This window comes from Aeromonas sp. TS_SC_11 (genome assembly GCF_057318915.1).
In genome coordinates, this window is the sequence record NZ_CM170470.1 from 4,260,665 (window position 1) to 4,318,335 (window position 57,671).

Consider the following 57,671-nt stretch of genomic DNA (forward strand, 5'->3'; position numbering starts at 1 on the left):
TGCCCGAAGTGGGCGATCCGGACAAACCCGTGCTGGTGTTCTTCTTCGACGAAGCCCATCTGCTGTTCAACGATGCCCCCAAGGCGCTGCTGGAAAAAATAGAACTGGTGGTGCGCCTTATCCGCTCGAAAGGAGTGGGCATCTATTTCGTGACCCAGAGCCCGGCCGATATTCCCGACAGCGTGCTGGGGCAATTGGGTAATCGGGTGCAGCATGCCCTGCGCGCCTTTACTCCGAGTGACCAGAAAGCGGTGCGGATCGCCGCCAACACCTTGCGCGCCAATCCGGCCTTCGACGCAGCTGGCGTCATCACAGAACTGGGGGTGGGCGAAGCCCTGGTCTCCCTGCTTGATGAGAAGGGTCGCCCGAGCGTGGTGGAACGCGCCTTTATCGCCCCGCCAGCCAGCCGCATCGGGCCACTGAGCGAGGCAGAGCGACTTGCCCTGATCCGGGGATCCCTGCTCTATGGCAGATACGAGACTCGTGAGGATCGCGAGTCAGCCTTCGAGCGGCTCAATGACGGCAAGAGGGAAAATGCAGGCTCGCTGACTGACCCCACAGAGACGCCGCCAGCGACGGGAGGTCTGCTCGATACCCTCAACGGCATTCTGTTTGGCCGCACAGGCCCGCGCGGAGGCCAGCATGACGGTGTGGTGCAGACCGCAGCCAGGAGCGTGGCCCGCACCATAGGCAACGAAGTGGGACGCCAGCTGGTACGCGGGGTGCTCGGCTCCCTGCTGGGGGGCAACAAGCGACGTCGCTGAGGTGCAAACCGCAGGAACGAAAAAGCCCGCCAGAGATCCTGGCGGGCTTTTTACTGAGCGAATGCATCACCGAACAATGAGGGCTCGCTTACAGCACCTTGGCGATGGCCTCGCACAGGGGATCTATGTTGGCACGGGTGATCCCGGCCACGCTGATCCGGCCTGAACCGACGATGTAGATGGCAAACTCGCTCTTGAGCTGTTCAACCTGAGCCTTGGAGAGACCGGAGAAGGAGAACATGCCGTTCTGCTCGCGGATAAAGCTGAAATCCTGGCTCACGCCGAGGGCCGCCAGCTTCTCTACCAGCAGCTCGCGCATCTCGCGAATGCGCACCCGCATGGCCGCCACCTCTTCTACCCACTCTGCGTAAAGGGCCGGATCGCTCACCACGGCAGTAACCACAGCGGCACCGTGTGACGGCGGGTTGGAGTAGTTGGCACGGATAACGGTCTTGACCTGGGTAAAGGCCACATCGGCAATCTCTTTGCTCGCGCTGACCAGAGTGAAGGCGCCGACCCGCTCGTTGTAGAGGCCGAAGTTTTTGGAGAAAGAGCTCGCCACCAGCAACTCGTCATGGCATTCGGCGAAGATGCGCAGACCTTCGGCATCTTCTTCAATACCACGGGCAAAGCCCTGATAGGCGAAGTCAAACAGCGGCAACCAGCCGGCAGCAGCACTCTGCTTGGCAAGGGCGCGCCACTGATCGCTCGTGGGGTCGATACCGGTCGGGTTGTGGCAGCAGCCGTGCAGCAGCACCAGTTCACCTGGCTGAACCTCGGCCAGCGAGGCCTGCATGGCGGCAAAGTCGAGCCCCTTGGTGGCGGCATCATAGTACTTGTACCACTTGACGGAGAGGCCGGCAGCCTGGAACACGCTCACATGGTTGGCCCAGGTAGGATCGGAGATCCAGATGGTCTTGGCCAGACCGTTGCGCACCACGAACTCGGCGGCGATGCGCAGGGCACCGGTACCGCCCGGCGCCTGGGCTGTCTTGGCGCGACCGCTGGCGACCAGCGCAGAATCCTGACCGAACAGCAGTTGCTGCACTATGCGGCCATATTCGATATTGCCTTCAATACCGAGGTAGTTCTTGGTCTTCTCGTCAGTCAGCAGCTTCTGTTCTGCTTTCTTGACACAGTGAAGGATTGGGGTAGCTCCGGTCTCATCCTTGTAGATCCCGACCCCCAGATTGATCTTGTGGCTGCGAGAGTCAGCGCGGAAGGCTTCGGTCAGGCCCAGGATCGGATCCGCTGGGGCGGCAACAACCTTTTCAAACATGGTATTCCCTGTATTCCGTTGAGTTCGTTGGTGGCAAAGCGTGTTGGCAAACCGTCTGTCGCACGCAAAAACGTGGCAGACAAAAGCGCCCGTTTGACGAGCGCTTCGTCAACTCTTTATATCACTGCGCTCAATGGGGGAAAACCGCTTTCTCAACGGCATCTGCGGCAATATCAACCGATGGCATGCCATGCTGGCGCCAGGGCGCACACCTCGGCAGACAAGCCACCATTGGACTCAACCAAACCGCTACAAACTGCTAACAAAGGTCTGGGGATACGGCTCGGTTCCCAGGGGCGGGAATCGGTCAGCGGCTGGGCATAGGCCGCTATGATGGGAAGCAAACCGGTTGGCAACCACCAGCTGGCAGGACGACCGAGCCGCTGGGCCAGTGCCAATACCCGATCCACTCCGGCAGGATCGAGGGAGGTGAGGTGGCTCCACTGTACCTTGGGCGGCAACGCCGCCACCATCTGCTGCAAGGCGAGCTGGGCAGTGGCGGGTGCCCATACCAGCAGGGTTCCTGCACAAAGGCTTAGCTCAGCAAAGGCACCGACACTGTCGGTGGTGATCACTCGCTCAATCTCCCCCTTCCCCCACAGTATCTTGCCAAGGCCAGCCAGTGTGCGCTCCGGCACAGCCACTTCCCCCAGCGCCTGCAACCAGGGCGCTGCATCGAGCAGGGTGCCGCCGCTGAAAAACAGGCTGAAAGGCACAGGCGCCCGCAGCCGCAGCAGCTGATCGGCACAGAGCCGAATTCCCTTGTCCTCGAAATCGATCTGCTCGACCGGACTGAAGGTAGCCTCAGGTTTACGATAGAGTGCTGCCAGTACCCGATCGTTGACCCGCTCCCCCAGTTGCCAGCCATGGGCCTGCAGCCACTCTTCAGGTTCAGGGGGTGCGGTGGCAATCTCGGCCAGCATCAGCTCGCGAGTCAGGTAACGCCGTCCGGCCGGGGTCAGCTCATAACTGTGATTGCCAAGGGCAAGCAGCAACTGGTTGTCCTTGAGCAAACCCACCAACGGCAGGTACTGACGAGCCCGGACCACCACAGGAGAGTGGTCCAGTAACTGGCGAGCCAGTTGCCGCCATTGCGGGTGACTGAAGTCAATCAAGCGTTGCCCTTCCCTGTTTGTCGAGCATCCTTCAACGAGTGGAATAATCTAGCGATTCACTGGCAGAGAGCCAAGGGCAAAAAAGAGACAACGTGAACTGGCGCAGGCGGAAATGGGGAAGCATGAACGAAGTAGGCAGAAAACAAGTCAGGATCGGATAAAGCAAAACGGCCAAGCAAGCTTGGCCGTTTATCAACTCAATCTACGCCGAGGCTAGATTAGAAGTTGTATTGCAGGGCGACAGTCCACTCGTCGTCCTTCTTGTCGATGTTCTGGATTTTATACTCGGTGTAGGCTTTCAGCTTGGAAGTAAAGTTGTACTGAACACCCAGCAGGGTTTCATCAACTTGATCTTGGTAGCTGGTGTTATTCTCTTTGGCTTCGGTGAAGTTGTAGCCAGCCAGGAAGGTCCAGGCATCAACGTTGTAGGTAGCGGCCAGCTCATAGCCACGACCTTTGCCCTTGTAGGCAGTGTTGTCGTTTTCAACTTCACCTTGGGTGTACATACCGGCGAAGTAGAAGCCGTTGATGGCGTAATGTGCGCCCAGAGCCCACTCGGACTTGTCACCAGTCTGAGTGTTGGTGGTGCTTTCCAGGTCGGAATAAGCATAACCAGCGTTCAGACCCAGACCGAAGTCGAAGTCATAGCCAGCGGCAGCGGCATAACCGTAGTTACGCTTGACGTCGGTAAATACGGTTTCTTTAACAGAACCGCCAACGTCAGCCACTTTGACAGCCTTGTCGTCGTTGGTTTGATAGGACAGCTTGCCCTTGAAACCACCGTAGGTGTTGGAGTAGATCACCTGGCCTTCTTGACGACCGTCATAGAAGTTACCTACGTCACCCCATTCGTTGAAGATATCAGTCGGTTCCAGCACGTCGTAGAAAGCGGTGTCGGTCTGACCGAAGATGATCTTGCCGTATTGGGAACCATCGAAACCAACGTAAACGTGACGAGCCTGGAATTTACCACCAGAATCTTCAACGGTACCGATCTTGTTGCCATTCGCATCGACTACGTCGCGAACTTGGTTGTCACTATTTTCAGCAGCTACTTGCCACTCGGTCTTGGCAATACCGGACCAGGTGTTGTTCAGCGCAACTTTGCCAGACCAACCCAGACGGGAAGCACCAACGATCTCGCCATCGGTGTCATCGTGCTCACCGTAGTAGTTAGCCTGAACGCGGCCGTATACGTCAAAGGTGGTACCGTCTTTGTCATAGATCACTGCGGCGTTAGCGGCGGATGCAAACAGAGCCGGGATAGCAATAGCCAGAATTGTCTTTTTCATAGTTTCCAATGCCTACTGTAATTAAACACTAAGTTGTTGTTATTCCCTGTGTTAGCGATGTTCTTTGCATCACTATGCAGCCGAGACTAGCACCGGATTTTTTGAACCGCAATGAAAAAACTTGGAACTTTTTACCAAACTCATAGTCTTAGCGAAAAAAGTGTGATCTGAATCTCATATTATTTGCATGCCAAGGGAAAACGTTTACAGCGATAATCGCTGGCTTTATCAGGCCACTTTGGTGATTTATCGCACAATAGCGACGGCGCGCCTTATAAATAGAAGAAGAGGTCAAATTTGTGCGCTGAGCCATGCCTCGACCCGGGTTGGCAGTTACAGGTATCCTGTCTCCCTTCACTCCCCGAAACGGTCTTTTCTTTCATGCTCTCTACCCGCCTCAAAGCCGCCATTCGCAATACCTATCGTCAAATTGCCGATGGTTTACCCGGTTTTGTACCGCGCAAGGAGCAGAATTTTCTGGTAGCGGAGATCGCCAAGACCCTGACCGGGGAATATGACAAGCAGCGCCGTATTCTGGTGGCCGAAGCGGGCACTGGTATCGGTAAATCCCTCTCCTATGCCCAGGGCGCCATTCCGGTGGCACGGCTGACCCAGAAGAAGCTGGTGATCTCCACAGCCACTGTCGCCCTGCAAGAGCAGTTGATCCACAAGGACCTGCCCTTTTATCACCGCCACAGCGAACTGCCATTTCGCTTTATGCTGGTCAAGGGCCGTCAGCGTTACTGCTGCGAGCATCTGCTGGAGCAAGCTGCCAGCGGCACCGAAATGGCCAACTTCGAATTCAACTTCGAAGCACTCAGCAAACACAAGCCATCCGACTCTGACAAGGAGCGCTATCAGGCGCTGTGGCAAGCCTATACAGACGGAAAATGGGACGGCGATCGGGACAACTGGCCAACGACCATTCCCGATCTCTGCTGGAATCGCATCGCTGCCGACCGCCATACCTGCAACAAGGCGCTGAGCCATCATCAGCACTGCCCCTTCCATCGCGCCCGCAACGACATGGATGCCGCCGATGTGCTGGTGGTGAACCATGCCCTGCTGCTCTCGGATCTCACCATGGGTGGCGGCATCATTTTGCCGCCACCCGATGAGTGCCTCTATGTACTGGATGAAGCCCACCACCTGCCCACCATAGCCCGGGATCACGGCGCCGCCTCGGCGAGCGTCAAGGGTTCCCGCCGCTGGCTGGAAAAGTTGACGCAAAGCGCAGGCAAACTGGCCAGAACGCTGAACAAGGACAGCCTGCTCGATCCCCAGTTGAAGCTGCAGGATGCACTGGCCTCGCTGCAACCGGATCTCAAGGCTCTGGATCAATGGCTGGGTGCCAACGACAAGCTGTTCAATGGCGAGGCGCATTATCGATTCGCCGAAGGCGTGTTGCCCGATCCCCTGCCCATGCTGGCGGAAAATCTGAAAGAGGCGAGCAAGAAGGCGCTGCGGGCAATGGACAGGATGCAGGGTGCCATTGGCGAAGCCTTGAAGGATGGCGAGATCCGGCGCAAGGAGGCCGAGCCCCTGCTGGCGGAGAGCGGCTTCTACCTGCAACGGCTGGAGAGTTTCTGCGCCCTGTGGGAGATGCTGGGGCGCCATGTGCCCGAGGGCAAGACCCCACTCGCCCGCTGGATGGCCAAAAGCGACGATGGCGACATCTGGTTGCACGCCTCCCCCATAGAGGTGGGTTATCTGCTGGAAGAGTGGCTTTGGTCCAAGTGCCTCGGCGCCGTGCTGGTGTCAGCCACCCTCACAGCCCTCTCCTCTTTCAGCTATTTTCGCCATCAGGTGGGGCTGAAAGAGCATGACGGCACCCGTTATCTGCGCCTGCGCTCCCCGTTTGACTACCAAAAAGCCGAGCTCTATCTGCCCAGGATGGAACATGAGCCCAGCTCCCCCGCCTTTACCGAGGAGCTCATCAGCGTGCTGCCCCGCATACTGGCAGGCAAGGAGGCAAGCCTGGTGCTCTTTTCCTCCTATCGGCAGATGAACGAAGTAGTAGCAGGGCTGAGGGCCAAGGGACTCTCCTTGCTGGTACAGGGTGAGGCATCCCGCAATGCCCTGCTCACCCTGCACAAACAAAAATGCGATGGCGGTCAGCCCAGCATTCTATTTGGCACCGGCAGCTTCTCGGAGGGGCTGGACTTGCCCGGTCACTACCTCACCAACCTGGTGATCACCAAGCTGCCGTTTGCGGTGCCCAACTCGCCAGTGGAAGAGGCCACCGCCGAGTGGGTAGAGAAACGGGGTGGCAACCCCTTCCTGCAACTGACGGTACCGGAAGCCTCTCGCAAGCTGATCCAGGCCTGCGGCCGCCTCATTCGCAAAGAGGCGGATCGGGGCCGGGTCACCATCCTCGACCGGCGTCTGCTGACCAAGCGCTATGGCAAGGGACTGCTCGATGCATTGCCCCCCTTCAGTCGCCGGATTGAATAGGGCCAGCTCTGAACTGGCCAGCATGGCCCACTGGCATGACCACTGTTTCATAGAAAAGTCAGCAGCCAGGTAAATATGAGGCACCATAAACGCCTATTGCCGCCCTTGGGCAAACCTGTAAAAATGAGCCCCTGTTTTTCAGTGGGCAATCGCCTGACTGTTCAAGGAGATGAAATGAAACTGACTGTTCTGGTGCCGGCTCTGGCTGGTCTTTTGTGGGCAGGTAGTGCCCTGGCCGATGCCCAATTGGAAGTCACCAATCCTTATGTTGCCCAGTTGATCGATGGCCAACCCATCAATCCCAAGCTGCTCGACAAGAGCAACACCTACCCCATCAAGGCGGGTGATCATCAACTGGTCGTCGCCTTCGAAGGCAACTACTCCAGCCGTAGCGACATCAAACTGGTGACCGCCGAGCCGCTGGTGATCAACTTCACCGCAGCCGACAACCAGAAACTGGTACTGGACTTCAAGAAGCCGCGCAACGAAAGCGAAGCCAAGCAGTTTGTGAAGGATCAAAAAGTCGTTCTGAAAGACAAGAACAGCGGCCAAATCGTTGCCAGCGAGCAGTTCGTGATGCCAAAGGTCGAAGGCTTCCAGCTGACCCGTGACTATCAGCAAGAGCTGCTGGGCATGGGCAAGGCCTTCAACCAGCCGACCACAGTCGCCGTTTCTACCGCCGCCGTCATGGCCGCCGCCAGCGCGCCGGTACAAGTTGCCCCGAGCAAGACTCAGAGCAATCCGGAAGCCCTGACCCAGCTGCAGAGCTGGTACAACAAGGCCGACGCAGAAACCCGCAAAGCCTTCCAGATCTGGGTTATCCAGCAGCAGTAATGCCGTATCGTGCAAAAAGGGGAGCCTGGCTCCCCTTTTTCATACCCTATCTGGTCTGACACCCATGTCACTGTGCATCTTCCATCACCCTTATTACTCCTCTCTGGCGCTGCCCGAACGCCATCGCTTTCCCCTGGCAAAATACCAGGCCCTGTTTCAGACGCTCAGCACCCGGGGCTATCCGCTTCAGGAGACACAAGCCGCAACCCGAGCGCAGATCGACCGGGTTCACGACAGTGACTATGTGAGTGCCGCACTTGCAGGCCAGCTTGACGATAACGCCATCCGCCAGCTCGGTTTTCCCTGGTCACCACGGCTCATCGAGCGCACCCTGCTCTCGGTCGGGGCTACCCTTGCCGCCAGCCGCCACGCCCTCGAACAGGGCTGCGGACTGCAGATATCCGGCGGCTATCACCACGCCCACCGGGCTCACGGCAGCGGTTTTTGTCTGTTCAACGATCTGGTGATTGCTGCGCAAACCTGCCTGGACGAGGGGCGCTGCGATAAGGTGCTGATCGTGGACCTCGATGTCCATCAGGGGGATGGCAGCGCCGCCCTTTGTGCCGGGCGGCGTGACATCATCACGCTGTCGCTGCACGGGGAGCACAACTTTCCCCGCCACAAGCCGGCCTCCCATCTGGACTTTGCCCTGCCAAGCGGCATGCAGGACGATGCCTATCTCGACACCCTGGCGCAGGCACTCACTCTGGCGCTGCGCCTGTACAATCCCGACCTCGTCCTCTATCAGGCCGGGGTCGATGTGCATCATGCCGACGAGCTCGGCTATCTGGCCTTGAGTGATGAAGGCATTCGCCAGCGGGATGCCATGGTATTTGACTGTGCAATCAAGCATGGGTTGCCTGTCGCCGCTGTGCCCGGTGGTGGTTACCGTCGGGAATGGCAACAGCTGATCCCGCTGCACATGACGCTGTTTGAGGAGGCGCACAAGCGCTTTGGCCAAACCAGCATGCCTGCCCTGTACCCGGATTCATAAAAAAGAAGAGGCGACCCCTTGGGTCGCCTCTTCTTTTTTATCTTGTCTCTTTACCTCGACCACACAGGCGTCAAACGGTCCGCTCACACTTCGCGAACCTGCCTTGGCGGGATAACGTTGAACCTACTTTTGACGCTTCCTGGCGTACTTGCGACGGGCGCGCGCCTGACGCTCATCTTCCCGCTCGGCCTTCTCTTTGGCTTTTTGCGCCGCGTCCTCTTCAGCCGCGACTATCTCGACACTCACCATCTCGGGAGTTTCCAGCGAGATGCGGCCCAGCAGGCCGGAGCGGAACTCGTTCACCAGGATTTCTGACGCCTTGTGCAGATCGGCCAGGCCGCCTTTGCGCATGAAGGCGCGCTGGCGGGCGATCATCTCCAGCAGCTCGATCTCGGTTTCCGGCAGTTCGCTAATCTGATAGCGCGCCTTGATGCGCTCCGGGTACGCCTTGATGAAGTAATCGGCGGCGAACATGGCGATGTCGGCATAGTCAAATACCGTGTCCTTGATGGCCGCGGTGACCGCCAGACGATAACCGCAGGAGGGCGGGTTGAGCTTGGGCCAGAGGAAACCGGGGGTATCTGTCAGGACGACGTTGTTGTCCAGCTTGATCCGCTGCTGGGACTTGGTCACCCCTGCCTCGTTGCCCGTCCGGGCTATGATGCGACCCGCCAGGGTATTGATCAGGGTGGATTTGCCCACGTTGGGGATCCCCATGATCATGGCCCGCACGCCGCGCAGCTCCAGGTTGCGCTCCGGCAGCATCTCGTGGCACAGGGTCAGCAGCTGCCTGATCTTCTCGGGCTCCTGCTGGGTCAGCGGCAGGGCCTTGATCCCTTTCTCCTTTTCCATGTGGGCCACCCACAGCGCCGTGATCTCGGGGTCGGCGAGATCCGCCTTGTTCAGCACCTTGATAACAGGGGTATCGCCACGCAACTCGGGCACCAGCGGGTTTTCGCTGGAGAAGGGGATGCGGGCATCGAGCATCTCTATGATGACATCGACCTGTGGCATGACCTCGGCAATCTCTTTGCGGGCCTTGTGCATGTGGCCGGGGAACCAGTTGATGGACATATCCGTTACTCTCTAAATAGGGGCTGCGGGCGCTGGCTTGCTATGGAACGAGCGGCGGGCGATGGCAGACGTCAGGCGTCGCAAGGGGGCGCATTTTACCTGCTGGCGCCCCGATTTGACAGGTCATTCTAGCCATCAGGCCATAAAACCACCAAACCGCCCTGAAGGGAGAAGGATGGCGGCCCGGCACCAATCCTCCTCAGCAATTGACACATAACACACTGATATAATGTAACATTTATTTCATCTTTTCATACAACCGTCACCGATAATCAGTAAAAGTGTCATCTCCTGCCTCTAGGCTGCGCTCAGGTTTTACAAGGAGCGAACCCCAATGAGAAAAATGGCAGGACTTGCATTGATGATCGGCGCCGCCCTGGCTGCCGGCTGCAACTCCAACAACGACAGCACCACACCCGACCCCAGCGCCAGGAACGTCATCTTCTTTCTCGGTGACGGCATGGGCCTCAATACCCTGACGGCGGCCCGCATCTACGGTGTCGGCGAAGAGGGCAGTCTCACCATCGATACCCTGCCAGAGACGGCCTTTATCAAGACCTTCTCCCACGATGCCCAGGTCACAGATTCCGCTCCTTCCATGGCGGCCTACATGACAGGGGTCAAGAGCAACAACGGCGTCATCAGCATGGACGGCGATGCCACCTATGAAAACGACTGCAGCAAGAGTGCAGGCAAGTCGGTCACCACACTGCTGGAGCTGGCCAAGGCCGACGGCCGGGGTACCGGTGTCGTCACCAGCACCCGTGTCACTCACGCCACACCGGCTGCCACCTATGCCCATATCTGCAACCGGGATCTGGAAAATGACATCGCCGTCCAGCTGGTGCCGGGCGGCGCCGGTTACAACGGCGCCCTGAAAGAGGGGTTGGATGTGGTGCTCGGCGGTGGCAGCGGCTTCTTCCTGCCAAAAGCCGACAAGGGCAAGCGGGAGGATGGCCGCAATCTCATCAGCGAGATGCAGGCCAAGGGCTACCAGTTTGTCAGCAACCTGAGCGAGTTGAACAAGGCCGAGGCGGGCAAGCCGCTGCTGGGACTGTTCGGTTCGAGCCACATGAAATATGAACTGGACCGCCCGGCCGATGAGCCTTCACTGGCCCAGATGACGCTGGCCGCCATCAAGCAGCTCAAGGACAAGGAGAAGGGTTACTTCCTGATGGTGGAAGGGGGCCGCATCGATCACGCCCTGCACGACACCAACGCCAAGCGTGCCTTGCAAGATACCCTCGCCTTCGACAACGCCATCAAGGCCGCCATCGATGAGGTGAAAAAAACCGACCCCGAGCTGAAGAACACCCTGATAGTGGTCACCGCCGACCATGACCATACGCTCGTGCTCAACGGCTATGCCAAGCGCACCGGCAAGACCACCACAGGCAACCCTGGTGTGCTCGGGCTGGTGAAGAACTACCAAACCGGTGAACCCAGCAAGGATGCCGATGGCATGCCTTACACCATCATCGGCTTTGGCAACGGCTACAACCGGGTGGATGGCCCGCGCAGCAGCGTGGCACCGCTGGACGATGCCACCGTCTCTGCCAACGACTATCACCAGGAGGTCGTGGTCAAGGTCGGCGACATTGGCAACGAAACCCACGGCGGTACCGACGTTTTCCTCGGCGCCATCGGCCAGGGAGCGGACAGCTTCCACGGCTCTCTCGACAACACAGCCGTCTTTGGCAAGGTCAAGGCTGCAGCCAAGCTGTAAGGAGCACTTTCATGAGCAAACAGATGAATACATCCATCAAGCACACGCTGGTCTACGCCGCCCTGTTCAGTGCGCTGGGCGCAACCACCCAGGCCCAGGCCGGTGACGCCAAAAACGTCATTCTCTTTATCGGTGATGGCATGGGCCCCACAGTGCTCACTGCCACCCGCCTGTTCAAGGTCGGGGAAGAGGGCAACCTGGAGATGATGAAACTGCCGCGCAGCGCCCGCATCAAGACCTTCTCCAACGATGCCCAAACCACGGATTCGGCCCCCTCTATGGCGGCCTACACCACGGGTGTCAAGATGAACAACGAGGTGATCGCCATGAGCAGCGACACCCAGGCCGTGGCGCCCGGCAAGGATGCCAACGGCAACAAGGGCATCAACAACTGCACCGCCGACAACGGCAAACCGGCGCCCACCATACTGGAGCTGGCCAAGGCGGCGGGCAAATCGGTTGGCGCCGTCACCACCACAGAGCTGACCCATGCCACCCCGGCGGCTACCTATTCCCACATCTGCCACAGGGATGCGGCCTATGCCATCGCCGAACAGGCGGTGCCGGGCGGCGCCGGTTTCAACACCGCCCTCGGGGATGGGGTCGATGTGCTGATGGGGGGCGGTGCCAATCACTGGACCCCTTACAGCGCCAGCAATAAAGGTGGCCGCGCCGATGGTCGGGATCTCACCGCCGAGCTGGCCGCTCAGGGATACAACTATGTCACCACCCGGAGCGATCTGGCCAAGGTCAGCAGCGGCAAGGTGCTGGGTCTGTTCAGCACCAAATCCCACCTCGACTACGAGCTGGACCGCGTCGCCAAGGGGGATGCCAATACCCAGCCGTCCCTGGCCGAAATGACCGCCAAGGCGATCGATCTCTTGAGCCAGAACAGTCAGGGTTACTTCCTGATGGTGGAAGGGGGCCGTATCGATCACGCCCTGCATGGCACCAACGCCAAGCGTGCCCTCACCGATGCGGTGGCACTGGATGAAGCGCTCAAGATGGCGCTGGGCAAGGTGGATCTGAAAGATACGCTGGTCGTAGTGACTGCCGACCATGATCACACCATGACCATCAACGGCTACTCCGCCAAGGGCAACCCTGTGCTGGATCTGGTCAAGAGCGGTGATGGCTCGACCCAGAACGACGTGGATGGCAAACCCTTCACGACCCTGGTGTTTGGCAACGGCCCCAACCGCCCCGATGTGCGCCCGACCCTCACCAGCGACGAGGTGATGGGTAACGACTACCTGCAGGAGACAGGCGTCAAGCTGGGCTCCGAGACCCACGGTGGCGGTGACGTCATGCTGTTCGCCGATGGTGCCGGCAGCAACCGCTTCAAGGGCACACTGGACAATACCAAGGTGTTCGGCAAACTGCGGGAGGCGCTCGGCCTGTAAGCTGCGGGGGCCCAGGTTCATCCTGAGCCCGGGCCCCGGCTCTTTCGAGCGACAGATGATGATGCGATGCTTGCTTCCTTTATTGCTGCTCGGCAGCACCTTCTCTTTTCATGTCCATGCCGATGACACGCCCCCGGATCTCGCCGCCCGGATCAGCTATCAGGACAGGGTCACCAGCAGCGATGGTATAGCCCGGGAGAACCATTGGCAGGAAAAATGGATACGGGTCGACAACCAGGTGTGGAGCCAGCGATTGATCCCCCTGCCCCTGGCCCGTGCCTATCACGCCACCCACGATGCTGCCCCTGGCCACAAACACTTCACCCACCAGATGGCGGCCCGCTGGGTAACCCGCGACACGCGCGGTGAGCTGCAACTGCGCTACGCCGACGCCTGGCACAACCAGTTGGTGGAGGTGCCGGTGGAAGAGTATGGTCAGGTGGCCTTCAAACCGGATTGGGAGCGGATCCGCTACCTCATCAACCCGGCCCTGTTGCAAGAGATGACCCCGCTCGATGAGGCGGCTCCCGAGCAGGCACGCTGGTATGAAAAACGCGAGGGTAAACAGCGCACCCGCATCCTCTGGTCGAGCCGATGGCAGATACCCCTGGTGGTGGAATCCGCCAGCCTGGACGGTTATCGCAGCTACCGGATGGAGGTCACCCTCAAATCCTTGCCAAAGCAGTTGCCCTGGCTGCAACTGGACGGTTATCAGACTCTGGATCTGCGGGACTTCTTCGACTGATCCTGTCCCCTGCATAGGGTGAGCTGACTTGCGGTAACGGGATGTTACACTCTGTGTACTCATCCCGGATCCGGCCTCTTATGCGCATTCCCGTTTTGCTTCTGCTGCTCTGCACCACCCTCTTCGCTGGCGCTCAGGCCCACGCCGTCGTGGTCCTTGCAGCCGAGATCCCCCCTTATGTCATTCGCTCCAACCAGGGAGCCCCGAGCGGCATGGCCATAGAGGTACTGGAAGAAGCAGCCCGTCGCCTCAAGGAGCCCTTGACCGTAGAGCTGATGCCGCTGGCCCGCGCCCTCAGCCAGACCCGCCATCGCCAGGATGTGTTGCTGCTGCCACCGGCCAGAACCCCCCAGCGTGAACCCCTGTTTCTCTGGGTTGCCCCCCTGCTGGACGAAGCCTTCGTGCTGGTGGGCCATCGTCAATTCCACCCGGCGCCACTCACTGTCAAAACATTGCCCGGCCTGACCATAGGGGTGATGCGTGGCTCCCACGGTCAGAACCTGCTCCAGCCGCTTGGTCGAGTGAAGCAGGACCCGGTCACCGACGAGGTCAGCAATGCCAACAAGCTGGCCCGAAACCGCATTCAGGGCTGGGCCGTTGCCTGGAATACGGCCCGTTACAACCAGCAGCAGGCGGGCTTGCCACTGACGGATCTGGTGCGTGGCGATACCCTGCAAGAGAGCACCCTCTATCTTGCAGCCAGCCCCCGCTTTCCCCCTGCCGACGCGCTGCGTTGGCGCACAACCATTCTGGCCATGCACGACGATGGCAGCCTGGCCCGCATCCTCAAGCAGTACGATTATCAGGCCCCCTGACAACCCTATCAGGATAATTGCCAAAGCAGTCCAGAATGGTTATGGTATCCCCATGAAAGCGTTAAAGATTTTTCCAAGCCAGCTCACACCCCGTTGAGCCCCCGCCCTCGCCCCTGACAGCGAGTCGTTCGGGGGCATCGCCTTCCCGATCTGTTTTTTCGTATCCAATACTCTTTTTGCGACCAGCTTGCCTGCCATCCTGGTCATATAACCCATTGATAAGGAATATCTTATGCAAAAACCTAATCTTGTGATTTCCAGCCTGGACCTGGATCGTATCGAACAATTGCTCGGCAACCACCCCCAACACCTGGCACTGCAAGAGGAGCTGGATCGCGCCGAGATGCGCGAACCGGCCGACATGCCACCGGACGTAGTGACCATGAACAGCACAGTGCGCTTCAAGATGCAGAGCAGCGGTAACGACTTCTGCCTGACCCTGGTCTATCCGAAGGATGTGCAGGGGGATGAGTCCAAAATCTCCGTGCTGGCACCGGTCGGCAGCGCCCTGCTCGGCCTGAAAGTGGGCGACAGCATCGCCTGGCCCGGCCCGGCTGGTCGCACCATCGAGGTCGAAATTCTGGAAGTGGTCTATCAGCCGGAACGGGCGGGCGAGCTGCACCGCTAGCCGCCACGGGCACGCGCCGACCCGAGCACCACGGGGGACGGCGCGTGTTCTCCCTGCCCCGCCCCAAGCCGCCCCTTCCTGATCCCGATCAAGCTTTGGGGCAGAAGCGCCCACCATACTGACCACAATGCGCCCTTCCTCTTGAGCCCGAGCGAGGTGGCAGGTATCTTGTTGGCCGCGCCAGCACCCTGGCCGCAGATTTCAGGCTGACATCATGATAAAGATTGCCCTCATCGACGATCACCAGATCGTCCGCTCCGGTTTTGCCCAGTTGCTCAATCTCGAGCCCGATCTCAAGGTCGTGGCCGAATTCGGCTCGGCCGCCGACGCCCTCGCCGGGTTGCCAGGCAGCGGCGTGCAGCTGTGCGTGTGCGACATCTCAATGCCGGATCAATCCGGGCTGGACCTGCTCAAACGCCTCCCCTCCGGCCTCGCCGTGGTGATGCTGTCGGTGCACGACAGTCCGGCGTTGATCGAACAGGCCTTGCAAGCCGGTGCCAAGGGCTTTCTCTCCAAACGTTGCAGCCCTGACGAGCTGATCGCCGCTGTGCGCACCGCCGCCCACGGTGGCTGCTACCTGACCCCGGACATAGCCCACAAGCTGGCCTGCAACAGTCAGGATCCCCTCACCAACCGGGAGCGGGAAGTGGCGCAGCTGCTGGCGCGGGGGCTGGAGGTCAAAGCCATCGCCGAACAGCTCGGCCTCTCCCCCAAGACGGTCCACGTGCACCGCGCCAACCTGATGGACAAACTGAAAGTCAGCAACAACGTGGAGCTGGCCCACCGCATGCTGGACAGCTGGTGATCTCCCGTCTCGCCAGCTATGTCGCCATCTCGCTGGCGGCCAGCTTCATCTTTGCCGCCGGCTGGTTTTGCCTGTGGAGCATCAGCCTGCATCTGGCGGGGTCCACCATACTGGCGGTGCTGCTGTTCCCGTTTGGTCTGCGCCTGGGCCTCTTGCTGCAAAGCCCGATCACCTACTGGCCGCCGCTGCTGCTCAGTGAATCTCTGCTGCTCTACTGGCTCGACAGCGAAGTCGGCCTGCCATCCTGGCCACTTGTTCAGGCGGGCAGCCTGCTCACCCTGCTGCCACTGCTCATCGCCCGCCGCCAGCAGGTGCGCAATGACTGGCAACAACTGTTGGTATTACTCGCCACCGTGACGGTGGCGGCGCTGCTGCAATCCCTGCTCTGGCATCTGGCCGGGGAAGATGGCCTCACCGCCCTGCTGCTCACCCTGACCGGCGGTCTGACCCTCACCTCCACCTGCATGCTGATCTGGCACTACCTCACCCGCGCTACCTGGGTGCCGCTGGGGCCCGCTCTGGTGGATCAACCGGTGGACTGGCGTTTTCGCCATCTGGTCTGGTATCTGCTGCTGTTTATATTGAGCCTCTGGTTGCAACTCGGCCTGCCGGACTCGCTGGTGCGCTTCACCCCCTTCTGCCTAGCCATTCCCATCATGGCCATGGCCTGGCGCTACGGCTGGCAGGGGGCCCTGCTCGCCACCCTGATGAACACGGTCGCCCTGATGGCAGGGCAGGCCTGGCACGAACACCCGCTGGATCTGCTGCTCTCCCTGCTGGCCCAGAGCCTGACCGGCCTGCTGCTGGGGGCAGGCATTCAGCGCCAGCGCGAGCTCAATCAGGCACTGACCCGCCAGCTCGCCCACAACCGTCAACTCACAGAGCGGTTGCTGGAAACCGAGGAGAGCATCCGCAAAGAAGTGGCCCGCGAGCTGCACGATGACATAGGCCAGACCATCACGGCCATTCGCACCCAGGCCGGCATAGTACGGCGTCTCGCACCGGACAATGCCGGGGTCGGCCAGATCAGCGCCCTCATCGAGACGCTCTCCCTGGGTATTTATGATGCGGTGCGCGGCCTGCTCGGCCGCCTGCGCCCCCGCCAGCTCGACGACATGAGTCTGGAGCAGGCGGTGCGCGGCCTGCTGAGAGAACTGGAGCTGGAACGCCACGGCATCGTCACCCGGCTCGAGTGGCAGCTGACGGACGAGGGGCTCTCCGACGCCCAGCGGGTCACCCTGTTCCGGGTCTGTCAGGAGGGGCTCAACAATGTGGTAAAGCATGCCAACGCCAGCTCGGTCACCATTCGCGCCCATCGCCAGGCCGAGCGTTTGCTGCTGTTGCTGGAAGACGACGGCTGCGGCTTGCCGGAGCACAGATCTCCCCAGGGTTATGGCCTGCTCGGTATTCGCGAGCGGGTACAGGCACTGGGTGGCAGCCTGCAGCTCTCCTGCATCCACGGCACCCAGCTGACCGTACACCTGCCCAATCGCAAACGGGAAGATCCCCGTGACTGACGCGCCATCCCGGGAGAAGACTGTCTTATGTTGAGCTTTATGAGGAGCGCACCGCCACAGCCGCTCATCCGTGATCAGGCCGAGATAGATGCCAGCTACCGTCACTGGCGACTGCATATTCTGCTGACCATGTACCTGGGCTACGCTGTCTTCTATTTCACCCGCAAGAGCTTCAACTTCGCCATGCCGGACATGCTGGCGGACGGCATGCTGGACAAGTCCGACATCGGCATCTTGTGGACCCTGTTCTACATCACCTACGGCTGCTCCAAGTTCTTCTCCGGCATCATCAGCGACCGGGCCAACCCCCGCTACTTCATGGGGCTGGGGCTGATGGCCACCGGTGTCATCAACATACTGTTCGGCCTGTCGTCATCCCTCTGGCTGTTTGCGGCACTCTGGGTCGCCAACGCCTTCTTTCAGGGCTGGGGCTGGCCCCCCTGCTCCAAGCTGCTCACCAGCTGGTATTCCCGCAGCGAGCGGGGCGTCTGGTGGTCGGCCTGGAACACGGCCCACAACGTGGGTGGGGCGCTCATTCCCCTTATCGTCAGCACCATAGCTCTGCAGCACGGCTGGCGCTACGGCATGATAGTGCCCGGCGTCATCGCCATTCTGGCCGGGCTGTTCTTGTGCTGGCGACTGCGAGATACCCCGAGCGCCATGGGGCTGCCCACGGTCGGGGAGTGGCGCCAGGATGCCATGGAGCTGGCCCAGCAGACTCAGGACGCCGGCCTCTCCCATCGCCAGATCTTGCGCAAATACGTGCTTGGCAATCCCTACATCTGGCTGCTTGCCTGCTGCTACGTGCTGGTCTATGTGGTGCGCACCGCCATCAACGACTGGGGCAACCTCTACATGACGGAGCAGCGCGGCTTCAATCTGATGAGCGCCAACTCGGCTATCTCGATGTTCGAGGTGGGGGGCTTTATCGGTGCCCTGGTGGCGGGCTGGGGATCGGACAAACTGTTCAACGGCAATCGCGGGCCGATGAACCTCATCTTCGCGGTGGGGATACTGCTGGCGGTGGGGTCGCTGTGGCTGATGCCCTTCTTCAGCTATGTGATGCAGGCAGCCTGTTTCTTCACCATAGGTTTCTTCGTGTTCGGCCCCCAGATGCTGATCGGCATGGCGGCAGCCGAGTGCTCCCATAAAAACTCGGCGGGGGCCGCCACCGGCTTCGTCGGCCTGTTTGCCTACATGGGGGCGGCGCTGTCGGGCTATCCGCTGGCCAAGGTGATGGAGATCTGGCACTGGAACGGCTTCTTCGTGGTGATCTCGGTTGCGGCAGTGGTCTCGGCCCTGTTGCTGCTCCCCTTCCTCAAGGCCCAGGCACCACGCCCTCTCGCCGCAGAAGCAGTATGAGCCAGTCCCTTCAGGCCAGTCGGCAGATGCGGTTCTTGCCCTCTCGCTTGGCCTGATAAAGGGCGCCATCGGCCTGGCTGAACAGGGTATCGAAATGCCAGTCGTGCTGGCAGCGCGCCAGCCCCATGCTGACCGTGATGCGGATCCCGTTCAGATCCAGCTCCGCCAGATCCTGCAATATCCGTTCGCAGCGTGCCTGCTGGGCTTGTTCATCCTCTCTGGGTAGCAACAAGACGAACTCTTCCCCACCAAAACGGCTGGCCACCAGCTCAGGCTGAGCGCCGAGATAGGCGCCGACCGCCTCCAGCACCCTGTCCCCTATCTCGTGGCCATGACGATCATTGACCTGCTTGAAGTCATCCAGATCCAGTACGGCCAGCGCGCCGAACTCGCCAATCCGCCGCGCGCCCATCTGCTCCATGAAACCGCGCCGGTTCAACAGACCTGTCAGGGAGTCATGGCTGGCCTGCTGACGCAGGGCCAGGGCACGATACTGGGTACAGAGCAGCAGCACCCCGAAGGTGGAGAGGTAACTGCCCATCAACATGGAGAGAAAGGGCAGCACGTTGACCCCGCTCTGATCCATCAGCACCCTGGCATCCCCTTCCAGCAGGAAGCCCATCCGCATCAGGTTGAAGCCATAGAGCAGGATATTGACCACGGTGAACACCAGCACAGCCGGCAGGTAGGCGGGATAGCCGTGTCGCCAGATGAGAAAGACGATCACAGCCCCCAAAACCATGTAGCTCAGACAGGCCAGCAATACCCGGGGCGCCATATGGTCATTGAACAAGATGCTCCAGCTCAGGATCAGCACATAGACCAGCATGAACAGCGCGCTTGCCCCCCAGCTGAGAGGCTTGCCGAAGAAGCGCTGCAGTGCCAGCGGCATCAGAGCGATACAGACGGTGATCAGCAGATTGGCCAGCCAGATCCCCGCCAGATTGGGCATGAAGGCCTGCAGGGAGAAGAGACTCTGGGCCGCCAGGGCGCACAGGCTCGACCACCACCAGAATCCGAGTCCGGGGATCTCCCTGTGGGTCAACCATATGATGGAGAGGGTGATAAAACCGAGGCTGTAGCCACCCAGGGCCATGACCATGAGGGTGAATACATCCAGCTTGAGCAGTATTGAGGCGTCCATACCCGTGCCACTAAACGAAGGTAACTGAGTATATTTGAAGCGCAAAACAAGACCCAGTGGTGTCTGACTAAATCCTCAACAAAAGTTCACGTATTGCATAAAAACCCGCTAAATATGCTCCATTGGAATCCCTATCGTGTCGCAGTTGAGAAAGTGAGTAACGTTTGGCACTGCCGATGACGAGGCCGGATGTAACAAAGTGTCCCGCTGGCATTTTGGACTTGAACCCGCTCCATTAGATAGATATGTTGTTTTCGTGTGATTTTATGAGTGCAGTTACGGGGGAAAAGCGTCACTAACCTGTTGAGTCATCTGGCACAATCGGAATTTGGTACATTTTTCACTCAGCACACAGAAAATGGAATCTCATATGGGGCTTTTGCCTCAACCAAGACAATAATCCTGTCTTGCCTGTTGCCGGATGCAGCAGTCTCTTGTGCCACGGAGTCGCACGGGATCAGGTTCAAGGCCGAACACACCACTGACAGAGACGTCACTTATGATCAAAAAACTCATTCTCTCTACCTTGCTGCTGTGCGGGCTCGCCAACGCCGCCGCCCCTGCCTCCACCCTGGATGCCGTGCTCGATCGCGGCGTGCTGAGAGTCGGTTTCGACGCCGGCTATCAACCCTTTGAAATGACCAACAAGCAGGGCCAGTACATCGGCTTTGACGTGGATCTCGCCAAGATGGTCGCCAAGGAGATGGGCGTCAAGGTGGAGTTCGTCAACACCGCCTGGGATGGCATCATACCTGCGCTGCTGACCGACAAGTTCGACGTCATCATGGGCGGCATGACAGTCACCCCCCAGCGCAACCTGAGGGTCAACTTTGCCGATCCCTACATAGTCGTGGGCCAGACCATAGTGCTGCGCAAGGACAAGGCCGGCGAGATCAAATCCTTCAGCGATTTGAACGATCCCAAGTACAAAATCGCGGTCAAGCTCGGCACCACAGGCGAGCAGGCGGTCAAACGTCTGATCCCCAAAGCGACCCTGCTGCAGTTTGAAACCCAGGATGACGCCAAGCTGGAAGTGATCAACGGCAAGGTTGACGCCTTCGTCTACGACCTGCCCTACAACGCCATCTTCGCTTCCCAGAATACCGGTGCCGTTGTGCACCTGGACAAGCCGTTCACCTTCGAACCCCTGGCCTGGGCCATCCGCAAGGGTGATCAGGACACCCTCAACTGGTTCAACAACTATCTGCGCCAGATCAAGGGCGATGGCAGCTACGACCGCCTCTACAAGAAGTGGTTCGAATCCAACGCCTGGCTGAATCAGCTCAAGTAACCTCGCAAGGGGCGGCCTGCCGCCCCTTCACGCAGATCCCCACACAATAACTACAAAGAGGTTGCGACAGTGCACAACCCAACAAGACAGATGGAAAAACAACCCAACCAGTTGCTCTGGCACGGCGTCTTCCTGCTGATGCTGCTGGCTGCCGTATTCGGCATCTATAAAGCGGTTCAGTCCGTGGATTACACCTGGCGCTGGGAGCGAATTCCCCAATACATCGCCTATCAGGCGGAGCAGAACAACCTGGCCGAATTTGACGGCACAGTGATCGCCGGCACCACCAGCGCCGAGCAGGGCAAACTGTTCCTGCAAAATGATCTCGACCCCAATCAGCGACAGGCCATCGCCAGCACAGGGGTGAAGGTCACCGAAGGGGACACCATTTTCCGGGGCGATACCCTGGATACCGAACTCACCTGGACCGCGGGTCCCATCGCCTGGGGTGTCTGGGTCACGGTCAAGCTCTCCCTGGTGGCAGGGGTGTTTGCCATCCTGCTCGGCACCCTGGCAGGGCTGGCCCGCCTCTCCCCCAATCCGGCCTTGCGCAATCTGGCTGTCACATATGTGGAGCTCATTCGCGGCACGCCGCTGCTGGTGCAGATCTTCATCGTCTATTTCTTTATCGGCACTGTGCTGAACCTGGACCGTTTCACCGCCGGGGTGGCGGCACTGGCCGTCTTTACCGGCGCCTATGTGGCCGAAATCGTGCGCGCCGGCATCAGCTCAATCCACAAGGGGCAGATGGAGGCCGGTCGCAGCCTAGGGCTCACCTCGGCCCAGACCATGCGCTACGTCATTCTGCCGCAAGCCTTCAAGCGGGTGCTGCCACCGCTGGCAGGTCAGTTCATCAACCTCATCAAGGACTCCTCCCTGGTGTCTGTCATCTCCATCACGGATCTCACCAAGGCGGGGCGTGAGGTGGTCAGCTCCACCTTCAGCCCGTTCGAGGTGTGGTTCACAGTGGCCCTGCTCTATCTGGTCTTGACCGGCACCCTCTCTTTTCTGGTGCGTCGTCTGGAGGTGAAATATGCACGCAGCAACTAAGCCTGATCCCATCATAAAAGCCAGCGGAGTGGAGAAGATCTACGCCGGTGGTGTGCACGCCCTGAAGAACGTCAGCACGGAAGTCGCCGAAGGGGAAGTGGTGGTGATCGTCGGGCCGAGCGGCTCGGGAAAATCCACGTTTCTGCGTACCCTCAACCAGCTGGAGACCATCAACGACGGCAACATAGTGGTCGATGGCATCTGCCTGACCGAGCCCGGTGACGTCAACAAGCTGCGGGAAGAGGTGGGCATGGTGTTCCAGTCCTTCAACCTCTTCCCCCACCTGAACGTATTGGACAACATCTGCCTGGCGCCGCAGAAGGTGCGCGGGCTGTCACGCAATGACGCACGGGACAGGGCCAAGGCCCTGCTGCTGAAAGTGGGATTGTCGAACAAGGCCGAAAGCTATCCGTCCCAGCTCTCCGGCGGCCAGCAACAGCGAGTGGCCATCGCCCGGGCGCTTGCCATGCAGCCGCGCATCATGCTGTTTGACGAACCCACCAGCGCCTTGGACCCCGAAATGGTGGGCGAGGTACTGGACGTCATGAAGGGGCTGGCTCGCGAGGGCATGACAATGGTGGTGGTGACCCACGAGATGGGCTTCGCCCGCGAGGTGGCGGACAGGGTACTGTTTATGGAAAACGGCGAGCTGCTGGTGGATGAAAAGCCCACCGACTTCTTTGACAATCCCCCCTCCCCGCGCCTGCGCCAGTTCCTGAGTCAGGTGCTTTAATACAGCCGGCTGTAATAAGTAGAAGAGGGAGCCCATGGCTCCCTCTGTTTTTCCAGCACGGACTTGGCCTGCCATCTTAATAGGCTGGATCCTGCAGCAACACAGGGCCAGGTACTTCGTCCCTGACAAAAACTCGCAGCCATCTTATTTGTCACATTAAAACAAATGCTTACCCTAATGCTTTCCATAAGTCAGTCACCAGATGGCAGTGCAATATGTTAATGAAATTTTAAATCCATTCGGTATGCTGGAACACAACTGGTCAAACCGGATGCCCGACATGGATGTGCAACTGCTGCTGCTTTATCTCTCCCCCGTCTTTTTGGCATTTGTCGGCTGGGAGATGCTTTACCTGCGCAAGCACGGGGCGGCCTTTCCCACCGCCACCTACCAATGGAAGGATCTCTTCGCCAACGCTACCCTGGCCCTGATGCATCAGGGGGGTGACGCACTGACGGCCATCGCCGTCGCTTACCTGTATGACGCCCTGTGGGGCTGGCGGCTGCTGGACATCGAGCTCAATGTCTGGAGCCTGCTGCTGCTCTTTCTATTGCAGGATTGCTGTTACTGGCTGTTCCACTTTGCCAGCCACCATGTGCGCTGGCTGTGGGCCTCCCACGTGGTGCATCACAGCTCGGAGCGACTCAACCTCTCCACCGCCTTTCGCCAGAGCCTGATGTACCCCGTCTCGGGCATGTGGCTGTTCTGGATCCCCATGATCCTCATCGGCTTCCCGCCCCAGGCCGTGGTGGCGACCGTGCTGCTCAGCCTGGGTTTTCAGTTCTTCGTCCACACTCAGGTGGTGGGCAAGCTCGGCTGGCTTGAGTGGGTCTTCAATACCCCCTCCCACCACAGGGTGCACCACGCCAGCAACGCCAAATACATAGACCGCAACTTCGCCGGCGTGCTCATCATCTGGGATCGGCTGTTTGGTACCTTTGTGGAAGAGGATCCCGCCGAACCATGCCGCTTTGGCATCACCAAACCGATTCGCAGCTTCAATCCGCTCACCCTCACCTTCCACGAGTGGCGCGACATGCTGCGCGAGGCCCGTGATCTCCCCTGGTCAGAGAAACTCAAGGTGCTGTTTGGCAAACCGGCCGGCCCCGGCAGCGCCTGAACCAGAACCCGGGAACAAAGCAAAAAAGAGAGCGCCACCAGGGCGCTCTCTCATTTTACAAGGATCACTTATCCCCTTTATGGAGAGGCAAATGACCAGAGTGCGGGAATGAGGCTCACCAGGGTTATCCCGGCCAGCAGTCGTTCGCGACCACTGAGCCGCTGATGGTCACCAAGCTGTCGGCGGCTGTAGAGAAACAGCAGCAGGCCCGGCCCGTACAGCAGCAAAGAGAGCAGCAGGTATTCCACACCGGCGGCATAGAGCAGCCAGAGGCCGTAACCGCTCGACACCAGTGCCACTGTCCGCATCAGGCCATTGCCCTCGCCACTCAAGGAAAGCTTGAGCAGGAAGAGGCCGATCAGCAGATAGGGCACCAGTATCATGGAGGTGGATATGAGCAGCAGGTTGGTATACCCCTTGCCGAGCAGCCACACCAGCAGCAGGCAGCCCTGCACCGTCAGGCTGGTGAGCCACAGCGACGCTATGGGGGTGCCATTGCGATTCTGGCGCCGGAAGATGGCCGGGAAGGCGCCGTGGCGGGCCGCACTGTAGGGCACCTCGGCCGAGAAAAGGGTCCAGCTCACGTAAGAAGCGAGCACAGATACGATGAGGCCGACACTGATCAGCACCTTGCCCCAGGAGCCTGTCATCTGGGCCATCAGCCCCGCCATGGAGGGATTGGGCAGGGCCGCGAGCTCGGGGCGACTCAATATCCCCAGCGCCAGTACCGAGATGAGCACATAAAGCAGCAGCGCCAGCACTACCCCGAGCACTGTGGCCGTGCCCACGTCCCGCTTGTTCCTCGCCCGGGCCGACAAGACGGCGGCCCCTTCGATGCCGGTAAAGACCCAGAGGGTGATCAGCATGGTGTTGCGCACCTGCTCGGAGACCGGCACAGCAAGCGTGCTGCCCCCCTGATCCGTCGCAAAGGTCACAGGGTCGAACCAGTAGCAGGCGAACAGGATGAACAGCAGCAACGGCAGGCTCTTGGCCAGGGTCGCCACCAGATTGAACAGGGCGGCCTGCTGCACGCCACGGGCCACCAGCAGATGCACCGCCCAGAGGATGCAGGACTCGCCGATAAAGGCCGCCAGGGTATTGCCATCGCCAAACCAGATGTGTTCAGGGGTATCGACGAAGCTGCCAAGGGCGGCGAACGCGATCACCAGGTAACCCACCACACCTATGGTGGCGCACAGCCAGTAGCCCCAGGCGGAGAAAAAACCCACCAGATCGCCAAAGCCTGCGCGGGCATAGCTGTAAATGCCGCCATCGAGATCCGGTCTTAGCCGCGACAGGTAGAGAAAACTCGCGGCGAGTGCCACTATGCCCACCCCGGTCACGCCCCAGCCGATCAGCACGGCGCGGGCACCGGCCACCTCGGCCATGTTTTGGGGCAAGCTGAAGATGCCCGCCCCCACCATGGAGCTGAATACCAGCGCAGTGAGGGACCAGAGGCCTATTTTGCTCTCTTTCATGTGTTCTCCTTAGCGCAGCCGGCTGGCCAGTGCCTGAATATGCTCGGGTCCTATGCCGCAGCAGCCGCCAATGAGAGAGGCCCCCACGGCACGCCAACGCTCGGCCCAGCCGAGGTAATCCAGCGGCCCAAGATCGGCGCGGATCTCGTCCAGCCCGTCGTTGGCGGTCGCCTCCTTGGGCTGGGGCGGAAACGCATTGGCATAGGCGCCGAGGCGAATATCCCCTCGACCCAGCGCCTGCAAGCTGTCGCCGGCCACCGTCAGCGCGGCCTCGATCACCTCGGGCTGACAGCAGTTGAACAGGATGGCGTCCACCCCGACCGCGGCCAGTGCGGTGACTGCATCCGCCACCAGCTCACCGGAACGAAGCGCAGGCTCGCAGCCCGGCGCTTCATCTTCCAGGGTGAAGGAAACCCAGAACGGCTTGCCATCCTGTGGCAACAGCGCCTTGAGGGCCAGCGGCTCGGCAATCAGGCTCATGGTTTCGGCCAGCCAGATGTCCACATGGGGCGTCAGCGCCCGAATGAGCGGTGTGGCCAGCTCGCCCACTCTGTCCGCCTCGAACAGGTCGGCGCGGTAGGAGCCAAACAGCGGCGGCAAGGATCCTGCGACCTGCACCGAGCCCGATTGCTCATTGGCAACCTCACGGGCCAGCTGGCCAGCCAGCGCCGCCAGCGCTTCCCCCTCGGCGGCGAATCGCTCGGCACCGATATGAAACGGCACCAGGGCATAACTGTTGGTGGTGATGACACGGGCACCGCTCGCCACATAGGCCTGATGCACTTCGCGCACCGTCTGTGGCGCCTCCATCAGCGCCAGCGCCGACCATTCAGGTTGGCGGAATGGCGCCCCTCGCCGTGCCAGCTCGCGTCCCATGCCACCATCCAGTACCCACAATGCCTGTGTTTCCATCTGTCGTGTCTCTTTGTTGTTCTGTGTTTGTCTGCTTTGTCGATTTGCAGCTTTTTTGAGCTGCCATGCACTCTTTAGCGTTGCTCTGCGGCTGTGCGTCGCCGGGCCTCATCGTGGTGAGGCATCCCTATCAATACCAGCCATAAAAGCATATAGATGTTTAGATGGCTAAAATAAGATAAAGCAAAGCAGTGCAGCCAGCAATCGGTATCAACAGAAATCAGAACGCAAAGATGAGGAAAGGTAGAAATGAGTGAGGCCACCCAAGGGTGGCCTCACTGCTGTCTGGTTAGCTGGCGGTTTAACGTCCTGCCAGCACTCGCTTGATCTGCTTGGTCCAGTCAGAGACCCGCCCCTGCTGGGGCAATCCCTGCCAGATCTGCGCCCACTGGGCCGGGCTCAGAGGGCGACCGAGACGACGCTGCACACCGGCATAGAGATAGTCGTGGGCCGTGGTGGCAGCCTGGGTCGAGGTGAGAAACTTGGAGACAGGATCGGTCAACCGCACATCCCGCATGCCGAGCAGCGGATAGTCGCTGTGCACGGCCGCCAGCATGGTTTCTCGCATGGCAGATTCGATGTAACCACGGGCAAACAGGGCGGTTACCGACTCCAGGGATCCCTGATCCGGGCCGTGATACTCCTCATCAAAGACCGGACTTGGCTCCACTACTGCGCTTTGTACCACGGCATCGGGATCGGATTGCGGCACAACTTCTGCCTTGGCGGCAACCGGTTTGGCAACGACAACCGCTTTGCGGGGGGCGCTCTGACTGCAAGCGCCCAGCGCCAGGGCAAGCGCCACACAGGCCAGCGCACGGGAATGAGACTGCATCTTCATGACTCCTTGGTAGCTCCTTTACGATTCCTGAGCGGACTTGTCGGTCACTATGGGTTCAACCCGAGTGACCAGCAACTGGTCGATCTTGTAGCTGTCGATATCCACGACTTCAAATTTGTAGCCCGCGTATTTGACCGAGTCGGTACGCTTGGGGATCTTGCGCAGCATGAACATGATGAAACCGGCGATGGTCTCGTAGTTCTGGCTATCCGGAAACGCCTCTATGTCGAAGGCACGCATCACATCAGAGATAGGGGTCACGCCATCCACCAGCCAGGAATTTTCATCCCGCTGCACAATCTGCTCTTCCACTACGTGGGTGGCCCACTCACCCATGACGGTACTCATCAGATCGTTCATGGTGACTATCCCCACAACCAGGGCGTACTCGTTCATCACAACGGCGAAGTCACCCCTGTGGTTCTTGAAGTATTCCATCGCCTCGTAGAGGTTGAGGGTATCGGGAATGATGATGACGTTCTGCACCAGGGAGCCGCTGTTGAGATCTATGCTCTGGCCGCTGATGACGCGGATCAGCAACTCTTTGGCATCGACGAAGCCCTTGATGCTGTCGAGGTTGTGGTCACAGACCAGGAACTTGTTGTGGGGGTGCTCGGCGATCTTGGCCTTGATGCTCTCTTCACCCTCTTGCAGGGTGAAGTAAATCAGGCTCTCCCGCGCCGTCATGGCGGAGGTCACGCCGAGGGACTGCAACTCGAACACGTTCTCGATGAGCTGATGCTCTTCGCGCTGAATAACGCCCGCCTCGGCGCCGGCATCCATCACCGCATAGATATCGTCGGAGGTGATCTCGTCGTTGCGTATCATGGAGACCCGCAGCAGACGGAACAACGCATTTGCCATGCCATTGAAGAACCACACCAGCGGCATCAGCAGGGTCACGCACAGCAGCATGGGGCGAACCACAACAACGGCAATCCGCTCCGGCATGGTCATGGCCAGGCGCTTGGGCATCAGGTCGGCGATCAGGATGAACATGCCGGTGACGAACACGAAGGAGGCGGCAGAACTTATCTGGCCAAGCCAGGGGCCTTGGTAGAAGCCGGAGATGAACCCCTTGATGGCCGGATTCAGGGCAGACTCGCCCAGGATACCGCCCAGGATGGCAACTGTGTTGAGGCCAATTTGCACCACGGTAAAGAAATTACCCGGCTGGGCCTGCAGTGCCAGCACCTTGGCGGCATGGCGGTTCCCCTCATCGGCCATCACCTGCAATTTGATCTTGCGGGAGGCGGCGAGGGAGATCTCGGAAAGGGAGAAGAACACACTGCCGGCAACCAGCAGCATCAGAAGAAATATACTATCGGCAAAACTCATGATTAACCTATTGCTACACCCGCCTTAGCACAAGACGGCAAACTGGGCCTGGGAGACCAGACCGTGAGTCCATCCGAGACTCACACAGGGGGCATATTCTAGCAGAAAACCGCCATCCGGGTGGCGATATCTTGCTCTGACATGCAGTGCAACAAAAAAGGCGCGAAACGCGCCTTTTTATTCATTTCATCAGCTCTTGCCAAGCAGATCGCTCAGCTCGTCAGCCTTGGTGTGGCGAACGTCCTTGCCCTTGACGTAGTAAACGATGTACTCGCAGATGTGCTGGCAGCGATCGCCGACCCGCTCGATGGCGCGCGCAGCCCACAGTACGTTGAGTACCTGGGGGATGGTGCGCGGATCCTCCATCATGTAGGTCATCAGCTCGCGGATGATGGACTCGTACTCCCGATCTACCTTGTCATCTTCCTTGTAGACGGCGATGGCCGCCTCCAGATCCATGCGGGCAAACGCATCGAGCACGTCGTGCAGCATCTTGATGGTGCGGCGCCCCATGTTCTCGAGCGACACCAGCGGCGGCTGTGGCTTGTTGGCGTTGTCGGTCAGCATGCGGGCTATCTTGTCCGCCACGTCGCCGATGCGTTCCAGATCCGTGATGGTCTTGATGATGGCCATCACCAGACGCAAGTCGGACGCAGTGGGCTGACGCTTGGCGATGATGCGGGTGCACTCTTCGTCGATGGCCACTTCCATGGCGTTGACCTTGTGGTCATTGGCCACTATCTTGCGCGCCGCATCCAGATCCTGATCGTGGATGGCAGCAATGGCGTCGGTAAGCTGTTGCTCCACCAGACCGCCCATCACCAGCACCTGATTGCGCACATTCTCGAGCTCGGCATTGAACTGACCGGAGATGTGTTTATTGAGGTTCATATTGTCCATACAAATAATCCTTGATGCTCCGATTATGCCTTAGCCGTTGAACTGGCCGGTAATATGTTTATTGAGGTTCATCCTGTTCCCCTCCTTATCCGTAACGGCCTGTGATGTAATCTTCGGTCTTTTTCTTGGCCGGTGTGGTGAAGATGGTGTTGGTGTTCGAGTACTCGATGAGCTCGCCCATGTACATGAACGCCGTCTGATCCGACACCCTAGCCGCCTGCTGCATGTTGTGGGTCACGATCACCACGGTGAACTGGCTCTTGAGCTCGTTGATCAGCTCCTCGATGGTGAGGGTGGAGATGGGGTCCAGCGCAGAAGTGGGTTCATCCAGCAACAAGACTTCCGGCTCAATGGCGATGGCCCGTGCAATCACCAGACGCTGCTGCTGGCCACCGGAGAGACCGAATGCATTGTCATGCAGTCGATCCTTCACCTCTTCCCACAGGGCAGCGCCACGCAGTGAACGCTCGGCCGCCTCGTCCAGGGTGCGTCTGTCGTTGATGCCCTGCAGCCGCAGACCATAGACCACGTTCTCGTAGATTGACTTGGGGAAGGGGTTCGGACGCTGGAACACCATGCCAACCTGACGACGCAGGGCGGAGACATCCACTCCCTTGTCATAAATGTTGTGGCCGTGCAGCTGGATTTCACCCTCGATGCGGCAGATCTCCACCAGGTCATTCATCCGGTTGATGCAGCGCAACAGGGTCGACTTGCCGCAGCCGGACGGACCTATGAAGGCCGTCACCTGCCCCTTCGGGATCTTCATGTTGACGTTGAACAGCGCCTGCTTGTTGCCGTAGTACAGGTTGAGATCCTTCACCTCCAGCGCTGTCTGCTCCGGGCTCAGGTTGAGCAAGTCCAGCGCCGTGTGCTGGGTGGATGCGGTCGTTACGTTGATCATCTGTTACCTCAAATCAGTCTGTGGTGGCCGACAAATTCATGTTCCGGCAACCGTCATGCTTGGGTGGTGAGGGATGGCGGCACGCTCTTTGGCCTCACATCACTTACCTCAATATCAGTCTTGGATAGCCGGATTAATCTTCCAGCGACCGGAATTTTTCACGCAAATGGTTACGAATGCCTGTGATGTCAGTCAGGTTCATGCTGTTCATCCATTGTCTAAACACCAGTCTGGACTGCCGCATCAATGTTCCAAAGAGCGGAATTTTTCACGCAAGTGGTTACGAATGCCGATGGCCGTCAGGTTGAGGCCGACGATCACCGTCACCAGCAGGAACGAGGTGGCATACACCAGCGGTCGCGCCGCTTCGACGTTCGGACTCTGGAATCCCACGTCGTAAATGTGGAAGCCCAGGTGCATGAACTTGCGCTCCACGTGCAGGTACGGGAAGTTGCCATCCATCGGCAGGGTCGGCGCCAGTTTCACCACCCCCACCAGCATCAGCGGAGCCACTTCACCGGCGGCCCGTGCGATCGCCAGGATAAGGCCGGTCATGATGGCCGGGCTCGCCATGGGCAACACGATACGCCACAGTGTCTCGGCCTGGGTGGCACCCAGCGCCAGCGAACCCTGACGGATGGTGCTGGGGATCCGGGCCAGCCCCTCTTCGGTGGAGACGATCACCACCGGCAGGGTCAGGATGGCCAGGGTCAGCGCAGACCAGATGACACCAGGTGAGCCAAAGGTCGGGCTTGGCAGCGCCTCAGGGTAGAACAGCTGATCCAGCGAACCGCCCAGGGTATAGACAAAGAAGCCAAGACCAAACACGCCGTAAACAATGGAGGGCACGCCCGCCAAGTTGATCACCGCGATGCGGATGATCTTGGTCAGGCTGTTCTTGCCCGCATATTCGTGCAGGTAGACAGCCGCCACCACGCCGAGCGGCGTGACAATGATCGCCATCAGGAACACCATGAAGACGGTGCCGAAGATGGCCGGGAAGACGCCGCCCTCTGTGTTGGCCTCGCGGGGATCATCGGAGACAAACTTGCCAATCTGGTGGAACCAGTGACCTACCTTGGCCGGCAGGCTCATGTCATTGGGCCATACCACATCCAGTACCTTGGACATGGGCATGGTCACCAGCTCGCCACGCATGTCCTTGACCGTAATGGAGTCCCTGTCTGCCTGGGCTCGCAGGGAGAAGAGATCCTTCTCCAGCACCTGATAGCGATCGTTTAGCGCCTGACGCTGCTCAGCCAGCTGGGTTTTAAGCTGATCGGTCAGCTTGTCATCCAGCTCGGCCTTACGCTCCTTGAGACGCAGCCGCTCCAGCTGGTAGTTGATGCTGCCTATGTCCCCTTTTTGCAAATCGTCAGCCTGTTCGGACAGATCGTTGGCACGGGACAGTACCCGTTGCAGCGCGGGATGCAGATCCTCGCTCAGTGCCTGTCCATCCTCTTTCACCCCGACGATATAGCCGTAGAAGTTGCCGTTGGTGGCACGCTCCACCATGGCGAGCTCGGCCGGCTGGGTACGGGACTTGATGTCGGTCTCCAGCACCCAGCGAAAATCGAGGTCGACGAATTCGCGGTTGCCGGTCTTGACCAGATAGCGGGTCAGCTGCTCACGCGTCTCCCCTTCCAGGGGCTGACCCGCGGCGCGCAGCCGCTCCACCGGCACCAGTTCACGATCGTTTATCTCGCCAATCAGCACGCTCTTGTTGCCACTGGCATCTTCAATCTGCCACTCATAGATGGGGTGAGGCCAGAAATAGACCAGACCACGCCAGCCGATGAGCAGCAACAGACCCAGTACCGCTACCAGACTCAGGCTCACCGCACCGCCTGTCATCCAGATCCAGGGGGCCCCTGATTTAAACCACTTACCCATTGTCGATTCCTTGCCCGTTACATGGAGCTGTATTTTTCACGCAACCGCTGACGCACGAACTCGGCCAGGGTGTTGAACATAAAGGTGAATACAAACAGGACGAAGGCCGCGAGGAACAACACCCGATAGTGGGAACTGCCCACTTCCGACTCCGGCATCTCCACCGCAATATTGGCGGCCAGGGTACGCAGCCCCTGGAACATGGAGAAGTCCATGATGGGGGTATTTCCTGTTGCCATCAGCACTATCATGGTCTCGCCCACGGCGCGACCAAGGCCCATCATCACCGCCGAGAAGATGCCCGGGCTGGCGGTGAGGATCACCACCCGGCTCAGGGTCTGCCACGGCGTGGCGCCCAGTGCCAGCGACCCTTGGGTCAGATGCTTGGGCACCGAGAAGACGGCGTCTTCGGCGATGGAGAAGATGGTGGGGATGACCGCAAAGCCCATGGCGATACCGACCACCAGGGAGTTGCGCTGGTCAAACTTGACGCCCATTTCGTGGGTCAGCCAGATACGGGAATCGCCGTGCATGAAGGCGTTCTCGATGAGAGGGCTCAAGGAGAAGGCGCCCCAGCCAATCAACAGCAGCACAGGAATGAGCAGGATGGCATGCCACCCTTCCGGCAACCAGGACTTGCTGCGCTCGGGCAGATAGTTCCATACCAGCGCGGTCAGCAGCATCCCCATCGGCAACAGGACAAGCAGCAGCACCACGCCGGGCAGCGCTCCTTCGATAATGGGAGCGAGCCAGAGACCCGCCAAGAAACCCAGGATAACGGTCGGCAGCGCCGCCATGATCTCGACCGTCGGCTTGACGTATTTACGCAGCCCGGCCGACATGAAATAGGCGGTGTAGATGGCACCGGCAACACCGAGCGGCACCGCAAACATCATGGCGTAGAAAGACGCTTTCAGAGTCCCGAACACCAGCGGAACCAGACTCAGCTTGGCCTCGAAATCGTTGCTGGCGGAGGTGGATTGCCACACATACATGGGCTCGGGATAACCCTCGTACCACACCTCTTGCCACAGGGCAGACCAGGTCACCTCGGGGTGATCATTCTCGACCGCAAACAGCTTGAAGGTATCACCCTGCTGCATCAGCAGCACGTTGTGGCGGGGCGAGATGGCCAGTGCCGACAGCATGCCCCCCTCCACCTTCTCGCTCAGCAGCTTGGTCTCGCCAGTGGCGTGGAAGAAGCTGATGGTGCCATCCTTGCCTGCGCTGATGAAGCCCTTGCGAAAGTGCTCAGGGGTCAGCAGATCCACAGGGCCATCGCCTTTGAAATCACGGACCTGGGTGAACTGGCGCTTGCCATCCTTGGCCACTTCGAACCATTGGGAGATGACACCATTGTCGTTACCCACCAGCAAAGAGGAGGCACCGGCGAGCAGCTCGACCCGGGTCACGTTGGCATTGGGGGCATTGATCTCCATGACGTTGCGCAGGGAGATGTCATTGAGGTTGTGGATATCGTAGACGGAGAGGCGGTTAGCCTCACGCACGAACAAAATGCGCAGATTGGGGGTCAGCAGCATTTGATCCACATGACGCGGCAAGGAGGGGATGCTGTAGTTCTGGGCGCTCCACTCCACTTCACCCGAGATGAAATTCTCCTCGCCACTCATCACCGTCATCACGCCGCGGCCATCTTCGGTCACGGCGGCGGTGGCCATCTTGTCCTTGGTGGCCTCAAATACCATCAGCTGCAGCGCCTTGCCTTGGGGATCGATCACCACGGGCTCTTCGCCGAAGGGATATTTCAGGCTGGGTTCGATGACCCGCACGTCGTTGGGATAGGAAACCTTGAAATAGGGTTGCATCACCAGGGCTTTGCCATCGGCAAACCCGTAGGCGATGAGCTTCTGGCCCGGCGCCGGGCTGGTGACCGTCGTGATGTCACCGGCGACCTGAGCCTGACCAATGGCCTGCCCCACCTTGACTTTGCCATCCGCCTGAATGGCAAAGAAGTTGACCAGCCCTTTATCGCTGAAGCGATAGCCGATCTCGTTCTGCTCTTCCATCCCGAGCCAGGCTGTCTTGCCTTCAATGGGCAGGCTGAACGACGTGGTCGGCTCCATGGTGGCGCCGTTGAAAATAGGTTTCACCACATAAAGCAGATAGAAAAAAATGAGCAACAGGGCCACCAGCACCAGAGCACCACCAGTGGTGACTCCGTACTTGGCCAACTTATCCTTGATCCGGCGTTTTCTACTGCCCGCCATGACCAGGTTGATCGATTCCGATGACATGCAAGACCTCAATGTGAGCTAGGCTTGGCGGCATTATATGGCGGTTGCATGACAGTTTTGTTACATCAAAGCCCCTTGAGCAGAGCTTATTTTCGAAGAGGAAAAGGACCACATTTTTCGGCAAGAAACAGATTCAACCATCTGTTTTATATGAAAATATATTGAATGGTGAGAAGCAGGACGCGGCAAAAGTCGCCCCCGCTTGCATCAAGAAGAAGAGTCGGTCGCTTGTTGCAGCGCCTGTCTGGCTGCCTTTTTCTCGGCGCGGCGGCGCTTGAAGAAGGCCGAGAGCTGAGCCGAGCAGGCATCTGCCAGCACCCCCTCCGTCAACGACACTCTGTGGTTGTGGCGAGGGTCCTGCAAAATATCGAATACGGAACCTGCCGCTCCCGTTTTGAGATCCCGCGCCCCGAACACCACCCGCTTGACCCGGCTGTGAATGAGGGCACCGGCGCACATGCAGCAAGGCTCCAGCGTCACATACAGCACGGTATCGATCAGACGGTAGTTTTCCAGTCGGGCACCGGCTGCGCGGATCGCCATGATCTCCGCATGGGCACACGCATCATGCTCGCTGATGGAGCGATTCCACCCCTCACCGACCACTTCGTCTCCCAGCACCAGCACGGCACCGACCGGGATCTCGCCGATCCCCTCGGCCCGGGCTGCCAGTGCCATGGCATGGCGCATCCAGCGCTCATCCTGCTCTGCTGTCTGGCTCAGGGATACTGCGGCTGCTGATGGTTCCACCCCTTGCTCCTCTCTCGATTGGTTGTTCATGACGGCTTGCCCTGCATGTGACTGCGCCCATCAGAGCTTGCCTGCGCCTGGAACAGGCACCACGCCTGCGGTTGCTGGCGCCTTGACCACAGTCGCCAAGCTAGCCCTGCGGCGCAATTTTTCCACCGCAATACGGGGCGGCGATTATGCCAAATCTCCGTGGCCGGCCCAAGCAGCATCTTGACTGAGCAATAAAGAAGCAATCGACATCTCACTGATAAAAAAGGAGTTGCACCAACAGATTCATATCATTAGACTCCCTTCCGTCAGCTCGAACTGACCTCGTCGGTGTGTAGCGCAGCCAGGTAGCGCATCTGCATGGGGTGTAGAGGGTCGGAGGTTCGAATCCTCTCACACCGACCATTTTCCCCGAGAAATAGCCCAGTCAAACGACTGGGCTATTTTTTTACCTCCATTTCACTCCAGCCCTTCATCCTCCTTATGACCCTGGCAGTACTCTGTCCGACAGGCGCCACCACAGAGCCATCACACATTGGTGGTATATTTTTTATTCAGAATCACTTGAAACCTGTGGCGAGTGTCGCTAGGATACGCGACTTTTCCGCCGGCAATGAAACAGGGAGGTGGGAATCCGGGTGATGGAGTCACCGACCGGCTTGCAATCCAATGAGGCAAGCACCCATGACGCAAGCAGTTGAATCACAGCCCCACCCAGCCCCCCTGCCACAAGCCGACATCGAACTCGGCGAGCACGAATACGGCACTATAGTGCATCTGGATGTGGTCGATCTGGCGGCGCCGGACGACGAATACTGATCCCGCTCAAGATAGAGTAGAAGAGGAAAAGTGGCCGCTGAACCCTTGGGTTTCGCCACCCTTTTACCTTCCCCGGGGGCCAGGAAGGCCCACTGACACAAATAACAATAAAATGCTGCGTAACTACGACTTATCAGTTTTATCCACTCCCCAACCTCCTCCCCTCATCACCCCAGATAGCAAGCCAAGGTGATACAAACCTACGTTATTGCTCGTCACTTTTCCCCTGCTGACGAGATAAACCCCATTCGACCCCTCTCCCCCATCCAAGTTTTAAACAAACGTTCGATAGCCAACACTGGTGAGAGCTGAGTATTCACTGAGATCCAAAAAATCATTTCATACAGCCGTTTTCTTAAAGCTTGGAGTAAGGTCGGGATTTGTTTTTGCATTTGTAATTTTATTACGTAATTAGTTACATCTCAGGTATTCAAAACACCGCTGGCCTACACCACCACAGGGGGTGGGAAACCAAGAGCATAACCATCTGCATAGAGCATTTACACCAATCACATAATGTCATTAAAAACATAATCTTAACTATGTGCCAGAAACAGGCGTTTTAAAAAAGTGGTTGACGGAGAGGGCAATATTTCGCACCTTATGAATCGTGTTATCCCGTTGTTACGGGAAGTTTGAAAGAACAGGGATCGACTTTAGTCGTAGTTAATTAGTTCAAAATGTAATTCTCAAAGGAGTGAACCCTATGTCGGCACCGGCCCAGACCCACTGTAGCGCCCGTCTGCGCATCCAGGGCGAGATGCTTCCCGAATACGCGCAAATTCTGACGCCGGATGCGGTGGCCCTGGTATCCGAACTGGTGGAACGCTTTGCTCCCCAACGGGGCGAATTGTTGAAACAACGTGTGGCACGCCAGGCCCGTATCGATGGCGGCGAGCTGCCGGACTTTCTGCCGGAAACAGCACATATCCGTGCAGGCGACTGGACGGTGCGCGGTATCCCGGCCGACTTGCAAGACCGCCGGGTAGAGATAACGGGGCCAGTTGAACGCAAGATGGTCATCAACGCCCTCAACGCCAATGTCAAAGTCTTCATGGCGGACTTCGAAGATTCCCTGGCTCCCGCCTGGAATAAAGTGATCGAGGGTCAAATCAACCTGCGCGATGCGGTCAATGGCACCGTCTCCTACACCAGTCCGGAAGGCAAGGCCTATACCCTGAATCCCAATCCGGCCGTGCTCATCTGCCGGGTGCGTGGCCTGCACCTGCCGGAAAAACATGTCACCTTCGATGGTGAGCCCATCCCCGGCGGTCTGTTCGACTTCGCACTCTATTTCCTGCACAACCATCAGGCGCTGCTGGCCAAGGGCTCGGGCCCCTACTTCTATGTGCCCAAGCTGCAAAGTCATCTGGAAGGTCGCTGGTGGAGCGAAGTGTTTGCCTGGACCGAAGACAAGTTCGGTCTGCCCCGCGGCACCATCAAGGCTACCGTGCTGATCGAAACCCTGCCGGCGGTGTTCGAGATGGATGAGCTGCTCTATCAGATGCAGGATCACATAGTCGCGCTGAACTGCGGCCGCTGGGACTACATCTTCAGCTATATCAAGACGCTGAAAGATCATGGGGACAGAGTGCTGCCCGACCGTCAGGTGGTCACCATGGACAAACCCTTCCTCTCCGCCTATTCACGCCTGCTGATCAAGACCTGCCACAAGCGGGGCGCTCTTGCCATGGGCGGCATGGCCGCCTTTATCCCGGCCAAGGATGCCGCCGTCAACGAGCAGGTATTTGCCAAGGTCAAGGCGGACAAGGAGCGGGAAGCAAGCAACGGCCACGATGGCACCTGGGTCGCCCATCCCGGCCTCGCCGACACCGCCATGGCCGTGTTCAACGCCACCATACCGGCAGGCGCCAAGAACCAGATCGGCGTATTGCGCGAGCAGGATGCACCCATCACAGCCGCCGACCTGCTGGCTCCCTGTGAAGGCGAACGTACCGAAACGGGCATGCGCACCAATATCCGGGTCGCCCTGCAATATCTGGAAGCCTGGATTGGTGGCAATGGCTGTGTGCCCATCTATGGCCTGATGGAAGATGCGGCCACCGCCGAGATCTCCCGCACCTCCATCTGGCAATGGATCCGCCACGGCAAGAGCCTCTCCAACGGCAAGGTGGTGACCAAGGAGCTGTTTCGCCAGATGCTGGCCGAGGAGCAGGAGGTGGTCAAACATGAAGTGGGCGCCGCCCGCTGGCAAGCAGGACGCTTTGCCGAAGCGAGCGAGTTGATGGAGCAGATCACCTGCGCCGATACCCTGATCGATTTTCTGACGCTGCCCGGTTACGAGCGGCTCTGAACCACGGGTCTCCCCAGCGGAGCCCGCCAATAACAAGTCAATGGAAACGTGAAATCAATGAAAGAGGGAACTGATATGGCACTGACCCGTGAGCAACAGATCCAGGCTATCGAGAAAGACTGGGCAGAAAACCCCCGCTGGAAAGGGATCAAGCGCGGCTACAGCGCCGAAGACGTGGTGAATCTGCGCGGCAGCTTGCAGCCGGTGCACACCCTGGCTCAGCGCGGCGCAGACAAACTGTGGGAGCTGATCCACGGCAGCGCCAAGAAAGGCTACGTCAACTGCCTCGGCGCCCTGACCGGCGGCCAGGCAGTGCAGCAAGCCAAGGCAGGTATAGAGGCTATCTACCTCTCCGGCTGGCAAGTGGCAGCGGACAACAACTTGTCCTCCACCATGTACCCGGATCAGTCTCTCTACCCGGCCAACTCCGTCCCCTCGGTGGTTGAGCGCATCAACAACTCGTTTGCCCGTGCCGATCAGATCCAGTGGGCCAACAAGGTGGGGCCACAGGATGCCGGTTTCATCGACTACTTCCTGCCGATCGTGGCGGATGCCGAAGCCGGTTTCGGCGGCGTGCTGAACGCCTTCGAGCTGATGAAGGGGATGATTGAAGCGGGCGCCGCCGGCGTACACTTCGAAGATCAGCTGGCATCGGTCAAGAAGTGCGGTCACATGGGCGGCAAAGTGCTGGTGCCGACTCAGGAAGCGGTGCAGAAGCTGGTTGCAGCACGCCTCGCAGCCGACGTCTGTGGCACCACCACCCTGGTGATCGCCCGTACCGACGCCAACGCGGCGGACTTGCTGACCACGGATGCGGATCCGTACGATTCAGGCTTCCTGACCGGTGAACGTACCGCCGAAGGTTTCTACAAGGTGCAGGCGGGTATCGAGCAAGCCATTTCCCGTGGTCTGGCTTATGCCCCTTATGCCGACATGGTGTGGTGTGAAACCGCCAAGCCGGATCTGGACGAGGCGCGCAAGTTTGCCGAAGCCATCAGGGCGCAGTACCCGGACACCATACTGGCCTACAACTGCTCCCCCAGCTTCAACTGGAAAAAGAATCTGGACGATGCCACCATCGCCCGCTTCCAGCAGGAGCTGTCCGACATGGGTTACAAGTACCAGTTCATTACCCTCGCGGGTATCCACAACATGTGGTTCCACATGTACGAACTGGCTTACCAGTACGCCCGGGGCGAGGGGATGAAGCACTACGTCGAGATGGTGCAAGAGCCGGAATTTGCCGCCGCCAGCCGTGGTTACACCTTCGTTGCCCACCAGCAGGAAGTGGGCACGGGTTACTTCGACAAGGTCACTACCGTCATTCAGGGTGGCCAATCGTCAGTGACAGCACTGACGGGTTCGACCGAAGAAGATCAGTTCCACTGATCACGACAGTCGCACAGACAAAAACCCCGGCCTGGTGCCGGGGTTTCTTTTTGGTTTCAATCCGGGTTTACCCGCACACGCAGCCACTGCCCGCTCAAAGTTCGAGGATCTCTTTCACAAAGGGGATAGTGAGTTTGCGCTTGGCGCGAAATGAGGCGTTATCGAGCTGATTGAGGGTGGTAAGCAAGGTGCGCATGTCGCGGGAGAGTCGGTTGAGCAGGAAGCGGCCCACATCGATGGGCAATTTGAAGCCCCGCAGCTCGGCACGCAGCTGCAGGGCACTGAGCTTGCCTTCATCATCCAGCTCGTCGAGATGGAAACTCACCCCCCAGTCGAGGCGCGAGGCAAGATCCGGCAGTTGCAGCCCCAGCTTGCGCGGTGCGCTGCAACCCGTGACCACCAGGGTACCTTCCCCCTTCTCCTGCCAACGATTGTAAAAATCGAACAGGGCACGTTCCCACTGCGCATTGCCGGCGATGGCTTCCAGGCTGTCGAGACAGACCAGTGGCAAGCTTTCGAGGGCATCGAGCATGCTGGGATCCAGCTGTTCAAACTGATCGAGGGAGAGATAGGCCGCCGCCGCATCGCGGGCATTGACCTCGGCACAGGTGGCATGGAGCAGATGGGAGCGTCCCGATCCCTTAGCACCCCAGAAATAGAGGAAAGGCGATCCCTGACCAATGGCCGCATTCTTGAGGGCGGTGATCAGATGAGCATTGTTGCCGGGATAAAAACTGACGAAGGTTTCATCATCCGGTAGTTGTACGGCTAAAGACAGTTGGGCCGGTTGCTTCACTCGTTAGGCTTTGACTGTGACATTTGTGCCAGAGTGTACCATCGCAAAGGCAGATAGAGAACCGCCCGAACTTGGCCGGGCGGTCGGGAACACGATGAAATGATCAGGGCTGCGACCATTGGTAACGCAAACCGCTGTCATTATCATCAATCTGGCGCAACCGGCTCTCCAGTTGCAGGCCGCGGATGAGCTCGGCCTTGTCGCCCTGCAACGAGAGATCGAAGGTCACCTTGTCCCCCTCCAGCTTGCCGATAGTCACCTTGGTCACGCCGGCCATCCCCTGCAGCATCTTCTGCACCGTGATCATGCCATCAATACCGGACAAACCTTCCACCACCAGTGTCTGACTGGAAGCGACACCCGAAATGCGCGCGCCATAGTTTTGTACCAGCCAGGCAGCCAGCTCATCGGCAAAATGCTGTGCCACCTCGGCCTGGGTACCACTGCTGCTGCCACGGGTGAGTTCGGCCAGTTCGCCACCGGCCTTGGGCCCATAAAGGCCCCAGTCTATGCTCCACTTGTCACCTTCCGGTGTCAGCTTGCCCAGCACCACCATCTCGGCGCCGTAACGCTGGCTCGCCTGCAGTATGGGAGCGGCAAAACGACCCCAGACGTCAGTGGCGTTGACCGCCATGTTGTCATCGAGATCCATCAAAGGAATGCTGACCGGCAGCCCCATGGCCTGGCTCTGGGTTCGCAGTGCGCTGGCCCAGCCATCGCTGGATTGATCCGGCAGGATGCGGCGCTCCCCCTCATTGATTACCAGCCAGAGCGCCATCTGTGGCCTTGCAGGCCCCAGCAGGGCAAACTTGCTTTGGGAGATCAGGGCATTGACCTTGGCCACGTTGAAGTCGGCTTTCAGAAACTTGACCGGCCCCACATCCTGATAGCCATAGTGCTGCACATAGTCGCCGGGGGCGGCCAGCGCCTTGACCACGTCAGGCTGGGTGAGGATGTCCCGTTTGCCGGTCACCTTGACGAGCACATCCCCCAGCGCCTGGGACTGGGCAGCCACCATGTCGCCGCTGGTGGGCGCCTTGCCCTGATAGAGATCGGTCACCTGAGCGGCCGAGACCATGAATGACAAGCCGCAGCAGAGGGCGGTCACAACACGTTTGAACATGAGAGGAGTCTCGAAATGGAGGATGCTGCTTATGGTAGCGGCAAGGCGCGCATTGCAGCAAGACAGAGGATGCCATAAACAGCAGAGCCGGCAAGGCGCCGGCTCCATTCTCACCCCTCACACAGAGAAGGTGGTCAAGGCATCAGGAATTACTTGGTGCCAAAGATCTTGTCGCCAGCATCGCCCAGACCCGGGACAATATAGCCTTTCTCGTTCAGGCCCTGATCGACGGAGGCGCAGTAGAGCTCAACGTCGGGGTGAGCGGCTTCCAGCGCCTTGATGCCTTCGGGCGCGGCGACCAGCACCAGCACCTTGATGGATTGGCAGCCTTTCTTTTTCAGCAGGTCGATGGTGGCAATCATGGAGCCACCGGTGGCCAGCATGGGGTCTATGACCAGCGCCAGACGCTCTTCGATATTGCTGACAATCTTCTCGAAGTAGGGTACCGGTTGCAAAGTCTCTTCATCGCGGTAGATACCGACCACGCTGACGCGGGCGCTCGGCATGTGCTCCAGCACGCCATCCATCATGCCAAGACCGGCACGCAGGATAGGCACGACAGTGACCTTCTTGCCCTTGATCTGGTCAACTTCCACTGGTCCGTTCCAGCCGTCGATGGTAACCTTCTCGGTTTCGAAGTCAGAGGTCGCTTCGTAGGTCAACAAACTGCCCACTTCTTTGGCCAGTTCACGGAAACGCTTGGTGCTGATATCGCCTTCACGCATCAACCCGATTTTGTGTTTGACCAGGGGGTGTTTGACTTCAACGACTTTCATTATTATCTCCTCTAACTGCCGCGAAAAAATCGCGGAATCATACAACAAAAGCCACGGCTTGTAGAGCTTTTCCACGCAAAAACGCGCAAACGATTTCCTTTCTGCTTTTACTCGGCCACTGTTAGAATACGCCCCGAATTTTACCCTCCACTTCTTCATATGACGGGGAATACGCGTGACTGACAAAACCTCACTGAGCTACAAGGATGCTGGCGTAGATATCGATGCTGGCAATGCACTGGTTGAACGTATCAAGGGCGTGTCAAAACGCACTCGTCGTCCTGAAGTCCTTGGTGGTCTTGGCGGCTTTGGGGCCCTGTGTCAAATCCCTGCGGGCTACAAGGAACCGGTACTGGTCTCCGGTACCGATGGTGTGGGCACCAAGCTGCGTCTCGCCATCGATCTGAAAAAGCACGATACCGTCGGTATCGACCTGGTGGCCATGTGCGTCAACGACCTGATCGTACAGGGTGCAGAACCCCTGTTCTTCCTCGACTACTATGCCACCGGCAAGCTGGACGTGGACACGGCCGCGGCCGTTGTCACCGGTATCGGTGTCGGCTGTGAGCAATCAGGCTGCGCCCTGGTGGGCGGCGAAACCGCCGAGATGCCGGGCATGTATGAAGGGGAAGACTACGACATCGCCGGTTTCTGCGTCGGTGTGGTGGAAAAGAGCGAGATCATCGACGGCAGCAAAGTGGGTGATGGCGATGCCCTGATCGCCCTGGCTGCCAGTGGCCCCCACTCCAACGGTTTTTCTCTGGTCCGCAAGATCCTTGAGGTCTCCAAGGCCGATGTGCACCAGCCGCTGGGTGATACCACCCTGGCCAACGCCTTGCTGGAGCCGACCCGCATCTATGTGAAGCCGGTGCTCAAGCTCATCAAGGAGTGCGAGATCCACGCCCTGTCCCATATCACAGGTGGCGGCTTCTGGGAGAACATACCGCGCGTACTGCCCGCCAACACTCAAGCGGTGATCGATGAGCAGAGCTGGCAGTGGCCGGCAGTGTTCAGCTGGCTGCAGCAGGCTGGCAACGTCACCCGCCACGAGATGTACCGTACCTTCAACTGCGGTGTCGGCATGATCATCGCCCTGCCTGCGGATCAGCTTGAGAAGGCGCTGACCCTGCTCAAGGCCGAAGGCGAGAATGCATGGCACATCGGCCATATCGCCAAGGCGGCCGATGGTGAGGAGCAGGTCATCATTCAATGAATGACCGGATCAACAGCCAAATGCCCTCCCCTATGAAACGCATCCTGGTGCTTGTCTCCGGCAGCGGCAGCAACCTGCAGGCGATTCTCGACAGTTGCGCCAGCGGCAAGATTGCCGGCGAAGTGGTCGGCGTCATCAGCAACAAGGCCGATGCCTACGGCTTGGTGCGTGCGCAAACGGCCGGGGTGGCGACCTCCATTCTGGCCCAGCAGCAGTTTGCCAGCCGGGCGGAGTATGACGTCGCCCTGCAGGCGCTGATGGATGACTATCAGCCGGATCTGGTGGTACTGGCCGGCTTTATGCGGATCCTGAGTGCCGATCTGGTGCGTCACTTTGCAGGGCGGATGCTCAACATCCACCCTTCACTGCTGCCCAAGTATCAAGGCTTGCACACTCACCAGCGCGCCATAGATGCTGGTGATAGCGAGCACGGTGCCAGCGTCCATTTCGTCACCGAAGAGCTGGATGGCGGTCCCGTGATCCTGCAGGCTCGCGTCCCCATCTTCGAAGGTGACGATGTCGAGGAAGTGGCGGCCCGGGTGCAGGTCCAGGAGCACAGCATCTACCCGCTGGTGGTGCAGTGGTTCTGCGAAGGAAGGCTGATAATGCAGGGCGATACCGTCCTGCTGGACGGTGCCGCCCTTGGCCCCGCAGGTCATGCCTGCGAGTAGTAGCTAAGCGCAGCATGCAAAATGTAACAAGGGAGGCTCAGCCTCCCTTGTCATTTCTACATATCCACTCTATGACTGCAGTCATGTCCGATTACGCCGCTACGCGGCTAATCGAACTTACACCGGATTGTCGATATCGATAAAGGTCACATCCAGCCCCTGCACGGTCGCCAGCCACTCTCCCAGCGCCTTGATACCGTATCGCTCGGTAGCATGGTGCCCGGCCGCATAGAAATGCATCCCCATCTCGCGGGCGGTGTGGATGGTCTGCTCGGAGGCTTCGCCGGAGATGAAAGCATCGATCCCCTGCTCCGCCGCCAGATTGATATAGCTCTGGCCACCGCCAGTGCACCAGGCCACGGAGCGGATAAGCTCGGGGCCTGTGTCACCACAATAAAGGGGTTCACGACCGAGCCGTTCGGCGATGAGCGTTGCAAAATCGCGACCGCTCATCGGCTCTTCCAGCTTGCCCACCATGGCGACGCTCTTGCTGTTCCAGGGCTCCAGGCCACGGCGCACCTTGATGTCCAGCAGCTTGGCAAGCTGGGCGTTGTTACCCACCTCGGGATGCACATCCAGCGGTAGATGGTAGGCAAACAGGTTGATGTCGTGAGTGAGCAGGGTCTTGAGGCGACGCTGCTTCATGCCGGTGATCTGGGCCGGCTCGCCGCTCCAGAAGTAACCGTGATGGACCAGAATGGCATCGGCGTCGAGGGCCACGGCCGCATCGATCAGAGCCTGACTGGCGGTGACGCCGGTCACGACCTTGCGAATGCGCGCGCGCCCTTCCACCTGCAACCCATTGGGGCAGTAATCCTTGATGGCGTGGGGTTCAAGTAGATGGTTGAGTACGGTTTCGAGTTTTCGATGAGAGATCATAGGGGTCCCTTATAAAGGCTCGGTCCCCTGCATCAACGATACAGCAGGGGCCAGGCTCAAACGCCAAGGACCCCATGATAATCGAGCAAGGCCGCCAAGACCATGACAGTTCCCACCCTGGGCACTCGAACGCAACGCCACCCTGACTGCACTGATAACCAAGCCGGGCAGCCAGGGACAAGGGTATTGCTCACCCCCACCTTCCCGCAAACAGGCGAGCCCTTCCTTTTGGACAACAGAGTCAGACCATGAGGGTCACGACAGTTTCCACACCACCTTGCAACCCAGAGGGGCTCCCGGCCACCTGATAACCAGGCCAAGCAACCAGGGCCACGACGGGGTCGACCCCATACTCAGGCGGGAAGATCTATCCCCGCCTCCCGCATCTGGGCCAGCTTGTAGCGCAGGGTGCGCGGGCTGATGCCGAGCCTGTCGGCCACCGCCTTGCGACTGCCGTTGCAGTCTTGCAGAGTGTCGAGGATGATCTGATGCTCCTGCTGCTTGAGCTCGCTGCCCAGATGCTCGCCACCGCTGAGACGCTCGCTGCTGGTGAAACGGATCTCCTCCTCGTCCACCTCTTCCAGGATCAGGTGCTCGCAGCCAATGAGGCCATCCGGACTCAGGATCAGGGCACGTTGTACCACGTTGTCCAGCTCGCGCACGTTGCCGGGCCAGGCGTGGGCCAACAGACGTTCGCGAGCCCTCTCTGCCAACTGCGGCGTCGGCAGGCCCTGCTGGCTGGCATGCAGTGCCAGCAGGTGTTCCGCCAGCGGCAGTATGTCGCCGGGCCGCTCCCAGAGCGCGGTCCAGCGCAGGGGGAAGACGTTGAGACGGTAGTAGAGGTCCTCGCGGAACAGACCGTCCTGCACCGCCTTTTTGAGATCCCGGTTACTGGTGGCGATGACCCGCACATCGAGGGGGATCATCTTGCGACTGCCGAGCCGCTCTACTTCTTTTTCCTGCAATACCCGCAGCAGCTTGGCTTGCAACCCCAGATCCATCTCGGTGATCTCGTCGAGCAGCAAGGTGCCGCCCTGGGCCTGCTCGAACTTGCCGGGGCAACCCTGCACGGCACCGGTAAAGGCACCCTTCTCGTAGCCGAACAGGGTCGCCTCCAGCATGTTTTCCGGGATGGCGGCGCAGTTGATGGCGACGAAGGTTTGTTCGGCGCGGCTGGAGTTGTCGTGAATGTAGCGAGCCAGCACCTCTTTACCGGTACCGCTCGGGCCAGTCACCATGACAGTGGCTTCGCTTCTGGCCACCCGGGTCGCCAGCTGGAACAGTTCGGCGGTCTTGGGATCCCCGTATACCACAGCGCGCTTTTCTACTTTCTGGGCTGGCACATAGCGGCTGACCTGATTGAGCAGCACTTCGGGGGAAAACGGCTTGGCGAGATAGTCGATGGCACCTTCCCGCATGGCGCGCACGGCACCGTCGATGTTGGCGTAGGCCGTCATCAGCAGCACGGGGATCTGCGGATATTGCTGGCGGATAGCGGCCAGCAGGGTCAGGCCATCCATGCCCCCCATCTGGATATCGGAGATCACCATATCAAAGCTTTGGCGCGACAGCGCCAGCAGGGCGCGTTCGCCGCTGTCCGCTTCACGACACTCGTAGCCGCCGAGCAAGAGTGTATCCACCAGCGCTTCGCGCAGGCCATTGTCATCTTCTACGACCAGAATACGGGCCTGAGTCATGCGACACCTCCAAGCTGCATCGGTTGCTGATGCAGAGGGAACGACAGAGTAAAGCAGGTGCCTTCAGTGGGCACTGAGGCCACGCTGACCTCCCCCTGATGGGCACGCACCACAGATTGCACCACCGCCAGGCCCAGGCCAGTGCCTTGGGAGCGGGTGGTGAAGAAGGGTTCGAAAATCTGGTTGAGCAGGTGGGCGGGCATCCCCTTGCCATTATCGAGGATGCGCATCTCCACCCGGGCGCCGCTGCGCACCGCACTCACCAGCAAGGAGGTGGCCCCCGCCTGCTGGGCGTTGGCGATCAGGTTGTTGATAGCCCCCGCCAGTGCACTGCTGTTGGCGAGCAGGCAGAGATCCGGCTCCGGCGCCTCCATGTGCAACTCGCAGCCCTGCTGGTTGCAGAATGCCTCGGCTCCGGCCTGTACCTCGGCCAGCAACCCCTGTACCGAGATGGGAGTCACCACCTGGTTGTCACCGTTGCGAGCGAACAGCAATATGTCGTTGATCTGTTTCTCGAGATCTTGCAACCTGGCCATCAGTTTTTGCTGGAACTGGCTGCGGGACTCGGGTTTCAAGGTGCGGTTGGCAAGATTGGCCGCATAGAGCATGGCGGCAGAGAGTGGTGTGCGGATCTGGTGGGCCAGCGAGGCCGCCATGTTGCCAAGGGCAGACAACCGCTTCATGTGGTTGACTCTGTCCTGCAATTTGCGGGTTTCGGTCAGATCAGTGATGAATACCAACTGGCCAGGTTGATCCGGCAGCGGCTGGGTCGAGAGCTGCACCCGCCGTCCGTCACGCAGGGAGATCTCGTGACCGTCATCCTCACGGGGCTGGAAGCAGCGGTCGATGATCTGGCGCCAGGCCTGACCTTCCAGCGGCTCCCCCAACAGTGCCAGGGCTGCCGGGTTGGCACGGGTGATGCGACCCTCGCCATCGAGCAGCAATACACCGGTCGGCAGCGCCGTGAAGATGGCATAAAGCTGGCTCACCTCGTGAGACTGGAGTGGGTTGTCCTGCTGCTGGGCTGTCATAAACCTGACCTCAAACTGGCGATTAGGTCAGGTTATTCAATTTCCATGCCACTAAAAATATCACTATAAATCAAAGTTTTGAATATAAGCGTCAAGGCTTTGACCTTTATACTTCCTTGCTCATGCCGTACTTTTTCATCTTCTCCACCAGCGTGGTGCGACGCATGCCGAGCAAGTCGGCGGCGCGGGCCACGACACCATCCTGGGACTCCAGCGCCTGGCGGATCAACTCCACCTCCAAGTCGGCCAGCATCTCCTTGAGATTGACCCCCTCCTCCGGCAGCTGCATGGCGCGGGCGTGACTGTTGTGCATCTCCAGCTCGGGCGGATCCTGGAACACGGCGGCCAGCGCATCGCGCTCGTCCATTTCGGTCAACCGCTCATCCCTCGGTTCGCACGGCAGCAGACGATAGCGGCTCGGCAGGTCGGCCACATCGACGATCTGTTGCGGGTAGAGAATAAGCAGCCGCTCCAGCAGGTTGGAAAGCTCGCGCACATTGCCGGGCCAGGGGTATTGCATCAGGGACTCCATGGCGCGCTGGGTCAGGCGAATGATGCCATGATGCTGCTCGGCATGACGGTTGAGCAGCTCCTGCAGCAACAGCGGAATGTCGTCGACCCGCTCCCGCAGCGGCGGCGTCTCGATGGGAAAGACATTGAGGCGATAGTAGAGATCCTCGCGAAAGCCCTGGGTGCGGATCATCACCTCCAGATCCCTGTGGGTCGCCGCTATGATGCGCACGTCCGCCTGGATCGGCTTGCCACCGCCGACCCGATCAAACAGCCGCTCCTGCAACACCCGCAGCAACTTGACCTGCATCGGCAACGGCATGTCACCGATCTCGTCGAGGAACAGGGTGCCACCCTGTGCCAGCTCGAAGCGGCCGCGACGGGAAGCGATGGCGCCGGTGAAGGCCCCTTTCTCATGACCGAACAGTTCGCTTTCCAGCAATTCGGCCGGGATTGCGCCGCAGTTGATGGGCACGAAGGGACCGGCGCAGCGTGAAGAGAGTTCGTGAATGGCGCGGGCGACCACCTCTTTACCCGTCCCGGACTCCCCCAGGATCAGCACGTTGGCGTCGGTTTCGGCCACCTGACTGATGAGGCGGCGCACCTCCTGGATGCCACGCCCCTTGCCCACCAGCAGACGCAGCAGGGCCTGGCCCTTGTCATGGGTCTGCTGGCGAGGATGCAAGGAGACAAATGCCTGACAGAAATGCAGATACCGAGTGAGGGATTCGTAGGTGAAGGGAGCTTCGGCGACACCGATGAAGTTGCTGTTGGGGAAATCAGCCGGAACCAGCGACAAAAACGGAATGCGGGGAAAGAGGGTCAGCAATTCGTCCAACGGACGACCGGTCAAGGCACCGGCCAGCACCCCTTGCAGCGGGCCGGACGTTTCGATAGCCACATCCAGCTCGCTCTCGGCAATCTCCTGCCAGGGGATCCCCATAAACGAGAGCACAGTGCCCAACTGTTGGCGCCGCTGCGCATCGGCATCAACAATCAATACTCCCATCGCCATCATATCCATCCCTCTTATAATAGACGTAACTTATTGTTTTAATGTGCTTCTGTGGTCAAGCCACGCACCTTATGCAGGTCGCACAAAGTGCCAAAATTCCGACGCATTGTCAAAATTTGTCGCATTTGACTTAAGTTTATCGACGCAACTGCGTAATAAGATAAATTTTGTCGCCTCTTTTTTGATGAGGCATGGGGCGCTACCGCGAGGCAGGGATATTGACTGCATGTTTCCGGCCCACTGACAGGCCGGGAACATGCAACAAGGGATCAGTGACGGGCGTTGGTGTGGGGGGCGGCGTAGCGACACTCGGGGAAGCGGCTGCACGCCATGAACAGGCGACCGGCATGGGGACCTTTTTTGGCCTCCCGTTCCACCAGCGGCGCATCGCAGCGGGGACAATGGGGTGCCTGGTGCGAATGCAAGTCCTCTTCGTCCTCTACCTCGGCAAACAAGTTATCCACCAGCTCGCTGTCGGCGGTCGAGACCAGTGCATTCCTGACCGGCGTGGTGATCACAGGGGACGAGCTTGAAGGCGAGCGTCCCCCATGGCGGGTCTCGTCCATGTCGACACCGTCCAGCAGCAAGGGGCTGAAGGTTGGCTCGCGGCGCTCACCCGGCATCACATTGTCGACCAGCGGTGCAGTTGTCTTGACCAGCAGCGGCAGGATCTGCTCGCGCAGCTCTTCCACCTGATAATGGGCACTCGCCGGGATCTGCAACAACGGCAAACCGGCACTGTCGCAGGCGGTTTTCAGGAAAAGGTCGCGGGCCTTGCGTTTCTGATGTCGATGAGAACTGTCATCGAGCTCGATGGCGCAGATAAAGGAGAGATCGGCCGGGTGGCAGAGCAGATAATCCAGGTGCTTGGCGCTGATCTTGTTGAAGTGTTGCTGCCATTTGCTTTTGCCAAGCCCCGCCTGTGGCGTCAGCACATCGGCCACCCTCACCTTGGCAAAGACTCGGGCCTTATCACCGACAGCCAAATCCAGCACACCGAGGAAGGAGCGCTCGGCCGGGCTGAACAGGGCCTCCTGCAGATCATAGGGTAACGCCTTGCCTCTCTTGCTTCTGGTCCAGAAGACCACCAGCAGGAGCAGCACCAACAACACCAATCCCGATACGACAAGGGTATTCATGAATGCACTATCCAGTTCACAAAACGAAAGAGGGCATCACTCTACCACAGGGGTCAGATACCCGGCAGCGCTGAAACGTGGCACAAACCTCCCCTATGGTTTTTTTCAGCCTATTTAGGCCGAACGGGGCTTCATATGGCCTGCCACAGCAGGCACAATGCTACAGAAACCCAATTCCAAGGAGAGCAGGATGCAGAAGCAATTGGTCGTGACCGTGATCGGTAAAGACAAACCCGGCATAGTCGAGAGTCTGGCGGATGTCATCACACAGCAACAGGGCAACTGGCTGGGCAGTTCCATGAGCGAGCTGGCCGGGCAATTTGCCGGCATCCTGCACGTCACTGTGCCCGATGAGCACTACCGCAGCCTGTGTGAGTCCTTGGTAATGTTGCCCGGCCTCACCGTCAGCTTTGCCGAAGGCCAGCTCGGCCAGGAACCGGAACGCCAGGTCATGCTCAGCGTCACCGGCAACGACAGAGCAGGGATAGTGCACGAAGTGGCCAGCATACTGCGCCAGCTCAACATCAACGTGGCCGATCTCACCACGGGTTGCGAACCTGCGCCCCACTCGGGCGCCCCGCTCTTCTATGCTCACGCCTTGGTGGCCCTGCCACCCCAGCTGGAGCTGGACGATCTTGTGGCGGCACTTGAATCTCTATCTGACGATCTTGTCGTCGATATCGACCAGGCTTTCACCGACTGAGCGGATTGTCATCAATCTGTCATATTCACACGCCATAACTGCCGCGCAGACGCGACCTGATACAGAGGCATTAGATGAGCACCGACAAGCAGTATGAAGAAAAAGAGCTGAGCTGGCTCTCATTCAATGAACGGGTGTTGCAAGAGGCGATGGACAAGACGGTGCCCCTCATAGAGCGGGTCCGTTTTCTTGGGATCTTCTCCTCCAACCAGGACGAGTTCTTCAAGGTACGGGTGTCGGACGTCAAGCGCCGTATTCTCATCAATGAAGTACACGGCGGCGGCGACGAAGCCAAGGTGCTGCTGCGCGCCATCCAGCAGAAGGTGATGGCGCTCGGCGAAGCGTTCGACAACACCTACAAGGAGTTGTTGATCGCGCTAGCCCGCCACAACATCTTCCTGGTCAACGAGACCCAGATTTCCGAGTCAATCCATCAGTGGCTGCGGGTCTTTTTCAGAGAGAAGGTACTGCGCCACATCATTCCTATCCTGCTCAACAAAGAGATCAACCCGGTCAAGTTCCTCAAGGATGAGTACACCTATCTGGCCATCGAGATGAAGAAAAATGGCCAGGTGATCCAGTACGCCCTGGTGGAGGTACCGACCGATGATCTGCCCCGCTTCTTCCAGCTGCCGCCGGAAGGCACCCGCCGCAAGAAGCAGATCATCATTCTGGATAACGTCATCCGCTTTTGTCTCGACGAGATCTTCAAGGGCTTCTTCGACTATGACGAGATTGCTGCCTACGCGGTGAAGCTGACTCGGGATGCCGAGTATGACCTCTCCGATCAGCTGGATCTCAGTCTGGTGGACAAGATGAGTGACGGCTTGAAGCAGCGTCTCACTGCCATGCCGGTGCGCTTCGTCTACGAGCGGGAGATGCCCGCAGCCATGATAAGCTTCCTCAAGCTCAAGCTGCAGATCAGCTCCTACGACGCCATCATGCCGGGCGGGCGTTATCACAACTTCAAGGATTTCATCGGCTTCCCCAACGTAGGCCGGGACTATCTGGAAAACCCCAAGCTGCCGGCCCTTGAATGCCGCGACTTTGACGGCTTCGTCAATGCCTTCGATGCCATCGCCAAGCAGGACATACTGCTCTACTACCCGTACCACAAGTTCCACCACTTTACCGAGCTGGTGCGTCAGGCGGCGTTCGACCCTGCGGTCAGTGCCATTCGCATCAATATCTACCGGGTCGCCAAGAAGTCGCGGATCATTCACTCCCTCATCGATGCCGCCAACAACGGCAAGAAGGTGACAGTGGTGGTGGAGCTGCGGGCCCGTTTTGACGAAGCGGCCAACATCGACTGGGCCAACATTCTCACTGACGCCGGGGTCAAGGTGGTGTTCGGAGTCCCCAGCCTCAAGATCCACTCCAAACTCTGTCTCATTACCCGCCACGAAAATGGCGAGGCGGTGCGCTACGCCCATATCGGCACCGGCAACTTCAACGAGAAGACGGCCAAGATTTACACCGACTTCTCCCTGTTGACCCGCCACCCGGATATCACAGCCGAAGTGGAAGGGGTGTTCGAATACATCGAGTACCCCTATAAGCGTTACAAGTTCAACCACCTGCTGGTCTCCCCCATCAACAGCCGCCGTCAGCTCTATCGGCTGATCGACAACGAGCTCACCAACGCCAAGGCGGGACAGCCCAGCGGCATTATTCTCAAGATCAACAACCTGGTGGACAAAGACCTCATCAACCGCCTCTATGCCGCCGGTCAAGCCGGGGTACCCATCCAGATGATCATCCGCGGCATGTGCGCCCTGCGTCCCGGCGTGCCGGGCTTGAGCGAAAACATCAAGGTGATCAGCATCATAGACCGCTTCCTCGAACATCCCAGGGTCATGGTGTTTCACAACAAGGGCAACCCCCAGCTCTATATCTCCAGTGCCGACTGGATGAGCCGCAACATCGACGGACGAATTGAGGTGGCCACGCCCATCTATGACGAGCGCCTCAAACAGCGCATCATGGACATTCTCGAGCTGCAACTGAGCGACACCTGCAAGGCTCGCGTCATCGATGCGGATCAGAAGAACGAATATGTGAAGCGGGGTAACCGCCGCAAGATCCGTTCCCAGGTCGCGATTTACGACTACCTCAAACGCATAGAGTCAAACAATGGACAATAGCCTGTACGCCGCCGTGGATCTTGGCTCGAACAGTTTTCACATGGTGATCGCCCGCCTCAACGAGGGGCGTATGCAGATAGTTGATCGCATCAAGGAGCGGGTTCGGCTGGCGGAGGGGATGGATGAGCAACGTCGCATGTCGGCAGAGGCCATGGGACGTGGCCTCGACTGTCTCGCCCTGTTTGCCGAACGACTGACCAACATCAAGCCGGATCACATCCGTATCGCTGGCACCTATACCTTGCGCCGCGCCAGCAATGCCCGCGAGTTCGTGCGCGAGGCGGCCACTGTGCTCAACCATCCCATCGAGATCATCAGTGGCCAGGAGGAGGCGCGTCTCATCTATCAGGGCGTCGCCCACACCCAGCACATTGAAGGACAGGTACTGGTGGTGGACATCGGCGGTGGCAGCACCGAGCTCATCATAGGGGAAGGCTTCGATCACAAGGCACTCACCAGCCGCAAGATGGGCTGTGTCAGCTTCACCCAGCATTTCTTTGCCAACGGCAAGCTGAGCGAGAAGGCCTTCAACGCCGCCGTGCTGGAGACCCAACATCAGCTCGCCCCCATCATCAACCAGTATCGCAAGCTGGGCTGGCAGAGTTGCCTCGGTAGCTCCGGCTCCATTCGCACCGTGCGTGACGTGCTGCAGGGCGAAGGCTGGACTGATGGCAGCATCACACTGGCGGGACTGGAGCGTCTCAAGCGGGAGATGCTCGACCACAAGCGGGTCGATCAGTTGAAACTCGCCGGCCTGACCGAGGAGCGCCAGGAGGTGTTTGCCGCCGCCGTGGCCATACTGCTTGGACTCTTTACCTCTCTGCCCATAGAGAGAATGGAGTATTCGGACGGTGCCCTGCGCGAAGGGTTGCTGTATGAATTCGAGGAGCGCTTGCAGCACCACGACATTCGCGAGCGTACCGCGCTGGCCCTCTCCACCCACTATCGCATCGACAAGCGCCAGGCCAATCGGGTCGAGCAGAGCGTACTGACCCTGTTCGATGCGCTGAGCGGTCCCTGGGAGATGCCGGAGGAGCCCTATCGCGCCATCCTCGGCTGGGCGGCGCGACTGCACGAGATTGGTCTGGCCATCAACTACAGCGGCATCCATCGCCACTCCGCCTATATCTTGCAGCACACGGATCTGCCCGGCTTCAACCAGGACGATCAGGCACTGCTGGCGGCGCTGGTGCGGTTTCAGCGCAAGGGGCTCAAGCTCTCCGAGCTCCCTCCCCTGCCCAACCACGACGAGCAGACCGTGCTGCGTTGCATTCGCATCCTTCGCCTCGCCGTGGCGGCGCACCACAGGCGCCAAGACAACCTGTTGCCGGAATGGAAGGTGCAGGCAGCCGAAGATCAGCTGGTGGTCACCCTGCCGATCGATTGGTGCGACGAGAACCGCCTGCTGATGCAGAACCTGGAGAAAGAGCACCGTTATTGTCAGGAGCAGGGCTGGCCGCTGCTGTTCCAGCTGAGCTGATCCCCTTTCTCCACCCCGTAAACAGACAAGCAAAAAGGCAGCCTAGGCTGCCTTTTTGCTGTTATCCACTCGTTTTAACGGCGGCTTACTGCAGCTCGGGCAGCAACCACTTGGCCATCTCGAAATAGATGATGAGGCCGGTACCGTCCACCAGGGTGGCGATGAAAGGAGCAGAAACAACAGCCGGGTCAATCCGGAAGCGACGCAGCACCATGGGAATGATGGAAGCAACGGTGGCGCTCCAGAGCACGATGGCGATGATGGTCAAGGTCACAACCATACCGATCTCGGGGCCGACACCCAGGCTCCAGGCCCGGATCCATGCCGCAACCGCAATCGCTGCCGAGATAAGCAAACCGGTGGAGAGCTCCTTTTTCAAGACGGTCCCCAGGTTTCGCATGCTCACCTCCCCCACCGCCATGGCCCGCACTATGGTAGTGGTGATCTGGGTACCACTGTTACCACCGGTACCGATCAGCAGCGGTATGAAGAAGGCCAGCGCAATGGCGGCTTCAAGCTGCTCTTCGAATGCCCGCAGTACTGTGCCCGTATAGGCTTCTGCCACAAACAGGATAAGCAGCCAGCCCACCCGCTTGCGCCACAGTTGCCAGGGAGTCGCCTGCAGATAGGGCGTATCGAGCGGCGAGGAGCCACCCTGCATCTCGGCATCCTCTGTGGATTCGAGCTCCAGGATGTCGGCAGCATCGTCCACGTGGAAGATACCCACCAGCTTGCCCTTCTCCTCTACCGGTAGTGTCGAGATATCGCGGTCAATCAGCAAACGGGCAGCCATCTCCTGATCCGCACGCGCATTGATGCGCACCGTATCCCTGTCCATCAGGTCGCTGACGGGCAGTTGGGGATCGGCAATCAGCAAGGATTTGAGCGCGATACTACCGAGCAGACGATGCTCAGCGTTGACCACATACAGGTTCTGGAACAACTGGGCATTGTCCCAGGCATCGTGGATCAACTGCTTGGCACTGCCCACCGTCTGCTGATCGCTGATGGCCAGAAACTCATGGCGCATGTTGGCGCCAACCGATTCGGGTGGCCAGTCGAGCAGGGAGTAGAAGGTGGACTGAGCCGGCTCCGGGAAGCGAGAAAGCAGCATGGTGCGCTCGCTGCTGCCCAGTCGGCGCAGTATGTCCAGCATATCACGACGAGGGATAGCCCCTTGCAACACACCGATAAGGCTGGCATGCAAGCGCAGCAGCAGACGGCCGGCAACGTCGGCCGACAGTGAGCTCAGCAGGGCCGCGCCTTGTTCAGTGGGCAGGGTATCGAAGATACAGTTGAGCTCTTCCGGACGCAGGGTCAGCAGTTGATCGGCGCGCTGAACCGGATCCAGATTATTCTCCAGCCAGCCCTGCAGGGCGGCCAGATCGAGCAGTTGATGACGATTGAGTAGAGTCTGTGTTTTCTTCATCACAAGTGACCTCATGTGATTTCAGGCAGGGCCTGAGCGCGATCGGATATCCGGTCGCCGTCTGAAAGAAAACAGCAATTTGATTGACGAGTAATAGGCAGGAAATGACGCCGTCCGGCGTGTCATCATCCCCACGTACCAGCTTTAGCACTGCATAACGTATCCGGCATGCCGGAAGCCACTTGGGTTTACACCTTAATCCGATGAAAACTGTCCTGATCTTGGGCGTCTCTGGACGTCGTGAGATCAGTGGCCTTTGTTTATACAGGAGCCTCGCCTAACGAGATGCTGCAAAAAGTACGCACAACCCTTTGTTGTGCGGGCTGCATAATTATCGAATGCTCAATACGAGTCAAGCCACCAGGGCAAGGTAATTGGCCTGCTGCAATATCTTGTTACAATTAGGGCGAGAGTGGATTCATATGGGGGTTGGCAGTGGATATTCAGCAAATGGGCCCTGTCACCTGGCAATGAAATTGCGGTGACCGGGCCCGTGAAAATATCAACGAATATAATCAAACAGCGTCAGTTTGCTTATTTTGCTGAAAGAGAGCTGGGAGGCACTCAATGCCGCATCCTCTTTTGACAGGGTGGCGATCACTTCATACAAGTCCGCCTCGGATACCTTGGCCCTGGCTTGCTGATTGAGGGTACTCAAACCGTCGTTCGAGCCAAGTACCTGCTCCAGACTGTTCATCCTGCCGCCGATCTCGCCCAATCCCTGGTCGACATTCAAGCGGGCATTCTTCATGTGGGAAGTCGCATCCGCGACTTTTATCTGAAAATCGTCCGCTGAAATATTGGGGTCACGCAGAGCGGTAATAAAGTCGGACATGCCATCCAGAATATTGTTGTTCTGGGGGGGATCCAGTACAAAATCTTGCGCTGCACCGCCTGCAGGCAGATCCAGGGTCAGCTCCAGGCCATTGAAGGGGATCTTGTTGCCCGCGACATAATCACCACTTTGCAACAGGGTGCCGCCACCATCCCGTATTTCATACGTATCCGGCGTACCCGCGGCCGTGGTTACCGTATATTGGTTGCTGGCTAGGGCTGGATCATAATTATTGCGATAAAAACTGTCGAAATTTCCTTGGTCGGCCACCCCGACTTGAATATTGGCACTGGCAGCACTGCCG

General features: G+C 59.1%; 48 protein-coding genes, 1 tRNA gene and 1 riboswitch (2 of these 50 running past the window's edge). Of the genes, 25 read left to right on the plus strand and 24 right to left on the minus strand.

Features of this window, described 5'->3' with window-relative positions; translation table 11 throughout:
• Positions 1-764 carry the 3' portion of a helicase HerA-like domain-containing protein gene (locus AC1P02_RS19680; RefSeq protein WP_485183013.1) on the plus strand. The gene continues 748 nt to the left of window position 1, outside the view, so the window shows 764 of its 1,512 coding nt (coding positions 749-1,512); its start codon lies beyond the left edge, outside the window; it ends in the stop codon at positions 762-764.
• A gap of 88 nt (positions 765-852) precedes the next feature.
• On the opposite strand, the gene AC1P02_RS19685 is transcribed toward AC1P02_RS19680, so the two are convergent.
• The 3 genes from AC1P02_RS19685 to AC1P02_RS19695 form a co-directional block, all read right to left on the minus strand.
• Positions 853-2,043: an amino acid aminotransferase gene (locus tag AC1P02_RS19685; RefSeq protein WP_485183015.1), complete on the minus strand. Its 1,191-nt coding sequence runs from the start codon at positions 2,041-2,043 to the stop codon at positions 853-855.
• 173 nt (positions 2,044-2,216) lie between these two features.
• Positions 2,217-3,158: a hypothetical protein gene (locus AC1P02_RS19690; protein WP_408135040.1), complete on the minus strand. Its 942-nt coding sequence runs from the start codon at positions 3,156-3,158 to the stop codon at positions 2,217-2,219.
• Between the two features lie 218 nt (positions 3,159-3,376).
• The gene (locus AC1P02_RS19695; RefSeq protein ID WP_111587594.1) at positions 3,377-4,450 is read right to left on the minus strand and encodes a porin; all 1,074 of its coding nucleotides are present in this window, start codon (positions 4,448-4,450) and stop codon (positions 3,377-3,379) included.
• Between the two features lie 381 nt (positions 4,451-4,831).
• Between AC1P02_RS19695 and dinG the strand changes: the two genes are divergently transcribed.
• The 3 genes from dinG to AC1P02_RS19710 all read left to right on the plus strand — a co-directional run bounded on the left by dinG (position 4,832) and on the right by AC1P02_RS19710 (position 8,732).
• Positions 4,832-6,904 (plus strand): ATP-dependent DNA helicase DinG, encoded by a 2,073-nt coding sequence (gene dinG / locus AC1P02_RS19700; RefSeq protein ID WP_408135039.1) that lies wholly within the window; start codon positions 4,832-4,834, stop codon positions 6,902-6,904.
• A gap of 174 nt (positions 6,905-7,078) precedes the next feature.
• Positions 7,079-7,738, plus strand: a complete 660-nt coding sequence (locus tag AC1P02_RS19705; RefSeq protein WP_059168678.1) for a YccT family protein — start codon at positions 7,079-7,081, stop codon at positions 7,736-7,738.
• Positions 7,739-7,802: 64 nt separating this feature from the next.
• Positions 7,803-8,732 carry a histone deacetylase family protein gene (locus tag AC1P02_RS19710; protein WP_485183019.1) on the plus strand — a complete coding sequence of 310 codons (930 nt, stop codon included), beginning with the start codon at positions 7,803-7,805 and terminating at the stop codon, positions 8,730-8,732.
• A gap of 123 nt (positions 8,733-8,855) precedes the next feature.
• Here AC1P02_RS19710 and ylqF read toward each other — a convergent pair whose 3' ends face one another.
• Complete coding sequence (gene ylqF, locus AC1P02_RS19715; RefSeq protein ID WP_099993806.1) at positions 8,856-9,806, minus strand: ribosome biogenesis GTPase YlqF; 951 nt, start codon at positions 9,804-9,806, stop codon at positions 8,856-8,858.
• Positions 9,807-10,140: 334 nt separating this feature from the next.
• Between ylqF and AC1P02_RS19720 the strand changes: the two genes are divergently transcribed.
• From AC1P02_RS19720 to uhpC, 8 genes are all read left to right on the plus strand, one after another.
• Positions 10,141-11,532 (plus strand): alkaline phosphatase, encoded by a 1,392-nt coding sequence (locus tag AC1P02_RS19720; protein WP_485183021.1) that lies wholly within the window; start codon positions 10,141-10,143, stop codon positions 11,530-11,532.
• Positions 11,533-11,543: 11 nt separating this feature from the next.
• A complete protein-coding gene (locus AC1P02_RS19725; protein ID WP_485183023.1) occupies positions 11,544-12,935 on the plus strand; it encodes an alkaline phosphatase in 1,392 nt (463 codons plus the stop codon).
• Between the two features lie 58 nt (positions 12,936-12,993).
• Positions 12,994-13,680 carry a hypothetical protein gene (locus AC1P02_RS19730; protein ID WP_485185493.1) on the plus strand — a complete coding sequence of 229 codons (687 nt, stop codon included), beginning with the start codon at positions 12,994-12,996 and terminating at the stop codon, positions 13,678-13,680.
• An 80-nt stretch (positions 13,681-13,760) separates the two neighbouring features.
• Positions 13,761-14,495 (plus strand): substrate-binding periplasmic protein, encoded by a 735-nt coding sequence (locus AC1P02_RS19735; protein WP_181455195.1) that lies wholly within the window; start codon positions 13,761-13,763, stop codon positions 14,493-14,495.
• A 232-nt stretch (positions 14,496-14,727) separates the two neighbouring features.
• Entirely contained in the window at positions 14,728-15,123 is a 396-nt protein-coding gene (gene rnk / locus AC1P02_RS19740) for a nucleoside diphosphate kinase regulator (RefSeq protein ID WP_485183024.1), read from the plus strand.
• Positions 15,124-15,337: 214 nt separating this feature from the next.
• Entirely contained in the window at positions 15,338-15,928 is a 591-nt protein-coding gene (uhpA, locus tag AC1P02_RS19745; protein WP_042036506.1) for a response regulator transcription factor UhpA, read from the plus strand.
• The gene (uhpB, locus tag AC1P02_RS19750; RefSeq protein ID WP_485183027.1) at positions 15,925-17,445 is read left to right on the plus strand and encodes a signal transduction histidine-protein kinase/phosphatase UhpB; all 1,521 of its coding nucleotides are present in this window, start codon (positions 15,925-15,927) and stop codon (positions 17,443-17,445) included. Before uhpA ends, uhpB begins: the two co-directional genes overlap by 4 nt.
• 27 nt (positions 17,446-17,472) lie before the next feature.
• The gene (gene uhpC, locus AC1P02_RS19755; RefSeq protein ID WP_485183028.1) at positions 17,473-18,807 is read left to right on the plus strand and encodes an MFS transporter family glucose-6-phosphate receptor UhpC; all 1,335 of its coding nucleotides are present in this window, start codon (positions 17,473-17,475) and stop codon (positions 18,805-18,807) included.
• Between the two features lie 10 nt (positions 18,808-18,817).
• Here uhpC and AC1P02_RS19760 read toward each other — a convergent pair whose 3' ends face one another.
• Complete coding sequence (locus AC1P02_RS19760) at positions 18,818-19,951, minus strand: GGDEF domain-containing protein (RefSeq protein WP_485183030.1); 1,134 nt, start codon at positions 19,949-19,951, stop codon at positions 18,818-18,820.
• Positions 19,952-20,450: 499 nt separating this feature from the next.
• Between AC1P02_RS19760 and AC1P02_RS19765 the strand changes: the two genes are divergently transcribed.
• The 4 genes from AC1P02_RS19765 (at position 20,451) to AC1P02_RS19780 (ending at position 24,145) form a co-directional block, all read left to right on the plus strand.
• On the plus strand, positions 20,451-21,242 hold the full coding sequence (locus AC1P02_RS19765; protein WP_017412027.1) for a transporter substrate-binding domain-containing protein: 792 nt from the start codon (positions 20,451-20,453) through the stop codon (positions 21,240-21,242).
• A 90-nt stretch (positions 21,243-21,332) separates the two neighbouring features.
• The gene (locus AC1P02_RS19770) at positions 21,333-22,292 is read left to right on the plus strand and encodes an amino acid ABC transporter permease (protein ID WP_005320135.1); all 960 of its coding nucleotides are present in this window, start codon (positions 21,333-21,335) and stop codon (positions 22,290-22,292) included.
• The gene (locus AC1P02_RS19775; RefSeq protein ID WP_005320136.1) at positions 22,276-23,025 is read left to right on the plus strand and encodes an amino acid ABC transporter ATP-binding protein; all 750 of its coding nucleotides are present in this window, start codon (positions 22,276-22,278) and stop codon (positions 23,023-23,025) included. The genes AC1P02_RS19770 and AC1P02_RS19775 overlap by 17 nt, the downstream gene beginning before the upstream one ends.
• 280 nt (positions 23,026-23,305) lie before the next feature.
• Complete coding sequence (locus AC1P02_RS19780; RefSeq protein WP_485183033.1) at positions 23,306-24,145, plus strand: sterol desaturase family protein; 840 nt, start codon at positions 23,306-23,308, stop codon at positions 24,143-24,145.
• Between the two features lie 77 nt (positions 24,146-24,222).
• Here AC1P02_RS19780 and AC1P02_RS19785 read toward each other — a convergent pair whose 3' ends face one another.
• The 9 genes from AC1P02_RS19785 to tadA form a co-directional block, all read right to left on the minus strand.
• On the minus strand, positions 24,223-25,623 hold the full coding sequence (locus AC1P02_RS19785) for a basic amino acid/polyamine antiporter (protein ID WP_485183034.1): 1,401 nt from the start codon (positions 25,621-25,623) through the stop codon (positions 24,223-24,225).
• A 9-nt stretch (positions 25,624-25,632) separates the two neighbouring features.
• The gene (locus tag AC1P02_RS19790) at positions 25,633-26,535 is read right to left on the minus strand and encodes a homocysteine S-methyltransferase family protein (protein WP_485183036.1); all 903 of its coding nucleotides are present in this window, start codon (positions 26,533-26,535) and stop codon (positions 25,633-25,635) included.
• 301 nt (positions 26,536-26,836) lie between these two features.
• A complete protein-coding gene (locus tag AC1P02_RS19795) occupies positions 26,837-27,376 on the minus strand; it encodes a hypothetical protein (RefSeq protein ID WP_005320140.1) in 540 nt (179 codons plus the stop codon).
• An 18-nt stretch (positions 27,377-27,394) separates the two neighbouring features.
• The gene (paeA, locus tag AC1P02_RS19800) at positions 27,395-28,714 is read right to left on the minus strand and encodes a polyamine export protein PaeA (RefSeq protein WP_011898555.1); all 1,320 of its coding nucleotides are present in this window, start codon (positions 28,712-28,714) and stop codon (positions 27,395-27,397) included.
• Between the two features lie 189 nt (positions 28,715-28,903).
• Entirely contained in the window at positions 28,904-29,614 is a 711-nt protein-coding gene (gene phoU, locus AC1P02_RS19805) for a phosphate signaling complex protein PhoU (RefSeq protein WP_011898554.1), read from the minus strand.
• 85 nt (positions 29,615-29,699) lie between these two features.
• On the minus strand, positions 29,700-30,518 hold the full coding sequence (gene pstB / locus AC1P02_RS19810) for a phosphate ABC transporter ATP-binding protein PstB (RefSeq protein ID WP_005320154.1): 819 nt from the start codon (positions 30,516-30,518) through the stop codon (positions 29,700-29,702).
• 243 nt (positions 30,519-30,761) lie between these two features.
• Positions 30,762-32,411, minus strand: coding sequence for a phosphate ABC transporter permease PstA (gene pstA / locus AC1P02_RS19815; protein ID WP_059168690.1), 1,650 nt, complete (start codon positions 32,409-32,411; stop codon positions 30,762-30,764).
• A 17-nt stretch (positions 32,412-32,428) separates the two neighbouring features.
• A complete protein-coding gene (locus AC1P02_RS19820; RefSeq protein WP_485183040.1) occupies positions 32,429-34,666 on the minus strand; it encodes a phosphate ABC transporter permease in 2,238 nt (745 codons plus the stop codon).
• Positions 34,667-34,873: 207 nt separating this feature from the next.
• A complete protein-coding gene (gene tadA / locus AC1P02_RS19825; RefSeq protein ID WP_242621043.1) occupies positions 34,874-35,356 on the minus strand; it encodes a tRNA adenosine(34) deaminase TadA in 483 nt (160 codons plus the stop codon).
• Positions 35,357-35,732: 376 nt separating this feature from the next.
• Here tadA and AC1P02_RS19830 point away from each other — a divergent pair.
• The 4 genes from AC1P02_RS19830 to aceA all read left to right on the plus strand — a co-directional run bounded on the left by AC1P02_RS19830 (position 35,733) and on the right by aceA (position 39,926).
• A tRNA-Pro gene (locus tag AC1P02_RS19830) sits at positions 35,733-35,809 on the plus strand.
• Positions 35,810-36,088: 279 nt separating this feature from the next.
• Positions 36,089-36,223 carry a hypothetical protein gene (locus AC1P02_RS19835; RefSeq protein ID WP_005320161.1) on the plus strand — a complete coding sequence of 45 codons (135 nt, stop codon included), beginning with the start codon at positions 36,089-36,091 and terminating at the stop codon, positions 36,221-36,223.
• 706 nt (positions 36,224-36,929) lie between these two features.
• Positions 36,930-38,537: a malate synthase A gene (gene aceB, locus AC1P02_RS19840; protein ID WP_059168691.1), complete on the plus strand. Its 1,608-nt coding sequence runs from the start codon at positions 36,930-36,932 to the stop codon at positions 38,535-38,537.
• 75 nt (positions 38,538-38,612) lie between these two features.
• Complete coding sequence (aceA, locus tag AC1P02_RS19845) at positions 38,613-39,926, plus strand: isocitrate lyase (RefSeq protein WP_485183042.1); 1,314 nt, start codon at positions 38,613-38,615, stop codon at positions 39,924-39,926.
• A gap of 94 nt (positions 39,927-40,020) precedes the next feature.
• Here the strand turns inward: aceA and hda are convergent, their stop codons facing one another.
• The 3 genes from hda to upp all read right to left on the minus strand — a co-directional run bounded on the left by hda (position 40,021) and on the right by upp (position 42,621).
• Complete coding sequence (gene hda, locus AC1P02_RS19850; RefSeq protein ID WP_005320168.1) at positions 40,021-40,722, minus strand: DnaA inactivator Hda; 702 nt, start codon at positions 40,720-40,722, stop codon at positions 40,021-40,023.
• Between the two features lie 103 nt (positions 40,723-40,825).
• On the minus strand, positions 40,826-41,845 hold the full coding sequence (locus AC1P02_RS19855; RefSeq protein ID WP_485183044.1) for a DUF2066 domain-containing protein: 1,020 nt from the start codon (positions 41,843-41,845) through the stop codon (positions 40,826-40,828).
• 149 nt (positions 41,846-41,994) lie between these two features.
• A complete protein-coding gene (upp, locus tag AC1P02_RS19860) occupies positions 41,995-42,621 on the minus strand; it encodes a uracil phosphoribosyltransferase (protein WP_005320172.1) in 627 nt (208 codons plus the stop codon).
• 175 nt (positions 42,622-42,796) lie between these two features.
• Between upp and purM the strand changes: the two genes are divergently transcribed.
• Both purM and purN read left to right on the plus strand, forming a co-directional pair.
• A complete protein-coding gene (gene purM / locus AC1P02_RS19865; protein WP_021139228.1) occupies positions 42,797-43,834 on the plus strand; it encodes a phosphoribosylformylglycinamidine cyclo-ligase in 1,038 nt (345 codons plus the stop codon).
• A gap of 32 nt (positions 43,835-43,866) precedes the next feature.
• Complete coding sequence (gene purN, locus AC1P02_RS19870) at positions 43,867-44,505, plus strand: phosphoribosylglycinamide formyltransferase (protein WP_485183047.1); 639 nt, start codon at positions 43,867-43,869, stop codon at positions 44,503-44,505.
• A gap of 117 nt (positions 44,506-44,622) precedes the next feature.
• On the opposite strand, the gene AC1P02_RS19875 is transcribed toward purN, so the two are convergent.
• The 5 genes from AC1P02_RS19875 to AC1P02_RS19895 form a co-directional block, all read right to left on the minus strand.
• Entirely contained in the window at positions 44,623-45,384 is a 762-nt protein-coding gene (locus tag AC1P02_RS19875; RefSeq protein WP_005320178.1) for a Nif3-like dinuclear metal center hexameric protein, read from the minus strand.
• Between the two features lie 353 nt (positions 45,385-45,737).
• Entirely contained in the window at positions 45,738-47,081 is a 1,344-nt protein-coding gene (locus AC1P02_RS19880; RefSeq protein WP_265457067.1) for a sigma-54-dependent transcriptional regulator, read from the minus strand.
• Entirely contained in the window at positions 47,078-48,112 is a 1,035-nt protein-coding gene (locus AC1P02_RS19885) for a sensor histidine kinase (protein WP_059168693.1), read from the minus strand. The genes AC1P02_RS19880 and AC1P02_RS19885 overlap by 4 nt, the downstream gene beginning before the upstream one ends.
• A gap of 106 nt (positions 48,113-48,218) precedes the next feature.
• A complete protein-coding gene (locus AC1P02_RS19890) occupies positions 48,219-49,640 on the minus strand; it encodes a sigma-54 dependent transcriptional regulator (protein ID WP_485183051.1) in 1,422 nt (473 codons plus the stop codon).
• A 266-nt stretch (positions 49,641-49,906) separates the two neighbouring features.
• Positions 49,907-50,776, minus strand: a complete 870-nt coding sequence (locus AC1P02_RS19895) for a DUF2726 domain-containing protein (protein WP_448763984.1) — start codon at positions 50,774-50,776, stop codon at positions 49,907-49,909.
• Between the two features lie 190 nt (positions 50,777-50,966).
• Between AC1P02_RS19895 and AC1P02_RS19900 the strand changes: the two genes are divergently transcribed.
• The 3 genes from AC1P02_RS19900 (at position 50,967) to ppx (ending at position 55,103) form a co-directional block, all read left to right on the plus strand.
• Positions 50,967-51,479: a glycine cleavage system transcriptional repressor gene (locus tag AC1P02_RS19900; protein ID WP_219597487.1), complete on the plus strand. Its 513-nt coding sequence runs from the start codon at positions 50,967-50,969 to the stop codon at positions 51,477-51,479.
• A gap of 74 nt (positions 51,480-51,553) precedes the next feature.
• Positions 51,554-53,623 (plus strand): polyphosphate kinase 1, encoded by a 2,070-nt coding sequence (gene ppk1 / locus AC1P02_RS19905; protein ID WP_485183053.1) that lies wholly within the window; start codon positions 51,554-51,556, stop codon positions 53,621-53,623.
• Complete coding sequence (gene ppx / locus AC1P02_RS19910) at positions 53,613-55,103, plus strand: exopolyphosphatase (RefSeq protein WP_058394200.1); 1,491 nt, start codon at positions 53,613-53,615, stop codon at positions 55,101-55,103. The genes ppk1 and ppx overlap by 11 nt, the downstream gene beginning before the upstream one ends.
• A gap of 85 nt (positions 55,104-55,188) precedes the next feature.
• On the opposite strand, the gene mgtE is transcribed toward ppx, so the two are convergent.
• Positions 55,189-56,532, minus strand: a complete 1,344-nt coding sequence (gene mgtE, locus AC1P02_RS19915) for a magnesium transporter (RefSeq protein WP_005320192.1) — start codon at positions 56,530-56,532, stop codon at positions 55,189-55,191.
• Positions 56,533-56,654: 122 nt separating this feature from the next.
• Positions 56,655-56,824, minus strand: a riboswitch (M-box (ykoK) riboswitch).
• A 210-nt stretch (positions 56,825-57,034) separates the two neighbouring features.
• Positions 57,035-57,671: the 3' portion of a flagellar hook-associated protein FlgL gene (flgL, locus tag AC1P02_RS19920; RefSeq protein WP_087755349.1), read on the minus strand. It continues 572 nt past the right edge of the window; the window shows 637 of its 1,209 coding nt (coding positions 573-1,209); its start codon lies beyond the right edge, outside the window; it ends in the stop codon at positions 57,035-57,037.

Bases quoted from the DNA above. Each gene is read 5' to 3' on its own strand.
- AC1P02_RS19685 (WP_485183015.1), bottom strand. From the start codon at position 2,043: ATGTTTGAAAAGGTTGTTGCCGCCCCAGCGGATCCGATCCTGGGCCTG.
- AC1P02_RS19695 (WP_111587594.1), bottom strand. From the start codon at position 4,450: ATGAAAAAGACAATTCTGGCTATTGCTATCCCGGCTCTGTTTGCATCC.
- dinG (WP_408135039.1), top strand. From the start codon at position 4,832: ATGCTCTCTACCCGCCTCAAAGCCGCCATTCGCAATACCTATCGTCAA.
- AC1P02_RS19705 (WP_059168678.1), top strand. From the start codon at position 7,079: ATGAAACTGACTGTTCTGGTGCCGGCTCTGGCTGGTCTTTTGTGGGCA.
- AC1P02_RS19710 (WP_485183019.1), top strand. From the start codon at position 7,803: ATGTCACTGTGCATCTTCCATCACCCTTATTACTCCTCTCTGGCGCTG.
- ylqF (WP_099993806.1), bottom strand. From the start codon at position 9,806: ATGTCCATCAACTGGTTCCCCGGCCACATGCACAAGGCCCGCAAAGAG.
- AC1P02_RS19720 (WP_485183021.1), top strand. From the start codon at position 10,141: ATGAGAAAAATGGCAGGACTTGCATTGATGATCGGCGCCGCCCTGGCT.
- AC1P02_RS19725 (WP_485183023.1), top strand. From the start codon at position 11,544: ATGAGCAAACAGATGAATACATCCATCAAGCACACGCTGGTCTACGCC.
- AC1P02_RS19730 (WP_485185493.1), top strand. From the start codon at position 12,994: ATGATGCGATGCTTGCTTCCTTTATTGCTGCTCGGCAGCACCTTCTCT.
- AC1P02_RS19735 (WP_181455195.1), top strand. From the start codon at position 13,761: ATGCGCATTCCCGTTTTGCTTCTGCTGCTCTGCACCACCCTCTTCGCT.
- rnk (WP_485183024.1), top strand. From the start codon at position 14,728: ATGCAAAAACCTAATCTTGTGATTTCCAGCCTGGACCTGGATCGTATC.
- uhpA (WP_042036506.1), top strand. From the start codon at position 15,338: ATGATAAAGATTGCCCTCATCGACGATCACCAGATCGTCCGCTCCGGT.
- uhpC (WP_485183028.1), top strand. From the start codon at position 17,473: ATGTTGAGCTTTATGAGGAGCGCACCGCCACAGCCGCTCATCCGTGAT.
- AC1P02_RS19760 (WP_485183030.1), bottom strand. From the start codon at position 19,951: ATGGACGCCTCAATACTGCTCAAGCTGGATGTATTCACCCTCATGGTC.
- AC1P02_RS19765 (WP_017412027.1), top strand. From the start codon at position 20,451: ATGATCAAAAAACTCATTCTCTCTACCTTGCTGCTGTGCGGGCTCGCC.
- AC1P02_RS19770 (WP_005320135.1), top strand. From the start codon at position 21,333: ATGGAAAAACAACCCAACCAGTTGCTCTGGCACGGCGTCTTCCTGCTG.
- AC1P02_RS19775 (WP_005320136.1), top strand. From the start codon at position 22,276: ATGCACGCAGCAACTAAGCCTGATCCCATCATAAAAGCCAGCGGAGTG.
- AC1P02_RS19780 (WP_485183033.1), top strand. From the start codon at position 23,306: ATGGATGTGCAACTGCTGCTGCTTTATCTCTCCCCCGTCTTTTTGGCA.
- AC1P02_RS19785 (WP_485183034.1), bottom strand. From the start codon at position 25,623: ATGAAAGAGAGCAAAATAGGCCTCTGGTCCCTCACTGCGCTGGTATTC.
- AC1P02_RS19790 (WP_485183036.1), bottom strand. From the start codon at position 26,535: ATGGAAACACAGGCATTGTGGGTACTGGATGGTGGCATGGGACGCGAG.
- AC1P02_RS19795 (WP_005320140.1), bottom strand. From the start codon at position 27,376: ATGAAGATGCAGTCTCATTCCCGTGCGCTGGCCTGTGTGGCGCTTGCC.
- paeA (WP_011898555.1), bottom strand. From the start codon at position 28,714: ATGAGTTTTGCCGATAGTATATTTCTTCTGATGCTGCTGGTTGCCGGC.
- phoU (WP_011898554.1), bottom strand. From the start codon at position 29,614: ATGGACAATATGAACCTCAATAAACACATCTCCGGTCAGTTCAATGCC.
- pstB (WP_005320154.1), bottom strand. From the start codon at position 30,518: ATGATCAACGTAACGACCGCATCCACCCAGCACACGGCGCTGGACTTG.
- pstA (WP_059168690.1), bottom strand. From the start codon at position 32,411: ATGGGTAAGTGGTTTAAATCAGGGGCCCCCTGGATCTGGATGACAGGC.
- AC1P02_RS19820 (WP_485183040.1), bottom strand. From the start codon at position 34,666: ATGTCATCGGAATCGATCAACCTGGTCATGGCGGGCAGTAGAAAACGC.
- tadA (WP_242621043.1), bottom strand. From the start codon at position 35,356: ATGCGCCATGCCATGGCACTGGCAGCCCGGGCCGAGGGGATCGGCGAG.
- AC1P02_RS19835 (WP_005320161.1), top strand. From the start codon at position 36,089: ATGACGCAAGCAGTTGAATCACAGCCCCACCCAGCCCCCCTGCCACAA.
- aceB (WP_059168691.1), top strand. From the start codon at position 36,930: ATGTCGGCACCGGCCCAGACCCACTGTAGCGCCCGTCTGCGCATCCAG.
- aceA (WP_485183042.1), top strand. From the start codon at position 38,613: ATGGCACTGACCCGTGAGCAACAGATCCAGGCTATCGAGAAAGACTGG.
- AC1P02_RS19855 (WP_485183044.1), bottom strand. From the start codon at position 41,845: ATGTTCAAACGTGTTGTGACCGCCCTCTGCTGCGGCTTGTCATTCATG.
- upp (WP_005320172.1), bottom strand. From the start codon at position 42,621: ATGAAAGTCGTTGAAGTCAAACACCCCCTGGTCAAACACAAAATCGGG.
- purN (WP_485183047.1), top strand. From the start codon at position 43,867: ATGAAACGCATCCTGGTGCTTGTCTCCGGCAGCGGCAGCAACCTGCAG.
- AC1P02_RS19875 (WP_005320178.1), bottom strand. From the start codon at position 45,384: ATGATCTCTCATCGAAAACTCGAAACCGTACTCAACCATCTACTTGAA.
- AC1P02_RS19880 (WP_265457067.1), bottom strand. From the start codon at position 47,081: ATGACTCAGGCCCGTATTCTGGTCGTAGAAGATGACAATGGCCTGCGC.
- AC1P02_RS19885 (WP_059168693.1), bottom strand. From the start codon at position 48,112: ATGACAGCCCAGCAGCAGGACAACCCACTCCAGTCTCACGAGGTGAGC.
- AC1P02_RS19890 (WP_485183051.1), bottom strand. From the start codon at position 49,640: ATGATGGCGATGGGAGTATTGATTGTTGATGCCGATGCGCAGCGGCGC.
- AC1P02_RS19895 (WP_448763984.1), bottom strand. From the start codon at position 50,776: ATGAATACCCTTGTCGTATCGGGATTGGTGTTGTTGGTGCTGCTCCTG.
- AC1P02_RS19900 (WP_219597487.1), top strand. From the start codon at position 50,967: ATGCAGAAGCAATTGGTCGTGACCGTGATCGGTAAAGACAAACCCGGC.
- ppk1 (WP_485183053.1), top strand. From the start codon at position 51,554: ATGAGCACCGACAAGCAGTATGAAGAAAAAGAGCTGAGCTGGCTCTCA.
- ppx (WP_058394200.1), top strand. From the start codon at position 53,613: ATGGACAATAGCCTGTACGCCGCCGTGGATCTTGGCTCGAACAGTTTT.
- mgtE (WP_005320192.1), bottom strand. From the start codon at position 56,532: ATGAAGAAAACACAGACTCTACTCAATCGTCATCAACTGCTCGATCTG.